The organism is Pseudomonas brassicacearum subsp. neoaurantiaca, assembly GCF_013608025.1.
Classification (GTDB): Bacteria; Pseudomonadota; Gammaproteobacteria; order Pseudomonadales; family Pseudomonadaceae; genus Aquipseudomonas.
In genome coordinates this window covers 208-56,740 of record NZ_VDLV01000031.1, presented here as the reverse complement: position 1 = coordinate 56,740, position 56,533 = coordinate 208, and the positions used below count along the sequence as shown (strand labels likewise).

Below are 56,533 nucleotides of genomic sequence, written 5' to 3'. Positions count from 1 at the left end.
TCAGTCATGGAAAACTCTCAATTACAAAGCAGTCGCAAAAAGAAAAAGGCTTGCCGCGGCAAGCCTTTGAAGAGGGGCATCAAGCGTTCTGGCGATGGATCTTTTCCAGTTTCTTCTTGATCCGGTCACGCTTGAGATTAGACAGGTAATCAACGAACAACTTGCCGTTGAGGTGGTCGCATTCGTGCTGGATGCACACCGCCAGCAGGCCTTCGGCGATCAGTTCGTAAGGCTGGCCGTCGCGGTCCAGGGCCTTGATCTTGACCTTCTGCGGGCGGTCGACGTTTTCGTAGAAGCCCGGCACCGACAGGCAGCCTTCCTGATACTGGTCCATCTCGTCGGTCAGGGTTTCGAACTCGGGGTTGATGAACACCCGCGGCTCGCTGCGGTCTTCGGAGAGGTCCATGACGACGATACGCTTGTGCACGTTGACCTGGGTCGCGGCGAGGCCGATGCCGGGCGCCTCATACATTGTTTCAAACATGTCATCGACCAACTGACGCACTTCGTCGTCCACTACGGCCACCGGTTTGGCGATAGTGCGCAGGCGCGGGTCCGGAAATTCGAGAATGTTCAAAATGGCCATAAGCTTGATAAATGCACGTGTGAAGTAAAGTCGGGTGGCTCGCCTGGCGTGTCTTGGGATGCAGGCTACCGTTGTAAAACGTTGCTCTTTTGCAGAACAGCTCCGCAAGGTAGCGAGCCACGGGGGCTCTGGCGTTTCACGCGAACGCACATAATAAAGGGATTCACCGCATGAGGAAATCACTACTCGCCCTGCTGCTCCTGGCCTCGGCCGGTATCGCGCACGGGCAAGTGCAACTTCGGGAAGGTTTTCCACAGCAATACACCGTGGTCCAGGGGGACACGCTGTGGGACATTTCCGGCAAATACCTGCGCGAGCCGTGGAAATGGCCCGAACTCTGGCAGGCCAACCCGCAAGTGGAAAACCCGAACCTGATCTACCCCGGCGACACCCTGTCACTGGTCTACGTCAACGGCCAGCCACGTCTGACCCTTGATCGCGGCGCCTCCCGCGGCACCATCAAGCTGTCGCCGCGCATTCGCAGTTCACCCGTGGCCGATGCCATTCCGAGCATTCCGCTGCAAGCCATCAACAGCTTCCTGCTGAGCAACCGCATCGTCGACACGGCGGAAGATTTCAACAAGGCGCCCTATATCGTGGCTGGCGACGCCGAGCGCGTGCTCAGCGGCACCGGTGATCGGATTTTCGCCCGTGGCACCTTCGATGCGAGCCAGTCGGCGTACGGCATCTTCCGCCAGGGCAAGGTCTACACCGATCCGCAGACCAAGGAGTTCCTCGGTATCAACGCCGATGACATCGGCAGCGGTGAAGTCATCGCCACCGAAGGCGACGTCACCACCCTGGCCCTGCAACGCACCACGCAAGAGGTGCGCCTCGGCGATCGTCTGTTCAGCGGCGAGGAACGCTCGATCAATTCGACCTTCATGCCCAGCGCGCCAAAGTCGGACATCCAGGGGCTGATCCTCGATGTTCCCCGAGGCGTGACGCAGATCGGCGCGTTGGACGTGGTCACCCTGAACAAGGGGCGGCGCGACGGGCTGGTGGAGGGCAACGTCCTCGCCGTGATGAAGACCGGGGAAACGGTGCGCGACCGGATCACTGGCGCACCGGTAAAGATCCCGGATGAACGCGCCGGCCTGCTGATGGTGTTCCGCACCTACGACAAACTCAGTTATGGCTTGGTGCTGTACGCCTCGCGCTCGCTCGCGGTGCTCGACAAGGTGCGCAATCCATAACGGGTCTCACAAGTTACCAACAGAGTTATCCACAGCTTGTTCCCGTTTGAACGGGGCTTATGACGATCAAGGATTGATCACATGCCATTGCCTGAATCTGCTTCGGTTCCGCCCGCGGAACTGGAGGCCCGTCTGCGCTTGCATCGCTTGCCAGACGTGGGACCTAAACGTTTCATGACCCTGATGGAGGCCTTTGGCTCGGCCTCCAAAGCCATCAGCGCGCCGGCCAGCGCATGGCGAGCGCTGGGATTGCCGGCCACGTGCGCCGAGGCCCGACGCGCCCCGGAAGTACGCGACGGCGCCGCCCACGCATTGGCCTGGCTAGACGGCCCGGCCCAGCATTTATTGATGTGGGACCAGCCTGAGTACCCTGCTTTGCTGGCACAGATCAGCGATCCACCGCCGCTGCTGTTTGTCGCTGGCGACCCTTCGATCCTGGAAAAACCGCAGTTGGCCATGGTCGGCAGTCGTCGGGCATCGCGTCCCGGAATGGACACGGCGGCGGCGTTTTCCCGAAGCCTGGCCGGCGCCGGTTTTGTCATCACCAGCGGCCTGGCCTTGGGCATCGATGCGGCCGCTCACCAAGCCGCGCTGGATGTCGGCGGGCTAACCGTCGGCGTGCTGGGAACGGGCCTGGAAAATTTTTATCCACAGCGCAATCGCCGGTTGGCAGAGGCGATGATTGCCCAGGGCAGCGCGGTGGTCTCGGAGTTTCCGCTGGACGCCGCGCCCCACGCCAGCAACTTTCCGCGTCGCAACCGAATCATCAGCGGCTTGTCCCTCGGCGTGCTGGTGGTCGAGGCCAGTGTCGCCAGTGGTTCGCTGATCACGGCGCGGCTGGCGGCGGAACAGGGCCGCGAGGTGTACGCCATTCCAGGGTCTATCCATCATCCCGGCGCCCGGGGTTGCCATCAGTTGATCCGCGACGGCGCGGCACTGGTGGAAACGGTCGAGCATATCCTCGAAGCGTTGCGCGGTTGGCAGCGATTGCCCCTCGCCTCGGAGCCTGTGCCGGTGACGCATCCGTTGTTGCGCCTGCTCCATGCCGCGCCGCAGACCAGTGAAGCGTTGGCCGATGCCAGCGGCTGGAGCTTGTCCAAGGTCCTGGCGGCACTGACCGATCTGGAAATGGACGGACGGGCCATCTGCGAGCATGGACGCTGGTTTGCTCGCTAGGTTTTACGGGGAAGATCGGTAAACTGCGCACAGCCTTATTGCGTTGCGGAGAATCTTTTCATGGTCAACAGTTGGCGTGTGCAACAAGCCGCGCGAGAAATTCGCGCCGGGGCGGTCATTGCCTACCCAACCGAAGCGGTCTGGGGCCTGGGTTGCGACCCGTGGAACGAAGAAGCGGTGGAGCGTCTGCTGGCGATCAAGTCCCGGCTGCCCGACAAGGGGCTGATCCTGGTGGCTGACAACATCCGCCAGTTCGACTTTCTGTTCGAGGACTTCCCCGAAAGCTGGATGGACCGCATGGCCAGCACCTGGCCAGGGCCCAACACCTGGCTGGTGCCGCACCAGGACCTGTTGCCGGAATGGATCACCGGCGTGCACGACACCGTCGCGCTGCGGGTCAGCGATCACCCGATCGTGCGCGATTTATGCTCGTTGGTCGGACCGCTGGTCTCCACCTCGGCCAACCCCCAAGGCCGGCCGGCGGCGCGCACGCGGATCCGCGTCGAGCAGTACTTCCGCGGGCAGATCGACCTGGTGCTGGGCGGCAACCTGGGCGGGCGCAGGAACCCGAGCGTGATCCGTGATCTGGCGACCGGCAAGGTCGTCCGGCCGGACTGAACCCGAACACACATTCTGCATCTTGTATAAAACCCCTGTGGGAGCGAGCTTGCTCGCGATGGCGTCAGGTCAGCCAGCATCAATGTTGACTGGCACACCGCTATCGCGAGCAAGCTCGCTCCCACAAGGTTTTGTGATGCCCACAGATATTTATTAACACCACAGAGCAACTGTGGGAGCGAGCTTGCTCGCGATGGCGTCAGGTCAGCCAGCATCAATGTTGACTGATACCCCGCTTTCGCGAGCAGGCTCGCTCCCACAGGGTTCTATGTTCACGCAGTATTTATGAACACCACAGAGCATTTGTGGGAGCGAGCTTGCTCGCGATGGCGTCAGGTCAGCCAACATCAATGTTGACTGGCACACCGCTATCGCGAGCAAGCTCGCTCCCACAAGGTTTGGGTTGCCCACAATATTTATGAACACCACAGAGCAACTGTGGGAGCGAGCTTGCTCGCGATGGTGTCAGGTCAGCCAGCATCGATGTTGACTGATACCCCGCTTTCGCGAGCAGGCTCGCTCCCACATTGGTTTTGCGAATGCCCTTAGTTCAACTTAAGGCAACAGAACCGTCGATCCCGTCGTCCGCCGCGCCGACAACTCGGTATGGGCCTTGGCCGCCTCCGCCAGTGGATAACGCTGGTTGATGTCCACCGTGAGCTTGCCGCTGGCGATCATCCCGAACAGCTCATCCGCCATGCGCTGCAGGTTTTCGGCATTGTTGGCGTAGGTCGCCAGGGTCGGGCGGGTGACGTACAGCGAGCCCTTGGCCGAGAGAATCCCCAGGTTCACGCCATCCACCGCGCCGGAGGCGTTGCCGAAGCTCACCACCAGGCCACGGGGCGCCGTGCAGTCCAGGGACGTCAACCAGGTGTCCTTGCCAACGCCGTCATACACCACCGGGACTTTTTTGCCGCCGGTCAATTCCAGCACACGCTGTACGACGTTTTCCTTGCTGTAGTCGATCACTTCCCAGGCGCCGTGGGATTTGGCGATGGCGGCTTTTTCCGCCGAGCTGACGGTGCCGATCAGCTTCACGCCCAGGGCCTTGGCCCATTGGCACGCCAGGGAACCGACACCACCGGCGGCGGCGTGGAACAGGATGGTTTCGCCGCCCTTGAGCTCATAGGTCTGGCGCAGCAGGTATTGCACGGTCAGGCCCTTGAGCATCACGCCGGCGGCCTGTTCGAAACTGATGGCTTCAGGCAGGTGAACCAGATTGGCTTCGGGCAATACGTGCACATCGCTGTAGGCCCCCAGCGGACCACTGCCATAAGCCACGCGATCACCGACCTTGAAGCGCGTGACGTCCGAACCGACAGCCTCGACCACGCCCGCGCCTTCGGCACCGAGCCCCGACGGCAGGGCCGGTGGCGGATAAAGCCCGCTGCGGTAATAGGTGTCGATGAAGTTCAGGCCGATCGCCTTGTTGCTGACGCGGACCTGTTGCGGACCGGGCTCGGCTGGTTGGTATTCCACGTACTCGAGTACTTCGGGTCCGCCGTGGGCGCTGAACTGGATGCGTTTGGCCATCTTCACTTTCTCCTTATCGTGGGACTTTTACCAAGCCTGCTATCGGACTCCTAAGCTTGATCTTCGTCAACTGTGGTGTCGGCAGATGCGGTGTTATCCTGTGCGCCCATTTTGCCGGCGGCCTGTGTACGCCGCGCAGCGTAGCCCTGATCAAGGTGATGTCATGACTACTCGCACCGAGGCCGTGAAAGCCTATCTGCTCGACCTGCAAGACCGCATCTGCGCGGCCCTCGAAACCGAGGACGGCGGCACTCGCTTCGTCGAGGACGCGTGGACCCGGCCCGCCGGCGGTGGCGGTCGCACGCGAGTGATTGAAAACGGTACGGTGATCGAAAAAGGCGGCGTCAACTTTTCCCACGTCTTTGGCAGCGGTCTTCCACCTTCGGCCAGCGCCCATCGGCCAGAATTGGCCGGACGCGGTTTCGAGGCCTTGGGCGTCTCGCTGGTGATTCACCCGCACAATCCTCACGTGCCGACGTCCCACGCCAACGTGCGCTTTTTCATCGCTGAAAAAGAAGGCGAAGAGCCGGTCTGGTGGTTTGGCGGCGGCTTCGACCTGACCCCTTATTACGGCGTGGAAGAGGATTGTGTGCATTGGCACCGCATCGCCCAGCAAGCCTGCGAGCCTTTCGGTCCGGATGTCTATTCGCGCTACAAGGCCTGGTGCGACAGCTACTTCCACATCAAGCACCGCAACGAGCCTCGGGGCATCGGCGGCCTGTTCTTCGATGACCTGAACGAGTGGGACTTCGACACCAGCTTCGCCTTCATGCGCGCTATCGGCGATGCCTACATCGATGCCTACCTGCCTATCGTGCAACGTCGCAAGAACGATGCGTTCACGCCCAAGCAACGGGAATTCCAGGAGTTCCGCCGTGGCCGCTACGTGGAATTCAACCTGGTCTATGACCGTGGCACGCTGTTCGGCCTGCAATCGGGCGGGCGTACCGAATCGATCCTGATGTCTTTGCCGCCACAGGTCCGCTGGAGCTATGACTGGAAAGCCGAGCCGGGCAGCGATGAAGCGCGGTTGACCGACTACTTCCTGCAGGATCGCGATTGGCTGGCAACGGCCTGAACGGGGAAACATCCAATGGACCGCTACGTTGTAATGGGTAACCCGATCGGCCACAGCAAATCGCCGCTGATCCATCGCCTGTTTGCCGAGCAGACCGGCCAGGCGCTGGACTACAGCACGCTGCTGGCTCCCTTGGAGGATTTCGCCGGCTGCGCGCGGGAATTTTTCCGCGAAGGCCGTGGGGCAAACGTCACCGTGCCGTTCAAGGAAGACGCTTTCCGCTTGGCTGACCAACTGACCGAGCGGGCGCAGCGCGCCGGCGCGGTGAACACCTTGAGCAAGCTGGCCGATGGCCGTTTGTTGGGTGATAACACAGACGGCGCCGGGCTAGTGCGGGACCTGACCGTCAACGCCGGTTTCAGCCTCAAGGGCAAGCGAATCCTCTTGCTGGGCGCCGGCGGTGCGGTGCGCGGTGCCTTGGAACCGCTGCTGGCCGAAGCACCGGCTTCGGTGATCATCGCCAATCGAACGGTGGAAAAAGCCGAATTGCTCGCGGAGCTGTTCGCCGACCTGGGCCCGGTCTCGGCCAGTGGTTTCGATTGGTTGAAAGAGCCGGTGGACCTGATCATCAACGCCACGTCCGCCAGCCTGTCGGGCGATGTGCCGCCGATTGCCGCAAGCCTGATCGAGCCGGGCAAGACCTTTTGCTACGACATGATGTACAGCAAGGAGCCGACTTCGTTCTGCCGTTGGGCCCGCGAACACGGCGCGGCGGTGGCGATGGATGGCTTGGGCATGCTGGCCGAGCAGGCGGGCGAAGCGTTCTACCTGTGGCGCGGCGTTCGCCCGGACACCGCGCCGGTGCTGGCCGAGTTGCGTCGCCAGCTCGCGCTCTAGGCTTCAGGCTGTTGTGGCGAGGGGATTTATCCCCGCTGGACTGCGAAGCAGTCCCCAAAAAGAGGGGCCGCTTCGCGCCCCAGCGGGGATAAATCCCCTCGCCACAGGTGTTCGACGCCACAGATCTATCAGCCTTAAGCTTTTTGCCGCTCCTTCAATCCTCGAAATGAATCGGGCACGCCTGCGCGCCCTCCAACTTCAACAACTCCTCCACCACCTGCGGCCTTGCCCCACGCAAGGTCAGGCTACGCCCCTGGCTGCGCAACCGCCGGGCTTCCTGGTGAAGCATTTCCACGCCGGAATAGTCGATGAAGTTGATCTGCTGGGCATCGATCACCACCCGTTGCGCCTGCAGACGCTGCAGACGCACCTGCAAATAATGACTGGCACCGAAAAAGATCGAGCCTCCCACCCTCAGCACATCCGCCTCGCCTTCGCGGCTATGGTGCACGCGCGGCTGTGAGGTGCGCTTGAGATAAAAAAACAGCGAAGCGAGGACGCCGGCATAGATGGCGGTTTGCAGTTCCAGCAGCAGCGTGGCCAGGCAGGTCAGGCCCATGACCAGGAACTCGGAGCGACTCACCCGGTGTAACGCTCGGATGCCCCGATGGTCCACCAGGCCCCAGGCAATCAGCAGGATACTGCCGGCCATGGCAGGAATCGGAATGTGTGCGATGAGCTTCGCGCCGGCCACCGCAAACAACGCCACCCACAGCGCCGAGAACACCCCGGCCAGCGGCGAGCAGGCGCCAGCCTCATAGCTGAGGCCGGAACGGGTGAAGGAACCGGCTGACAACGACCCGGCGAAAAATCCTCCAACGATATTCGAAAGGCCCTGCGCCCTAACTTCCTGATTCGCATCGAGCAATTGCCCCGAGCGGACCGACAGCGAGCGGGCGATGGACAGGCTGGTCACCAACCCGAGCATGCCCACCGCAACGGCGCCGGGCAGCAGACGCAGGATCAGCTCCAGATCCAGTGGCAACGGAGTGAACGGCGGCAAGCGCCCGGTAAAGGCGCTGACCAACGCCACATGCCCGAACATCGTCGGCCAGGCCCAGACCACCAGGCTGCTGATGACCAACGTTATCAACAGGCTCGGCCAGCGCGGCAGCAAGCGTTTCAGCACAATGCCCAGGGCCAGGGTGCCCAGTCCCAACATTAGCGAAGGTTTATCCACAGCCCCGATGTGGCTGAACAACATGAGCAGGCTCTTCAACGCCGTGGCTTCGTTCGGCAGGTCCAGGCCCAGCAGGTTCGGCAATTGCCCCAGGGCAATGACCACCGCCGCGCCCAAGGTGAAACCCAGTACCACCGAATGCGAGACAAAATTGACCAGCGCCCCGAACCGCAGCAACCCGAGCAGCCATTGGAAAATGCCCGCCAAGACCGTCAGCAACAGGATCAGCGTGATGTAGTCCTGGGACGCAGGCACCGCCAAGGGACTGACCGTGGCGTATAGGACGATGGAGATCGCCGCCGTAGGACCGCAGATCAAATGCCACGACGAACCCCACAGGCACGCGATCAGCACCGGCACGATCGCCGCGTACAGCCCGTACTCGGGCGGCAATCCGGCAATCAGGGCGTAGGCAATGGACTGTGGCAGCGCCAGGATCGCGCCGCTGAGGCCGACAACCAGGTCGCGACCGACACTGACGCGCGTCTGCCGGGGCAGCCAGCTCAAGAAGGGAAAGAGTGAATGGCGCGTGGGGATTGCCATGGGGCCTCAAGGGATGGGGTTTGGCGCAAGAGTATCAGGTGAGCCAACGTGGCGAGGGAGCTTGCTCCCGCTGGGTTGCGAAGCGGCCCCAAAACCTGAAGGCGCAGTATCAGCTGGATCTGCATGATTGGTTTTGGGAGAGCTGCGCTCTCCAGCGGGAGCAAGCTCCCTCGCCACAAGAGCTTTATAGCTTGGCTTTGACTGCCGCCAGCGCATCCTTGCCATCCGCCGTCTTCACGCCGTCCAGCCATTTATCCAGCACCGCCGGGTTGGCCTTGATCCAGGCCTTGGCCGCTTCGGCGTTGCTGACTTTCTTGTTCACCACCTCAGCCATGATGCTGTTTTCCATTTCCTGGGTGAAACTCAGGTTGGTCAGCAGCTTGCCAACGTTCGGGCAGGCCTGTGCGTAACCTTTGCGCGTCAGGGTGTACACGCTGCCGGTGTCGCCGAAATATTTCTCGCCGCCCTTGAGGTAATGCATCTTCAGCTGCACGTTCATCGGGTGCGGGGTCCAGCCGAGGAAGGTCACGAACTTCTGTTTTTTCACGGCGCGGGAGACTTCCGCCAACATCGCCTGCTCGCTCGATTCCACCAGTTTCCAGTCACCCATGCCGAAATCGTTGGTCTTGATGATTTCCTTCAGGGAAAGGTTGGCCGGGGCGCCGGAGCCGATGCCGTAGATCTTTTTATCGAACTTGTCGGCGAATTTGTTCAGGTCGGCAAAGTTATGCACACCCGCATCCCAAACATAATCCGGAACCGCCAGGGTGAATTCAGTGCCATCAAGGTTCTTGGCCAGTTGCGTGACGTCGCCGTTGGCCACGAATTTGTCGTAGAAGCCCTGCTGCGCCGGCATCCAGTTACCCAAAAAAACATCGACCTGGCCGTCCTTCAGGCCGCCAAAGGTGATCGGTACGGCAAGGGTATCGACCTTGGGCTTGTAACCCATGCCTTCCAGCAGGAAACCGGTGATGGCGTTGGTTGCGGCGATGTCGCTCCAGCCCGGGTCAGCCATCTTGACCGTATCGCAGCTTTGCTCGGCCCACGCCGAAACACTGCTCAACGCCAACAGCCCGGCGGCCAGTACTGTGGATAACTTTTGCATGTGCTTCCCCTTACGTTATTGGTTTATTGGCAGGGTTGTGGATAACGGGCCTTGCGCTCCAGATCGTCCAGGTCGATGTGGTTGCGCATGTACTGCTGGCTGGCGTCTACGAACGGCTGGTGGTCCCAGCTCTTGAGTTTGCCCAGGGTCAGCGCTTGGGCAACGAAACGGCGACGGCGCTGGCTGGCGAGCACCTGTTGATAAATGGTTGGAATGTCCCATTTCGCCCGCGCTTCGGCGAGGAAGTCGGACAAGAGCGCCTGGTGCTCTGGCGATTGGCTGAGATCCTCCTGCTCCTTGGGATCGTTGCGTACATCGAACAGCAGGCATGGATCATCCTCGCTGTAGATGAATTTCCACGGGCCGCGACGAATCATCATCAACGGACTGATCGTGCCTTCGGCCATGTATTCGCCGAAGACCTCGTCATGCCCGCCCTGCCCTTGCAAATGCGGCACCAGCGAGCGGCCATCCAGCGGCAAACCTGGCTCAAGCGTACCGCCGGCCAATTCCACCAGGGTTGGCAGCAAGTCGGCGGTGGACACCGCCGCGCCAACACGGGCGCTGGCGAACTGCCCCGGAGCGCTGATCAGCAACGGTACGCGGGCGGCCATTTCGAACCAGTGCATTTTGTACCAGAGGCCCTTTTCGCCGAGCATGTCTCCGTGATCGCCGGAGAAGACGATGATGGTGTCATCGATCAATCCGGTATCTTCAAGGGTCTGCAGCAGCTTGCCGACGTTGCTGTCGATGTAGCTGCACGCCCCGAAGTACGCGCGGCGGGCGTCGCGAATCTTATCCACAGGCAGCGGCTTGTCCCAGAGATCATAGACTTTGAGCAGGCGTTGGGAATGTGGATCAAGCTCGGACTGCGCCGGGGTCGCAGGCAAAGGGATGTCGTTGTCGTCGTACAAATCCCAGAACGCCTTGGGAATCGTGTACGGATCGTGTGGGTGAGTCATCGACACCGTCAGGCAAAACGGCTGGTCGCCGTCCTCGCGGATGTGGTCGAACAGATATTGCTGGGCCTTGAAGACCACCTCTTCATCGAAGTCCAACTGGTTGGTGCGCACGCACGGTCCGGCCTGCAACACTGACGACATGTTGTGATACCAGCTCGGCCGTACATCCGGCTCGTCCCAATTCACGGCCCAGCCGTAGTCAGCGGGGTAAATGTCACTGGTCAGGCGTTCTTCGTAGCCGTGCAACTGGTCCGGCCCGCAGAAATGCATCTTGCCGGACAACGCCGTGCGATAACCGAGGCGACGCAGGTAGTGGGCGTAGGTTGGAACGTCCGCAGGGAAATCCGCCGCGTTGTCGTAGGCGCCGATCTTGCTCGGCAACTGCCCGCTCACCAGCGTAAAGCGCGACGGAGCGCAGAGCGGGCTGTTGCAATAGGCAGCGTCGAACACCACGCCTTGGTCGGCCAGGCGTGACAGGTTTGGCAGCTTGATCGGCGACGGACCGTAGATCGGCAACATTGGCGCGGCCATTTGATCGGCCATGATGAAAAGAATGTTCTTGCGCTTCATGTATTCGCGGCATTCCATAGTGGGCAGTTATGCGATAGTGCTGCGATTGAGCATGTCGCCCGTGCCTTTTGGGGTAAAGCCCATGCAAGACAATGACTAGGATAAGCACAGCTTATGTATGACGCCTTGGGTGACCTGTCGCTGGACTTGTTCCGCGCCTTCGAATCAGCGGCTCGCCAGCAGAGCTTTACTGCGGCCGCGATTGAGTTGGGCACTACGCAACCGGCCATCAGCCAGCAGATCAAACGGTTGGAGGAACAACTGGGCACGCGGTTGTTCGATCGCATCTATCGCGGCATCGAATTGACCGAGGCCGGCGCCATCCTTTTCGAGCAAGTTCAGGCCGGTTTGCAGAGCATCGATGCAGGACTTACCGCAATCACCGCTCAGCATCAGCATGAGGTGCTGCAAGTCGCGACGGATTTCGCGTTCGCCGCCTATTGGCTGATGCCGCGACTGCATCGGTTCCACGCGGCCAATCCGCAGGTGGATGTGAGCCTGGTGACCAGCGAACGCAACCACAACATGCTTCGTACCGATATCGACGTTGCGGTGTTGTTTGGCGACGGTCGCTTCAAGCAAGGCGAAAGTCATTGGCTTTTCAGCGAAGAAGTTTTTCCGGTGTGCAGCCCGCTGCTGCTCAAGGAACGCCCCCTGCCCTTGCCGGCCCAGGCCTTGTCGGAATTCCCGCTGCTGCATTTGCGTGGCGGCAACAGCAGCGCCTGGTTCGACTGGAGTGGGGTTTTCCGAGAGCTGGGCATCACCTCGCCACCGGCGCCTGGGCAGCTGCGGTTCGACAACTACACCCTGCTCATCCAGGCCGCGATCGGCGGCCAAGGCGTCGCCATCGGTTGGCGGCACCTTGTGGATAACTTATTGGCGCAGGGGTTGTTGTGCCGTCCGATCGCCGAAACGGTGCTGTCGCGGCTGGGGTATTACGTGGTCTTGCCCCAGCGAAAACGTCGTGGGGTGTTGATCAAATTGTTCGTGGATTGGTTGATGGAGGAACAGGCCAACAGTGCTGAGTCGCTGACTGGATTGCCGCTGCCTTCGATTGCTGTTTGAAAGATCGTCCGAACGCGGCCCGAGCCTTCGGCAGCTCCTACACGGCGGGCACGAAATTCACGTGCTGGCCCACATGCAGGTTCAAGCGCAGTTCATCGGCGATACCGACGGCAACGCGACTCAAGCGCTCCAACGATTCGGCCATGCCCGGCTCAAGGCTGGTGCTGACGTGGCTGAAATGCTCGATACTCAGCCCCTGCACCGCATAGGGCGCATTGACGAGGGTCCATTGCAAGGCGCTGTTCTTCAGGGCATCGAGAATTTCTTCGGCGGCGTGGCGCTGCAGGTCGTCTTCCGACGCGTCTTCCTCCAATACCGAGAAATTTCCCACCAGGAATAAACGCGGAATGTTGACTGCCTGCATGCCAGCAATCAGCGCATCCACTGCCAAGACCTGTTCCACGGGGCCGGGGATAAGCGTGCGCTCCACCTGTTCGCTGCTCATCGGCAACCCCGGTGCATTCAACAGGCACACCACGGCGCTTGCTCCCGCGACGCTCTGCTTGACGCGTTCGGGGTCGAATAGATCGCCGGTCTTGGCTCGCAAGCCCGGACGCGGCGCCAGCGCCGTAAGATCATCCAGGATGGCGATGATTTCATGCTGGCGGCGCAGCAATTCAGCCATCAACGCACTGCCGAGGCTGCTCATGGCACCATAGAGCACCACTTTGATGACCGGGGTTTCGGCGTTTTTCATGGCTGGCTTTCCTTTTTTCCCGCGTGTAAAGCCTCTGACACACGGTAAACCGAGAGGGTTCGGCTGCTCTTGCAAGGAGTGACAAATGCAACGGATCAAGGGCTATCACGCCCACGTCTATTTCGACGCCCATACACTCGACCAGGCGCGGACCTTGTGTGAGGAAGCAGCGCAACTGTTCCCGCTGGAAATGGGGCGGGTGCACCAACGACCGGTCGGCCCCCACCCGGACTGGAGTTGCCAACTGGCGTTCGATCCTCAGTACATCGGCGTGGTCCTGCCGTGGCTGGCCCTGAACCGTAAGGGACTGGTGATTTTTCTGCATCCCAACACCGGGGATGACCTGGCGGACCACACCGACCATGCGATCTGGATGGGCGCGGTGCGGCCGTTGAAACTTTCAGCATTGAAGTGAAACGCTGATTGCTTTTGTGGCGAGGGAGCTTGCTCCCGCTCGGTCGCGCAGCGTCCGCAAAATCCTGGGGCCGCTGCGCATCCCAGCGGGAGCAAGCTCCCTCGCCACAAAAGCACAGCAGCACAGGCTCGCTTGGCCAATCATCAGCCAGTGCGGCAGCGAAAGCCTGCTGAAAGCTTGCGCGATTAGGATCGCCTCACCTACCGGCAACAGACCGGTGGCCAACAACGAGGCTTCGAACGCTCGTGAGGCCTTTTTAACAACAACAATGGTGATCCTGATGTCCGCTGCTACCTGTCCCGCTGCACCCACTCCATCCGTCCGTCCCGTGCCTTGCATCCTGCGCTGACCTGTCCAGTTCGCATTTCATAGCCGCGCCACGCCTGGAGTATTTCCCATGCTGACTTTCCTTGGCTTCGCCATGGTCATCACGTTCATGTTCCTGATCATGACCAAGCGCCTGTCCGCGCTGATCGCCCTGATCATCATCCCGATCCTGTTTGCCCTGTTCGGTGGTTTTGCGCCGAAGATCGGCCCGATGATGCTCGAAGGCATCACCAAGCTCGCCCCGACCGGGGTGATGCTGATGTTTGCCATTCTCTATTTCGCCCTGATGATCGACTCCGGCCTGTTCGACCCGGCCGTGCGCAAGATCCTCAAGCTGGTCAAGGGCGACCCGTTGAAAGTTTCGGTCGGTACCGCCGTCCTGGCGCTCGTCGTTTCCCTTGATGGTGACGGCGCGACCACTTATATGATCTGCGTGGCCGCCATGCTGCCGCTCTACAGCCGCATCGGCATGAGCCCGCGGATCATGGCTGGCCTGATCATCCTCGCCGGCGGCGTGATGAACATGACCCCATGGGGCGGCCCGACGGCCCGCGCGGCCAGTGCGCTGCACGTGGACCCGTCCGACATCTTCGTGCCGATGATTCCGGCGATGCTGGCTGGCGTGGTGGCGATCCTGGTGATTGCCTATATGTACGGCAAGCGCGAGCGTGCCCGCCTGGGTGAGCTGCACTTGGCGAGCGATGAAATCGATCACAGCGAAATCAGCGTTTCCCAATTCCCGGACGCTCGCCGTCCGAAGCTGATCTGGTTCAACGGCGCGCTGACCCTGGCCCTGATGTGCACCCTGATCGCCGGCCTGTTGCCGCTGCCGGTGCTGTTCATGGTGGCGTTCAGTATCGCGATGATCGTCAACTACCCGTGCCTGCAACAGCAGAAAGACCGCGTCGCCGCCCACGCTGGCAGCGTCCTGGCGGTGGTCGGGCTGATTTTCGCAGCGGGGATCTTCACTGGCATCCTGTCCGGCACCGGCATGGTCGATGCCATGTCCAAAAGCCTGTTGGCGGTCATCCCGGACTTCCTCGGTCCTTACCTGGCGGTCATCACCGCGCTGGTGAGCATGCCGTTCACATTCTTCATGTCGAACGATGCATTTTATTACGGGGTGTTACCGGTTTTGGCCGAAGCGGCCAGCCACTACGGCATCACTGCGGTCGAAATGGCCCGTGCTTCGATCGTCGGCCAGCCCGTCCACCTGCTGAGCCCGCTGGTTCCGTCGACTTATCTGCTGGTGGCCCTGGCCGGGATCGAGTTCGGCGATCACCAGCGCTTCACCTTGAAGTGGGCAGTGCTGGTTTGCCTGTGCATAATGTTCGCCGCCTTGCTGATGGGGATTTTTCCGCTGTTCAGCACTCTATAAAAGCAATGCCCGCTGCGTCGCCCCTCTCGGGTAACCGGAGGCGCGGCGCGGCCTAACACTCGCTCAAAGGAACTCACATGGAATGGCTGACCAACCCGGAAATCTGGGTTGCCTTCTTTACCCTGACCGCCCTGGAAATCGTCCTGGGCATCGATAACATCATCATGATTTCGATCCTGGTCAGCCGCATGCCCAAGCACATGCAAGCGCGCACCCGGATCTTCGGCCTGGCCCTGGCCATGGTCACGCGGATCCTGCTGCTGCTGTCCATCACTTGGGTCATGCGCCTGACCGCCGATTTGTTCGAAGTGTTCGGCCAGGGCATCTCCGGTCGCGACCTGATCCTGTTCTTCGGTGGCCTGTTCCTGCTGTGGAAAAGCTCCCAGGAGATGTACCACGCGCTGGAAGGCGAAGACGAAAGCGACGACGGGCCTTCGGGCAAGGGCGGCAATTTCCTCTACACCATCATCCAGATCGCGATCATCGACATCGTGTTCTCCCTGGACTCGGTCATCACCGCCGTCGGCATGGTCTCCCATGTACCGGTCATGGTCGCGGCGATCATCGTCGCTGTGCTGGTGATGATGCTGGCCTCGGGCACGATCAGCGAATTCATCGACAAGCATCCGTCGCTGAAGATGCTGGCGCTGTCGTTCCTGCTGGTGGTCGGTACCGTACTGATCGCCGAGTCGTTCGACGTGCACGTGCCAAAAGGCTACGTCTACTTCGCCATGGCGTTCTCGCTGGCGGTGGAAGCGATCAACATCAAGATGCGCACCGCCATTGCGCGCAAGCGCAAGCAGCAGGATCCGGTGAAACTGCGCAAGGATGTTCCGGGTCAGTAAAGGTGTAGGGCAATGAACGAAGGGGCTCTTGGGAGCCCCTTTTTCATGCCTGCATAAAAGTCGTCGAATGCAAACCTGTGGGAGCGAGCTTGCTCGCGAAAGCGGTCTGCCTGAACCGGTGATGTTGGAGTTGATGCCGCCTTCGCGAGCAGGCTCGCTCCCACAGGGGTTTGAGGTGTTTTCGAGGAATTTATTTTTATGACAGTTTTGTTTCAAACGCTTCTTTAGCTGTGCAATGCTGGCGTCCGAACCGTTCGGCAACTACAGCTTAAGTACAAGAAGTAAAACGATGTGGCACCGTCAATTTGTCCCTTTGGGACGCTAACAGGGGGCTCCTCATGCTGACCCTGCTGAATCTACTCTCCGCCGTGGCCTTGCTGATCTGGGGCACGCATATCGTCCGTACCGGCATCTTGCGGGTCTACGGCTCGAACCTGCGCCATGTCATTGGCCAGAACATGTCCCGCCGCTGGCTGGCGTTTATCGCGGGCATCATGGTGACCGCCATGGTCCAGAGCAGCAACGCCACGGCCATGCTGGTCACCTCCTTCGTCGGCCAGGGCCTGATGGCACTGACCCCCGCGCTGGCGACCATGCTGGGCGCCGATGTCGGCACCGCATTGATGGCACGGGTGCTCACCCTCGATCTGTCGTGGTTGTCGCCGCTGCTGATTTTTCTCGGGGTGATTTTCTTCCTGTCGCGCAAACAGACCCGCGTCGGGCAAATGGGCCGGGTCGGTATCGGCCTGGGCCTGATCATCCTGGCCTTGCAGTTGATCGTCGAAGCCGCTGCGCCCATCACCCAGGCCCAAGGGGTGAAGGTGATCTTCGCCTCGCTGACCGGCGATGTCCTGCTCGATGCGTTGGTCGGTGCGTTGTTCGCGATGATCTCCTATTCCAGCCTGGCGGCAGTGTTGCTGACTGCGACACTGGCTGGCGCCGCGGTGATCAGTTTGCCGGTGGCCATCGGCCTGGTGATCGGCGCCAACATCGGCAGCGGCGTGCTGGCGTTTCTCAGCACCAGCATGCAGAACGCCGCCGGCCGCCAGGTGGCGCTGGGCAGCCTGTTGTACAAGCTGATCGGCCTGTTGCTGATCATTCCGGTGCTCGATCCGCTGGTGAGCTGGTTGGACAGCCTGGATTTCAGCCCCCAGGAAACCGTGATTGGTTTCCACTTGCTCTACAACACCGTGCGTTGCCTGGTGCTGTTGCCCAGCGTCGGGCCGATGGCCAGGCTTTGTGCCTGGTTGCTGCCGGAACGCCCGGAAACCAATGGCAAGGCCACGTCCCGACACCTGGACCCCACCGCCCTCGCTACCCCGAGCCTGGCACTGGCGAACGCCGCCCGGGAAACCTTGCGCATCGGCGACCTGATCGAAAACATGCTCGAAGCCATGCTCGGCGTGCTGCGGGGCGAGCAAACGGCAATCACCCAGCAGGTGCGCAGCATGAGCGACGACGTCGAAGCGCTGTGCAGTTCGATCAAGCTCTACATGGCGCAAATGCCCCGGGAAGACCTCAGCGAGCAGGACAGCCGTCGCTGGGCGGAAATCATCGAGCTCGCCATCAACCTGAAGCTGGCCAGTGACCTGATCGAACGGATGTTGCGCAAGGTCCAGCAGCAAAAAACCTCACAACGCCGTTCGTTTTCCGAGGTGGGCCTGGAGGAATTGGCGGGGCTGCACAGCCACCTGATCGCCAACCTGCGGCTGGGGTTGTCGGTTTTTCTCAGCGCCGACCGGGAAAGCGCTCGCCAACTGCTGCGTGAGAAACGGCGTTTTCGGGCCCAGGAACGGCGGATGGCCCATGCCCACGTCAGCCGCCTGCACCGCAAGGTCGTGCAAAGCCTGGAGACCAGCTCCCTGCACCTGGAACTGATCGCCGACATGCGGCGCCTGAACTCGCTGTTCTGCGGCAGCGCCTACGTGGTGCTGGAAACGTCCGAAATTGGCGCACTGGCCGCCGATGAAATTTCCGATATTACCCATTCGCCGTGAACGACTGGCGTCCTGGCCAGTCATTAAAAGGGGTCCGGGGCGCAAGCCAATCGCGAGCCAGGCAACTCCCGCGGTCATGAACGCAGCGTACATTCGATGTGGGAGCGAGCCTGCTGGCGATGAAGGCTAGCCCGGCACCATGGATCTTCATTCAGCCGCCAGGAAGCCCGCTATGCGTTGTCTGTTGCTCGCCTTGCTTTTGTTCGGTTCCTTGCCCGCGTTCGCCGTGGATCGATTCCAGGTTGAAGGCTACACGTTGCCCAACGGCATGCAGCTCATACTCAAGCCCGGCACGGAACGCGGGCATGTGGCGATTCGGCTGGTGGTGGGCGTTGGCCTCGATGATTTCAACTGCGCCGACAAAGAGCTGCCGCACCTGCTCGAACATCTGCTGTTCAGTGGCGTCGACGATACGGGTGAAGGTGGCCTGGAAGAACGCATGCAGGCCCTGGGCGGCGAGTGGAATGCCTTTACCAGCAACGCCGATACCACGTTTGTCATCGAGGCGCCGGCGAGCAACCAACGCAAGGTCCTGGACTTGCTGCTGGCGTTGCTGACCCGTACCCGCATCGATGAAAAGGCCCTGGCCGCGGCCAAACGGGTGGTTGAACGCGAGGACGGCGGGCACTACACCCATCTGCAACGCTGGCTGGACCATCAAGACCTGGGCCACAAGGCCAGCAATCAACTGGCGGTGGAGCTGGGCTTGCGTTGCGAGGAACGGGCCGAGGTCGAACATCTGTCCCTCGCCCGACTCGAGCAGGTGCGCAAGGCCTGGTACGCGCCGAACAATATGACTTTGATCGTGGTTGGCGACCTCGATCGATTGCTGCCGGCGTATCTGGATCGCACCTTCGGCGAGCTTGAGCCGGTCGAGCCCAGTGTCCACGAACCGCTGCCCCAGATCCGCTACAGCGCGGTCACCAAGCGCAACCTCATCCAAGGCCTGGTCGGCAATGGCGCCAAGCTCCACTGGCTGTTCCCGGAACCGGTGCTGGAAGAGCAACACGACGAGACCTTCGACCTGCTCAAGGAATATCTGGATTGGGCGCTCTATCGCCAATTGCGCTTGGCCGACGGCCTGTCCTATGGGCCTTGGACGGAGCGGGAAGTGCTGGGCGGCGTCGGTTTCATGAGCCTGAACGCCGACCTGGCCCGCGAGGACCTGCCGCTAGCCGAACAGTCGTTGGAACAGCTGCGCAGCACGTTACTCAAGGACGGCCTGAATCCCGAGAGTTTCGTGCGGATAAAACGCGCCGCCATTGCCCACCAGTCCTGGGCCGTCCAAGGCAACAGCGCCCTGGCGGATTACTACTGGAGCGCCCTCGGCGACTACGAAGACGGCCGCTTCGCCAATCCCGCCGCGCGCCTGCAGGACGTCAGCCTGGAACAAGCCAACCGGGCCCTGCGCGAACTGCTCAAGGACCCGGGATATTTGCGCATCGAGAAACCGTTGCTCAGTGATGACCAGCTTGTCTGGGGGCTGGGTGGGTTGGTCGCGTTGTTGCTGGTGTTGCTGGGCTGGCTGGTGCGCCGCAGGACGCGACCGACGACCGATTGAGCCGCGCTGTGGGACGAGCCTGCCGACGATGACTCCAGCCCATGACAACGCGATCCCGTGGCGAGGGAGCTTGCTCCCGCTCGGCTGCGCAGCAGCCGCAACCGGGCGATGCGGTCTATCTGAAGAAAGGCTGGGGCCCGCTTCGCAGGCCAGCGGGAGCAAGCTCCCTCGCCAAGTAAGATAATCACCGGACGCGTCGCGATCCTCGCCATGTCAGCGCCCTGGCGATACTCTGTCAGGGATATTTCCTACGACTTACTGTGAAACCGCCGAATGCCGAACCTGACTCATTTAATCCAGCGCATCCTAGAGCTGATGAAGCGCTATCCAGGGGTCATCGCGCTCGGCGGTTTTGTTTCCGGGGTCGGCAGCTTCATGCTGGTGGACCGTCAGCAGAGCCTGGCGACCTGGATCACCATCATCATGTTGGTGAGCTGGCTCTGGCTGATGCTGGAAAACACCCTGACGCGGCTGTTCACCAAAATTTTCAAACGGGAAATACCCCAGCCGCTGTTGCGCTACGCCACGCAAATGATTCACCAGGAAAGCCTGTTTTTCGTCCTGCCGTTTTTCTTCATCACCACTACTTGGAACAGCAGCCAGCTGGTCTTTACCGGCCTGCTGACGATCGCGGCACTGATTTCGATCATTGACCCGCTGTATTACAAATGGCTGGCCCCCCGGCGCTGGGCGTTCCTGGCGTTGCACACGCTGACGCTGTTCGCCGCGCTGCTCACCGCGCTGCCGGTAATTGTCCACCTGACCACCGACCAGAGCTTCAAACTGGCGCTGGGCATCGCCATGCTGTTGTCGTTCCCGAGCCTGGCCTCGATCTTTCCGATTCGTACCGTGCGCAACGCGTTGGCGATTCTGTGCATTACCTTGGGAATTGGCGCCGCCGGCTGGGTGCTGCGCTCCTGGGTACCACCCGCGACGCTATGGATGACCGAAGTGGCGATCAGCACCCAAGTGGAAGATCGCACACCGGGCGCCAGCCTCAAGCAAGTCAGCGCGGCGCAGATTCGCAGCAATGGCCTGTATGCCTACACCGCCATCAATGCCCCGCGAGGGCTCGACGAGCGCATTTACCACGTCTGGCAATTCAACGGCAAAGAAGTGGACCGCATCGCCTTGGACATCCATGGCGGGCGCAAGGAAGGCTATCGGGCCTGGACTCATAAGCAGAATTTCCCAGACAACCCGACAGGCAAATGGCAGGTGCGAGTGCTGACGGAGAATGGCCAGATGATCGGCGTGCTGCGTTTCGAGGTGACCGACTGAAGGTCCTCCGGACCTTATCGCGAGCAAGCTCGCTCCCACAGGGGATCTGCGGCGTTCATGGCCTCGGGGGAAGACACTTGACCTGTGGGAGCCGAGCTTGCTCGCGATGACGGCGGCACATCCAACAGATGTGTCAACCGATCATCGTTATCGTGAGCAACTCACTCCGCCGGTCAGCCGAAGAACCAGTAGCAAACCCCGATAGCCGCCACCACGCCGGCCAATTCAGCCAGCAGCGCGCAACCCACCGCATGGCGCGCGCGCTGGATCCCTACGGCACCGAAATAGACCGCCAGCACGTAGAAGGTGGTTTCGGTGCTGCCCTGGATGGTCGCCGCCACCAGGGACGGAAAGCTGTCCACCCCGGAAGTCTTCATGGTTTCGATCAGCATCGCCCGGGCGGCACTGCCGGAGAACGGCTTGACCATGGCCGTCGGCAGCGCGTCGACAAAACGCGTGTCCAGGCCCGCCCATTGCACCAGGTGACGGATGCCGTCCAGGCCGAAATCCAGCGCGCCCGAAGCCCGCAAAACACCGACGGCGCAAAGCATCGCCACCAGGTAGGGCAACAGGCTCTTGGCGACGTCGAAGCCCTCCTTCGCGCCTTCGACGAACGTTTCGTACACCTTCACCTTGCGCAGCGCGCCCACCACCAGGAACAGGACGATCAAGCCGAACAGCGTCAGGTTGCCCAAGATCGACGACAGCCCCGCCAGCGCAGTGGCCGAGAGCGTCGCCAACAGCGCCATGAAGCCGCCCAGCGCCAGCGCACCCGGAATCAGATAGGCCAGCACCACCGGATCCCACAGGCGCAGACGCTGCATGAACGCCACGGACAGCAGCCCCATCAGGGTCGAGGCGCTGGTGGCGAGCAGGATCGGCAGGAACACCAGAGTCGGGTCCGGCGCGCCTTGCTGGGCGCGGTACATGAAGATAGTGACGGGCAGCAGGGTCAACGACGACGCGTTCAGTACCAGGAACAGGATTTGCGCGTTGCTGGCGATGGTCGGGCTGGGATTGAGATCTTGCAGGGCGCGCATGGCCTTGAGGCCAATGGGCGTGGCGGCGTTGTCCAGCCCCAGACCGTTGGCAGCGAAATTGAGGGTAATCAAGCCGATCGCCGGGTGGCCGGCGGGCACTTCCGGCATCAAGCGCAGGAACAGCGGGCCAAGGGCCTTGGCCAGCCAGTCGACGATGCCGGCTTTTTCAGCGATGCGCAGGAATCCCAGCCACAGCGTCAAGGTACCGAACAGCAAGACCATGACTTCGACCGACAGCTTGGCCATGGCAAAGATGCTTTCCACCATGGCGGCGAAGATTCCGGCGTTGCCGCCGATCAGCCACTGCGCCAGCGCCGACACGGCTGCCACGATAAAGAAGCCAAGCCACAGGCCATTGAGCATCGGTTAAATCCCCCGGAAGATGCGGCGCATGATAGCGGGGCTGGCAGAAACGACAAACCCCGGATTTCTCCGGGGTTTGATTGGCACTGCACAGATGATCAATGAAACCCGTGGGAGCGAGCTTGCTCGCGATGGCGGTGTGTCAGCCAATAACAAGGGTGACGGATCTGACGCAATCGCGAGCAAGCTCGCTCCCACAATGATCAGGGGCTGTTCAGGCACCTTGATGCTGGCCCAAACGCCCTTCACTGATCAACGGCTAGAAGTTTCCCCAGCCGGCAGCGGCTCCTTGCTGCGCCAGTGCGGCAGGGAGTTCCAGTAGCGCTGGCCCTTGGCATCGTCGTACATGCCTTCCCAGCGGGAAATGACCAGCACGGCCAGGGCGTTGCCGATCACGTTCAGCGCTGTACGGGCCATGTCCATGATGCGGTCGACACCGGCAATGAACGCCAGGCCTTCCAGCGGAATGCCAACGCTGCCCAACGTGGCCAGCAGCACCACGAACGATACGCCCGGCACGCCAGCAATACCCTTGGAGGTCACCATCAAGGTCAATACCAGCATCAATTGCTGACCGATGGACAAGTCGATGCCGTACAGCTGGGCGATGAAAATCGCCGCGATGCTTTGGTACAGGGTCGAACCGTCGAGGTTGAACGAATAACCGGTGGGCACCACGAAGCTGCAAATGGCTTTCGGCGCACCGTACGCCTCCATCTTCTCGATCACCCGTGGCAACACGGTTTCGGAACTGGCGGTGGAGTAGGCCAGCACCAGCTCATCCTTGAAGATGCGCATCAACTTGATCACCGAGAAACCGAACAGGCGAGCGATCAGGCCCAGCACCACGAAGGCGAAGAAGGCGATGGCGACATAAACCAGGATGACCAGTTTCGCCAGCGGCAGCAGGGAAGCGAAACCGAAGTTGGCGACGGTCACTGCGATCAGGGCAAACACACCGATTGGCGCGTAGCTCATGATCATGTGAGTGACCTTGAACATGCTTTCCGAGACGCCCTGGAACATCTTCACCAGCGGGTCGCGCAGGTCCGATTGCAGGCTGGACAAGCCGAGGCCGAACAGCACGGAGAAGAAGATGATCGGCAGCATCTCGCCGCGAGCGACGGCGGCGAAGATGTTCGATGGGATCAGGTTGAGGATCGTCTGCACGAACGCATGCTCATGCTGGACCTCGGCGGCCGTGGCCTGGTACTTGGAAATATCCACTGTACCTAGGGTGCTCATGTCGATGCCGCTGCCCGGCTGGAAGAAGTTCGCCAACAGCAGGCCCACGACAATGGCGATGGTCGTGACGATTTCAAAGTAAATGATGGTCTTGAAACCGATGCGCCCAAGTTTCTTGGCGTCCCCGACCCCGGCAATGCCGACGATCAGCGAAGAGATCACGATAGGGATCACGATCATCTTGATCAGACGGATAAAGATATCGCCTGCCGGTTGCAGCACGTTGCTGATCCACCAGGCCTTCTCGGCACTGAAGTGGTTGAGCAGCGCACCGATTGCAATCCCGAGCACCAGACCGATGAGGATCTGCCAGGCGAGGCTTAGTTTTGCCTTCTTCATATCATTACCCTTACTTCAGTTGGACTCGGGCAGCAGCGTCAACGGATGGCCAAATGGCGATGCGAAGTCGTGCTGCTGCCCCCGTATAACGTCACCCGAGCGCCCACGACGGCTCACTGGCAGGCGAAAAAAGGCGCAACTATTGCCACGCGAGGGGGGATCGTCTAATGCCGTAACCGCCTACCCCATGCCGAATCGGCATGAGATTTCCCAAGTGAAACGTGCGTCCCAATCGGTTCGAAAGCGCCACTTCAGCAGGCATAAACGCCGTCAGCCGGCCATTTCAGCGTAGCCGGGCGTTGCATTGATTGCTGGGGCATCGATGAAAGGATCGGGCGTTGGGGTCCACTCGGGAGGGAAAATGGCGGGCGCATTCTCCGATATACGGTCGGCGTTGGGACAGTGACATTCGTCCAACAGGACAATATGCCGCAGCGTCTGGCGGGTTCTGCCGAAAAAAACTACCGGCCGCTCTAGCGCGAGCGTCAGCCGCTTAAAGCTCTCCGCAAGTTCGCCAAGCCATCAAGACTTTGCGAACTTGCGTCGCAGCTTTTTCCTGACCCGGCCCTTTCGCAGGCACCCCTTGTGCCCGTAGGTCACTCCGACCCTTTCTGGTCAGAGCGTCCCAGCCCCCTGGTCATGCTTCGGCCCTCCTCGGGCCTCGCAGAGGGAAAAGCAGGGCTGCCTTTCCCGTTCTCAAGTCTCAGTACCAATTCGGATCTTTTTTCAGCTGTTCCATTAACAGTTCTTGCATACCTTCGTCGGGATCACCGAGGAAGCGATAGTCCGCATGACGGGTTGGCGACTTGTCTGCCGGCAGCCCTGCGGGCACTTCGACCAACAAGGCATAGGCCTCGTCTTTGTCGAAACTGAAAGCCACGAACAGGCGTTTGCTCCTGCAAGTTGCCTGGATTTCGCACAGTGGTCCTACCAGATATTTGTCGCCATCCTCTTCGACGGCATTCATCTGTTCGGCATCGCCCGTCAGGTTCATCACCCATTCCGGCAGACGCTCTTCCTTTTTGACCACTTGCTGCCAGGTCTGGCGGTACTGCGGGTCAGCCTGAAGCAGTTGATTGGCCCGCATCTGGCCGTCATTGGCAGCCAATGCCATGGCACTGCCGCCCAACAGCAGGGCGGCGGCCAGTCCTTTTAATGACGCGTTCATTGTCAGCCTCGGCCGCGACGACCAAAGAAGAACGAAGCGATGAACATCACCAGGAACACGACAAAGAGAATCTTGGCGATGCCCGTGGCGGTGCCTGCGATACCACCGAAGCCCAGTACCGCGGCGATGATGGCAATGATCAGGAAGGTAATTGCCCAGCTCAACATGATGATTCTCCTTACGCTTTTCTACTTAGTTGGGGTGTAGCGATGATGGTTCCAGCACGACGGACGACCGGTCCATCGGGTTTAGAACACCCAGCGCTCCTCACGAGGCATGTCGGAAAGAGGCTGCGTTTGGTCGACCTCCATGATTCGCATCGAGGCGGACGCCTCCGCGACACTGCCGGCCGCGCTGAAATGCGTTTGGGGAGCTCGTTGAATCGATACCAGTGGCGCTTCCGGCTGTTGGCTTTCATGCCACAACATCAGTTGCTGGCCCGCCATCAGCGTGATCAGCAGTGCGACGACAGCCCACAGCCCTTGTTGGATGGACAGGGCGGTGATGCGAAATTGGGCGGCACGTTGACGATTCATCCTGGAATTCCTCCCCACCCTTGCGGTGATCTGGTTGAGGCGCTTTAACGCCGTGTTGATCTGGATATTGCAGTCCGCATGCCAGAACCATAACCAGTTAAAAAGTCTTTAAAATCAATAAGTTATTCAGTCTGCAAAAAGCGTCCGGGGCGCATCCTGCACGATGGCCCCGAGCGGAGTCGTGCGTTATGCACGAATCGCAGAAAGCGAAGCGCTAGATTCTTTTTTTGAATTGAAGGTGGGAAACGGATGTCGGAAAGAGCGAACCGAACCGAAGGCTGCGGGAAGGGAGGAAAAGAAGATGAAAATCAGCCTTTTAGACGCCAAAGGTCCACAGAAGCCTGTTCGGTGAGTAATATTCGACCAGAATGGACCATGCAACTTGCCCGATTTTTCTGACACTAATCATCATCATTCATTAAGGAGCGTAGGAAAAATGGAATCCGCCACTGAGCATCAAGGCCGCATTCTGCTGGTGGACGACGAGTCCGCCATCCTGCGTACCTTCCGTTATTGCCTTGAAGACGAAGGCTATTCCGTTGCCACCGCCAACAGCGCCGCCCAGGCCGAAGCCCTGTTGCAACGCCAGGTGTTCGACCTGTGTTTTCTCGACCTGCGACTGGGCGAGGACAATGGTCTCGATGTACTGGCGCAAATGCGGATCCAGGCACCGTGGATGCGGGTCGTCATCGTCACGGCCCATTCCGCCGTGGACACGGCTGTCGATGCGATCCAGGCCGGGGCCGCCGATTACCTGGTCAAGCCTTGCAGCCCGGATCAACTGCGCCTGGCGACGGCCAAGCAATTGGAGGTACGTCAGTTATCCGCCAGGCTCGAGGCGTTGGAAGGGGAGATACGCAAGCCAAAGGACGGCCTCGACTCCCACAGCCCGGCCATGAAAGTCGTGCTTGAAACCGCCCGCCAGGTCGCCAGCACCGATGCCAACATTCTTATCCTTGGCGAATCCGGCACCGGTAAGGGTGAGCTGGCGCGAGCCATCCATGGCTGGAGCAAGCGGGCGAAGAAATCCTGCGTCACCATCAATTGCCCGTCGCTGACTACCGAGCTGATGGAAAGCGAGTTGTTCGGCCACAGCCGCGGTGCGTTTACCGGGGCCAGCGAGAGCACATTGGGGCGGGTTAACCAGGCCGATGGCGGTACGTTGTTTCTTGACGAAATCGGCGATTTTCCCCTCGCATTACAACCAAAGTTGCTTCGTTTCATTCAAGACAAAGAGTATGAAAGGGTCGGCGACCCGGTTACCCGACGTGCTGACGTACGGATTCTCGCCGCCACCAATCTCAACCTTGAAGACATGGTGCGCGATGGACGTTTTCGTGAAGACCTGCTGTATCGCCTGAACGTCATTACCCTGCACTTGCCGCCATTGCGCGAGCGCGCCGAGGACATCCTGACCCTCGCTGATCGCTTCCTGGCGCGCTTCGTCAAGGAATACGCCCGCCCAGCGCGGGGCTTCAGCGATGAAGCGCGGGAGGCTCTGCTGGGTTATCGCTGGCCGGGCAACATTCGCGAACTGCGCAACGTGGTCGAGCGGGCCAGCATCATTTGCCCGCAGGAAAAAGTCGAAATCAGCCATCTGGGCATGGCCGAGCAACCGGTCAACAATGCCCCGCGAATCGGCGCCGCGCTGAGCCTCGACGAACTGGAAAAGGCTCACATCGGCGCGGTGTTGGCCACCGCCGATACCCTCGACCAAGCGGCAAAGACCCTGGGCATCGACGCGTCCACGCTGTACCGCAAACGCAAGCAATACAACCTGTGAGCGCCACCTTATGAAACTGGCGATGAAGCTGCGCACACGGCTGTTCCTGAGTATTTCGGCACTGATCACCGTGGCGCTGCTGGGGCTAGTGCTGGGCCTCGTCAGCGTCATGCAGATGGCCAATACCCAGGAAAAGTCCGTGCGCGACAACTTTATCCTGCTCGACCTGGGCCTCAAGTTGCGCCAGACGCTGGGCGATCAATTGATGATCATGCTCGACGAGAAGCCTGATCTGGCGGCACTGGAAGAATCCAAACGGCAATATTTCGAATTGTTGGATGAAGGCATTGCCCATGAGCGGGAACTGGACGATTCAGCCGCCCGCTTCAGCCACGCCAAAGCCGATTACATCAGTTTTATCCAGGCTTTCGACGCGTCTCGCCAACAACCGACGCCACTGGCCAACATTCAGGACCTCACCGAAAAATTCAACGTGCTGCGCGGCGGCTTGATCGATGGCTATCGACACGCCCTCAATAAAATCAGCGATACACAGGACCGCGCCCGCGAACGGGCTCTTCTGATTGCCAGCTTGCTGGGCCTGGTGGGCCTGGCGGTATTGATCATCGGGTTCGTGACCGCCCACGGCATCGCCAGGCGTTTCGGCACGCCGATCGAGGCCTTGGCGGCTGCGGCAGACGATATAGGCCAAGGCAACTTCGAGGTGACCCTGCCCATTTCCTCGGCGGCGGAACTGAACCTGCTGACGCGTCGTTTCGGCATCATGGCCCAAGCGCTGCGCGAACATCAGGCCACCAATGTCGATGAACTGCTCGCCGGCCAGCAACGCCTGCAAGCGGTGCTCGACAGCATCGACGACGGCTTGCTGATGATCGACCGCCAGGGCCGGCTGGAGCACCTCAACCCGGTGGCCCAACGGCAACTGGGCTGGGACCAGGAACGCCTGGGCCAAGGATTGGGCGAGGCGCTTGGGCGTATCGAACTGGATGACGAGCTGCAAGTGGTGCTGCGCGGGGGCTCGCAAGAACGCGCGCCAGATGACCTGAGCATCGAGGTGGACGGCGAATCCCGCGTGCTGACTTACAGCCTGACGCCGGTCATCCATACCCAGGGGCAGATTCTCGGGGCAGTGATGGTATTGCACGACGTCACCGAACAGCGCGCCTTCGAGCGGGTACGCAGTGAGTTCGTATTGCGGGCATCCCATGAACTGCGCACACCGGTGACAGGCATGCATATGGCGTTCGGGCTGCTGCAAGAACGGGTGCGTTTCCCTGAGGATTCCCGCGAGGCGGATCTGCTCAATACGGTCAATGAAGAAATGCAGCGCCTGATGCAGCTCATCAATGACCTGCTCAACTTTTCCCGCTATCAGAACGGCTTGCAGAAACTCACCCTGGCGCCTTGCTCCATCGAGGACATGCTGGACGCGGCCCGCCTGCGGTTTGCCGAGCAGGCCGAAGCGAAGGGTATCGAGCTGCTGGTGGAGATCCAGGGACCGTTGCCGCGCCTGCATGCCGACGCCGCGCAGTTGGACCGGGTCCTGGATAACTTGATCGACAATGCGATGCGCCATACCAACGATGACGGCCAGATCCGTCTACAAGCCCGACGCCACGGCGAACGAGTGATTATCAGCGTTGAAGACAATGGCGAGGGTATCGCTTACGGCCAGCAGGGCCGGATCTTCGAACCTTTCGTTCAGGTCGGACGCAAAAAGGGCGGCGCAGGGCTCGGCCTGGCGTTGTGCAAGGAGATCGTCCAGCTCCACGGTGGACGCATGGGCGTGTATTCCAGGCCAGGGCAGGGCACCCAGTTTTATATGGCCCTGACGGTCTGAAACCGCCTCACGCTTCGTCATCCAGGCGTCGTCCGAGCAAGCGCCGTCCGCGGGTGATCAATTCGATGAGCTGCACCGCACTGAGCGCATGGGCGAACAGCCAACCCTGACCGAACTTCACGCCCTCGCTGCTCAGGTATGACGCCTGGGCCTCATGTTCGATGCCTTCGGCAATCACCTTGAGTTGTAACGCATGGGCCATGCGGATGATGTGCGGCGCCACCCCACTGCTGGCGGCATCATGGCCCAAGGCGTCGATGAAGGCTTTGTCGATCTTCAGGCAATCCACCGGCAGCGTTTGCAGATACGCCAGGCTGCAATACCCGGTACCAAAATCGTCGATCAAGACCTGATGCCCCAGGTCACGCAGCGATTGCAGGTTGTCCCGGGCCACCAGCACATCAACCAACCCACGCTCGGTGACTTCGAACGCAATCTGGTGCGCCGACACACGGTGCCGCGCCAGCAGGCGGGCAATCACTTCCCCGATGCGCGGGACCATCACATCGCAGGCCGCGAGGTTCACCGAGATGTACAGGTGTGGGTTGGCGCGCAACAACTGGCCCAACTGGTCGAACAGCCGCTGCAGGACGAAGTCGGTGATCTGGCGAATCTGCCCGGTGGTCTCCGCCATGGGAATGAACAGGTCCGGGCTGGTCAGCGTACCGTCTGGCCGTCGCCAGCGCAGCAGCGCTTCGGCGCCGACGCAGTTGCGGCTGCGCAGATCGAAAATCGGCTGATAAAGCACCTGGAGCTCGCCGCGCCGGATGGCCCCGTGCAGCTCGGCATCCATGGATTGGCGCTGACGCGCCAGCAAAAAGACCTGGAAGCCGATGCCAAGGCCCAGCAGCAAGCTGATCGGCAGCATCCACCAGGCGTTGGCGGGAATGCGAAGGCCGTTGCGCGGCGCAATCAGCACCAGTTGATATTCCGGGTTATCAGTCGGCATCCGATAGATCAGCCGGGTCTGGGTCACTTGCAAGGCGTCCCGGCTTTTCGGCGGCCACGGTTCGGTCGGCGGCCAGTGCTGCTCGGTGCCGAGAACCGGAATGGCCCGCTCGCCCTCATCCAGGACCACCAGCAGGCTGCTGCCCGGAGGCAGGTCGACGACATCGGTCAGGTGGCCGCGAGACGTAGCAACCCGGAAATTGCCGCGCCCCAACATCAGGGCGGCACGATTTTCGTCGGGTTCCGTGGTGGTGTTGAGCCAGTAACTATAGGCCGGCCCTAGCAGGTCTGGCGGGCGGGCCAATGACAAGCCGCTCTGGCGCGGTCGATTGGAGCACACGCCGTGGCTATCGATATAAGCGGCTTCATAGACAAAGCGATAATTGAAACTCACCTGCTGCAACGTCGCGATCATGTCGTCGTCACAGCCTCGCAAAGGTTGGGCCTGAAGGTCATCGAGACTTTCGCGCAGTTGACCGAAAAGCTGTTCCAGGCGCTGCAGAAAACGCTCGCCCTGGGCATTCATCTGGTCGCTTTCGCGCTGCTGGATCTGTTGCATCACCACGAAGAGGCTTCCCGCCAGCAACAGCACGGTACTCAGGGCAGCCGCGACCATCGCCAGGAAAATAGGGCGATGGAGCCAGCTTTGCAGGGTTTCTCGGGCAGCCGTCATCGTTGGTAATCCGAAAGTTACCAATGAGTTATAGCTTCTGTTTTGGAATCGGCCCGCGCAGTCGGACGGGCGTCATTATTTTGTCTGGTTGAGGACCGTCAGGATCGCCGCACTTTGGGCGTCAGGCTCACCATCGAACCGGGCCGGTCGATAGCGCATCTGGAACGCGGCCAGGACTTGATGAGTGGTCACGTCCCATTCACCTGTGCGTGGCGTGGGGTAGCCAAGGCGCGCCAATTCCGCCTGGAACCAACTGGCGCTGGGAAGCTGATCCACGTAGGCGGCCTGCTGGCGAGCGACTGCCCGCTCGTCTGGCCATACGCCCAAGCCGGCCTCGGCCAGGCGTTTCCAGGGAAACAACGGCCCGGGGTCCAGTTTGCGCATAGGCGCGATGTCGCTGTGACCAATGATGTTCACCGGGTTTATCGCGTTACGCCGGGTGATGTCCTTGAGCAGGACGATCAGGGACTGGACTTGAGCTTCGCTGTAGGGATACCAGAGACGTCCGGTGGGCGTATCGATGTAGCCCGGGTTGACGATTTCGATGCCGATGGAGCTGGAGTTGAGCCAGGTCCGGCCTTGCCATTCGCTTTCCCCGGCATGCCAGGCACGTCGGCTTTCGTCCACCAGCTTGTAGATGGTTGCGTTCTTGTCGTCGCCGATCAGGTAGTGGGCACTGACTTCGCCATGGGTCAGCAGGGAAAGGGAGCGTTCAAGGGACGCCGAGGTGTAATGCACCACGACGAACTGGATTCGACTGTCGTGGTTGACCGAAGGATGGCTGGTGTCGAGTTGGGGACCGCTCGCGCAACCGGCCAGGAGAAGCAACGAAACAAGAAGCGGGGCAAATTTCATGGCGTTGGTGTGCATGCAGAAAAATAATGCAACAGTGTAACGTATCGCTCGAGAATGATCCGATTGGGCCGTGACATTTATAATTTGGAACAATTGAATCCTCAGCCCAGTTCCACGCGGTTACGCCCTGCATTCTTGGCCCTATATAACGCCTGATCGGCTCTTTTAAGCACCAAATCACTATGCTCCCCGGGCTTGAACGCAGTCATGCCCATGGATACCGTGACCGTGACCGGTTCGCCTTTAAAGTGAAATGGACAGGCTTCGATGGCCGCGCGCAACGCCTCGGCCAGTTTTGCACCGGCGGCGAGGGGCGTGTCGGGCACCAGCAGGACGAATTCTTCGCCGCCGAAGCGGGCGATGAAATCACTGCCGCGTATACGCTTGCGCAGCACCGAGGCGATGAGCTTCAGCACGCGGTCGCCGGCCAGGTGGCCATAGTTGTCGTTGATCCGCTTGAAATGGTCCAGATCGAGCATGGCAATCAGCAAGCTGTTGCCATGCCGCTGCCATTGCTCGACTTCTTGTTCGAGACGTTCGCTCCAAGCGGCGCGGTTGGGCAAACCGGTCAGCGGATCGACCAACGCTTTTTGCCGCTGCTCTTCCAGGTTTTCCCGAACGATCAGGGCGTCTTGCTCCATCAACGCAACACGCTCGGCCAGGCTTTTCAGGCGAGCCGAAACTTCCTGCTCGCGCAAATCCCGTTGTTTCTGGTGCTGATCCATCGTGCCGAGCAAACCTTCAAGATGGTTCTCCAGCACGTGCTTGAGGCTCTCCAGGTCATCGGCCTGTTGCACACTGTTTTGCAAGCCATCGACCTGCTCGCGGATCTGGGTGTCCATTTCCTTGGAGGCCGACGATTGATCGGCATGGTCTTCAGTGGCCGCCCGCAGGGTGTTTTGAAACGACTCCAGCCGATCGTTCAGCCGCTGCAGGTAAGCTTCGAATTCGTGCTGGCCGCTGTCGGTGATCGCCAGCATGAGCACAGCCAGGTCGTCGAGAACCGGCAGGAGCTCGTACCAGTTCAAGCCGTTTTCCAGCCGTTCCCGCATGGACTCGGCTTGAGGACGATGACGCTCGGGCAGCGTCAGGTCGCCCAGCAGCCCCAGCAATGTGTCTTCGATGTGGCGAGCGACCGAACTGTAGGACGGCTCCGGGGAGTCGGGCAGGGCGTAGGGAGAGTCATTCGGATCGACCGCTGCGGGAAGCTCGGCCGGTATTTCCGGAACGGCTGTAGCTTCGAGGATGGGCTGGGTCGGTTGTTCTGGCGTCAGCTCATCGGGATTCTGGGCAGCAGGGGCCGGCTCGGAGGGTTCATCAACTGTCGGTGCCGACTCGATGCTCGGCTGGGCAGGCGACGCGATTGGTGGCGCTGATGCTGGTGCTGGTGCTGGTGCTGGTGCTGGATCAGGCTCGCCTGCTGTTTCAATGGACACCACCGGCTCGGGCGTTAGGTCCGGTGCGGGGAATTGTTCCGCTGTGGATACCGGCGCCGGCGCGACGGCTGCCGTATCCGTTGCCTGGGGTGGGGAGGGCAGCGGGGCCGCTTCGGCTTCAGCCGCAGACGCGGGTGCCGCTTCCGAGTGATCGTGGCCGCCAAACAGTCGCTGAAGCAGGCCGGGACGGCTCGGTTCTTCCGGCGTCTCCAACGCCCTGATCGCCTGGCCCTGCAATTGACTCAGTTCACTGAGCAACAGCGGGATTTCCCGAGCCTGGTCGGCCCGGGCCTCCAGTTGCTTGGAGAACTTCTTCAGGGGCCGACTGACTTCCTTCGGCAACGGCAGGCTCTGCAACTGGGCGACCAGGGCAGTCAGCGCCGCGCTCACTTGTTCAGCGCGGGTCTCACGACGCTGTTCGGAATCAAGTACGGCTTTCTCCAGGCGCGGAAGCAAGGCGGCGAGTGCGGCGTCCATGTTGTCGGTACGCACCACTTCGCGCATTTCTTTCATGCACTGGTCCACGGCCCGATCAGTACCCTCGGCGGCCAGGGTGCTGCGCACCAGGCCACGACGCAACAAGTCGAGCCGAGCGTCCCAGCGGCGCTCGAGCTTTTCCTGTTGTTCGATGCTCTTGAGGTATTTTTCTCTCCAGCGTTCGGCGTCGTCGCTCATTCATCGGATCCGCGAGGGGCAGGACTCAGCGCGGGGAATGCATCAGCCGTGAGCGAACCGGGCAAACGTATTTCGACCGCGACGGGCAGGTGATCGGAAATGGGCTGGGCCAGCACCTCGACCCGTTCGAGGGTCAAGGTCGGGCTCAGCAGGATATGGTCCAGGCAGCGTTGAGGACGCCAGCTGGGGAATGTCGCTTCAAGTTGCGGAGCAAGCAGACCAAGGTCGCGCAGGGGGGAGGTCTGCAACAGGTCGGTGGCGTGGGTGTTCATGTCGCCCATCAGCACCTGATGCTTATAGCCGCCAATCAGCTCGCGAATGTACGCCAGTTGCATCGTGCGGGTACGCGCCCCCAGTGCCAGGTGCATCATGACCACGATCAGCGCCTCCGGACCTTCGCCGAAACGCGCGAGGATCGCGCCACGCCCTTTGGGGCCCGGCAGCGGATGGTCTTCGATCGCCCACGGCCGCAAGCGGCTCAACACACCATTGCTGTGCTGGCCGAGACGACCGAGGTTGCGATTGAGTTGCTGGTACCAGTAGGGAAAGGCGCCCAGTTGGGCAAGATGCTCGACCTGGTTGACGTAGCCGGACCTCAGGCTTCCCCCGTCGGCTTCCTGCAAGGCCACCAGATCGAAATCCTTCAACAGGTCGCCGATCTTCTGCAAATTGCCAGCGCGTCCCGTATGGGGCAGCAAATGTTGCCACCCCCGGGTCAGGTAATGCCGGTAACGTTCGGTGCTGATACCGACCTGGATATTAAAACTGAGCAGTCGCAGACGACTGTCGGCAGGCAGGCCCGTGGACGCGACATGATGCTCGTTGACCCGGGCTTCATGCAGGCCAACGACGCGTTCGGTGCTCCAGCGAGCCATGACAGGCGCTGCGCTTAGTTGGCAGCGGCCTTGGTCGCCGCCCGCTCTTTGGCGATCAGCTTGTCGGCCAGTTGCAGCGCTTCGTTCGCGCCGCCAGCGGAGCCGATGTCAAAGCGGTATTTGCCGTTGACGATCATGGTCGGTACGCCAGTGATTTCGTATTTCTTCGCCAGCTCACGGGCCTTCTTGATTTGCCCCTGGATAGCAAAGGAGTCAAACGTGGCCAGGAACTTGTCCTTGTCGACTCCCTGGGTCGCGAGGAACTCGGCCATGTCTTCTTTTTTGGTCAGCTTCTTGCCTTCTTTCTGGATCGCGTTGAACACCGCTGCGTGCACCTGATGCTCGACGCCCATGGCTTCGAGGGTCAGGAACATCTGGCCGTGGGCGTCCCATGGGCCGCCGAACATGGCGGGAATGCGCACGAAATTCACGTCCGGAGGCAGTTTTTCAACCCATGGGTTGATGACCGGCTCGAACGCATAGCAATGCGGGCAACCGTACCAGAACAGTTCCACCACTTCGATCTTGCCAGGCACAGCCACCGGAACGGGGTTGGTCAACTCGACGTAAGGGGCCTTCGATTCCTCGGCGTTGGCTTGGGCAGCCATGCCGAACAGGCTGGCGGCGACGAGCGCGGCGCTGATGATCAGATTACGCATGCTTTACTCCTGGACAATGAGGTGGCCTCGCGAGACCTGTTTCTAAGACAGATCGTGGCGGGTTCAAGTTCGCTAGTGTAACGGCAGCGGCCACAAAAAAGGGCGGCCAAAGCCACCCTTTTGATGCTTGCATCGACAGATTAATCGAGGGTTAACGTTGCGGGAAATACAAACCTCGCAACGCCCGGTCAAAGGTCTTAATGCAGGCCTTGGATATAACTCGACACAGCGGCGATGTCTTCGTCGCTCAGCTTGCGAGCGATGGTGCGCATGGTCATCGCGTCGCCGTCGTTGGCACGACCACCTTCTTCCTTGCGGAAATCGGTCAGTTGCTTGGTGACGTACTGCGCGTGCTGGCCACCCAGGTGCGGGAAGCCTGCGGCGGCGTTGCCGCTGCCATTCGGCGAGTGGCAGCCGGTGCAGGCAGGCAGGCCCTTGTCCAGGTTGCCGCCGCGGAACAGTGCTTCACCGCGGGCCACGAGTTTTGGATCAGCAGCGCCGACGCTGCCCTTCTGGCTGGCGAAATAAGCGGCAATATCCGACAGGTCCTGATCGCTCAGGTTGGTCAGCAGGCCGGTCATTTCCAGGACGACACGCTTGCCGTCCTTGATGTCATGCAATTGTTTGGTCAGATAACGCTCGCCCTGGCCCGCCAGTTTCGGAAAGTTGGGCGCCATGCTGTTGCCATCCGGGCCGTGGCAGGCCCCGCATACGGCCGCTTTCGCCTGGCCGGCGGCGGCAGCGCCTGCGGCGTGGGCTACGCCGGACATCCCCAAGGTCAACAGCAGACTCACGATCAGTTTGTTCATCAGCTAATCCAACTACGGCTAAGGGTTAAAGAGTTATGGACCGGGTTTACTCGCTCATCCACTGGATGATGGCTTGGTAATCCTCGGCACTGCAGTCCATGCACAAACCACGCGGCGGCATCGCCTTGAAACCCTGGGTCACGTGTTGCACCAGCGTCCCCATACCTTTCGCCAACCTTGGCGTCCAAGCTTCCCGGTCACCCTTGCGGGGTGCCGTGGGCAGTTGGCCGGAATGACAAGCACCACAAACACGGTTGTACACAGCTTCCGGATCCTGTGTAGCCTGAGCGCTGTAAAGCGGCATCAAGACACCGGCAGCTAGCAGCCATTTCGTCATAAAACGACCTTTTCAGGGTTGAGAGCGAGCTGCGTTCTAGTGCGCAATTTCGGTCGGTCGCTCCCGTGAGCCTCATCCTACGCTGGGACAAAGCGCACACAAAATCTGCGGCATTATATACTGGCGTCACTGAAACGGAAACGACACAGCTTGCCGCGTCCATTCCCGACGCCGCCCACATCGGAAATCCCATGCAACTGAAGAACCCTATCCTCGGCCTGTGCCAACAGTCCACCTTCATGCTCAGCGCTGCCAAAGTCGATCAATGCCCTGACGATGAAGGCTTCGAAGTGGCTTTTGCCGGGCGGTCCAACGCCGGTAAATCCAGCGCGCTGAACACCCTGACCCACGCAAGCCTGGCCCGTACTTCGAAAACCCCGGGTCGCACACAGCTCTTGAACTTCTTCAAGCTAGACGATGAACGCCGTTTGGTCGACCTGCCCGGCTACGGCTACGCCAAGGTCCCCATCCCACTCAAGCAACACTGGCAACGCCACCTGGAAGCCTACTTGGGCAGCCGCGAGAGCTTGAAGGGTTTGATTCTGATGATGGATATCCGCCATCCGATGACCGACTTTGACTTGCTGATGCTTGATTGGGCAGTCGCCAGCGGCATGCCGATGCACATCCTGCTGACCAAAGCCGACAAACTCACTTATGGCGCCGCGAAGAACACGCTGCTCAAGGTGCAGTCGGAGATTCGCAAGGGGTGGGGTGACACGATCACTATCCAGTTGTTCTCGGCCCCCAAGCGCATGGGGTTGGAGGAAGCCTACACGGTGCTGGCCGACTGGATGGAGCTGGCGGACAAGGGCAGCGACGCGGCTGAATAAGCCAAATCGCAGGCAAAAAAAACCCCGGACTTCGTATGGGGAGGGGGAAGTTCGGGGTCCAAGTTCCGGACCGCTAGGGCGGGGTCCAGATATCTGCCAACACTTAACACAACATAGGAGCATTGAAGGGCTTCACCAGCCATTCAAAGACTCTGAGTAGGATTTCACGGGTTTAGTTCAGATTTTTTTGGAAATAACTGTAGGAACTTTCCGAACTAACGAAGCCGCCGCTGGCGTTGCGGTGACTCCCTGTGGCGAGGGAGCTTGCTCCCGCTGGCCTGCGCAGCAGGCCCTTGCACTCATTCAGGGAGACCGCATCGCCCGGCTTTGCGACTGCTGCGCAGCCGAGCGGGAGCAAGCTCCCTCGCCACGAAAGCCCAGGATCTCGGGGGTTTGGGATCAGTGCGCCTCATCCCAGTTATTGCCCACACCCACTTCCACCAACAGCGGCACGTCCAGCGCGGCGGCGGCGCTCATGTGCTGGCGGATTTCCCCGCTCACCTGGTCGACCAGGTCTTCGCGCACTTCAAGGACCAGTTCGTCGTGAACTTGCAGGATCACCTTCGCATCCAGCCCTGAAGTCGCCAGCCAGCGATCCACGGCCACCATGGCTTTCTTGATGATGTCTGCAGCGGTGCCTTGCATCGGCGCGTTGATGGCGGTGCGCTCGGCGCCTTTGCGCAGGGCCGGATTTTTCGCGTTGATGTCCGGCAGGTACAACCGGCGACCGAAGATGGTTTCGACGAAACCTTGCTCGGCCGCCTGGGCGCGGGTGCGCTCCATGTACTCCAACACACCCGGGTAGCGGGCGAAGTAGCGATCGATGTAAGCCTGGGACTGCTTGCGATCGACGCCAATCTGCTTGGCCAGGCCGAACGCGCTCATGCCATAGATCAAACCGAAGTTGATCGCCTTGGCGCTGCGGCGCTGGTCATGGGTGACTGCTTCCAGTTCGACGCCGAATACTTCGGCGGCGGTGGCACGGTGCACATCCAAGTCGTTGCGGAACGCATGGAGCAGACCTTCATCCTTGGCCAGGTGCGCCATGATCCGTAGCTCGATCTGCGAATAGTCCGCCGCCAGCAGCTTGTAGCCTTTCGGCGCGACGAATGCCTGGCGGATGCGCCGACCTTCGGCCGTGCGAATCGGAATGTTCTGCAGGTTAGGGTCGATGGACGACAGCCGTCCGGTCGCAGCGACGGCTTGTTGGTAATTGGTATGGACGCGCCCGGTGCGGCTGTTGATCTGTTCCGGCAGGCGATCGGTGTAGGTGCTCTTGAGCTTGCTCAACGAGCGGTACTGCATCAGCACCTTGGGCAGCGGGTAATCTTGCTCCGCCAGCTCGGCGAGCACTGCTTCGGCGGTGGACGCCTGGCCCTTGGCGGTTTTGCTGAGCACCGGCAAGCCAAGCTTTTCGTACAGGATCACACCCAATTGCTTCGGCGAGCCGAGGTTGAACTCCTCACCGGCGATGGCAAAAGCCTCACGCTCCAGGGCCACCAGTTTTTCACCCAACTCGACACTCTGGGCGCCCAGCAGATTGGCATCGACCAGCGCCCCTTGGCGCTCGATCCGCGCCAGGACTGGCATCAATGGCATTTCGATTTCAGTAAGCACCTTGCCCAGGCTCGGCGTGGCGGCCAGTTTTTCCTGCAAGGCCTGGTGCAGGCGGAAGGTTACGTCGGCGTCTTCGGCGGCATAAGGCCCCGCCAGTTCCAAGGAGATCTGGTCGAAGGTCAGTTGCTTGACACCTTTGCCCGCAATGTCCTGGAAGTCGGTCTTGCTTTGGCCCAGGTACTTGAGCGCCAGGCTGTCCATGTCGTGGCGAGTCGCGGTGGAATCCAGCACGTAGGATTCAAGCATGGTGTCGAAGGCAATGCCTTGGACGAGGATGCCGTTGTCTTGGTCGCCATCGATGGCGCAGTTGGCCAGGATGTTGGTTTCGAACTTCGCGTGTTGGCCGACCTTGAGCTTGTTCGGGTCTTCCAGCAGAGGCTTGAGCGCCTTGAGTACCGTGTCGCGGTCCAACTGCTCGGGCACGCCCATGTAGGAATGCGTCAGCGGGATATAGGCCGCCTCGAAAGGTGCCACGGCGAATGACAGACCAACGAGTTGTGAATGCTGGGCATCGCCACCGTTGGTTTCGGTGACGAAGGCAAACAACGGCGCCTTGTCGAGTTTCGCCAGCCATGCGTCGAAGCGCGCCTGATCGAGGATGACCTCATACTTGGCCTCGGCAGCGCCGGGCTGTTCTTCGGTAACTTCGACGATCTCCTGGCCGGCACGCTTGGCGTCCCGCTGGTTTTCTTCGAACCAGCTCTTGAACTCCAGCAAGGTGTAAAGCTCGGCGAGTTTCTCGTGATCCGGCGCGCCCATTTGCAGGTCGTCGAGGCCCACATCCAACGGTACGTCGGTCTTGATGGTCGCCAGCTCGTAGGAGAGGAAGGCCATTTCCTTGTGCTCTTCGAGCTTGGCGGCCAAGGTCTTGGCACCGCGAATCGGCAGCGTAGCGACGGTGTCCAGCTGTGCATACAGCTCGGTCAGGCCGCCATTGACGCCCACCAGCAAGCCGGATGCGGTCTTCGGCCCGATGCCCGGAACGCCCGGGATGTTGTCGGACGAATCGCCCATCAGCGCCAGATAATCGATGATCTGCTCCGGAGCGACACCAAACTTCTCCTTCACGCCAGCCACATCCAGTGAACTACCGGTCATGGTGTTGACCAAGGTAATGTGCCCGTCGACCAACTGCGCCATGTCCTTGTCGCCGGTGGAGATCACCACCGGACGGTCGGCCGCCGCGCTGCTGCGGGCCAGGGTGCCGATCACGTCATCAGCCTCGACGTTGTCCACGCACAGCAACGGGAAGCCCAGGGCCTTGACGCTGGCGTGCAGCGGTTCGATCTGCACGCGCATGTCGTCGGGCATGCTCGGGCGGTTGGCCTTGTATTCGGCGTACAGCGCATCGCGAAACGTCCCACCCTTGGCATCGAACACCACGGCGAACGGACTGTCCGGGTACTGCTTGCGCAGGCTCTTGAGCATGTTCAACACGCCCTTGACCGCACCGGTCGGCAGGCCTTTGGACGTGGTCAGCGGTGGCAGCGCGTGAAAGGCGCGGTACAGATAAGAAGAACCGTCCACCAGGACGAGGGGGGCTTGGCTCATGAGCAGGATCAACCTTTTCGGCGGGTCCAGGGCTAGAATAGCGGGACCGTTGACGACAAAGGGACAAGGTTATCATGCGTACACTAAATCGCCTGTTACTCGCTGGCTTGTTTGCATTCACCCCGATAGCCGTCATGGCGGCGGACGACGCACCCTCGGCGGACCCGGATGTCACCATCCGCACCGAAGGAGATAAAACCATCCAGGAATATCGGCAGAACGGCTTTTTGTACGCGATCAAGGTCACGCCCAAGAACGGCAAGCCTTATTTCCTGGTACGCGCCGACGGCACTGATGCAAACTTCATCCGCTCGGACCAGCCGGATATGCTGATCCCTTCGTGGAAAATCTTTGAGTGGTGATGCCGCTCCCGACTTCAACCGGCGCCCGCTGAAGGGCGCCCGTACTGGCAGTTTTAACCATGTCTGTGTTCACGCCCCTGGCTCGGCCCGAGCTGGAAACTTTTCTCGCCCCTTATGGGCTTGGCCGTCTACTTGATTTCCAGGGGATTGCTGCCGGCAGCGAAAACACCAATTTTTTCATCAGCCTGGAGCAGGGCGAATTCGTCCTGACCCTGGTCGAACGCGGCCCGGTGCAAGAAATGCCGTTCTTCATCGAGCTGCTGGACGTGCTGCACGACGCCGATCTGCCGGTGCCTTACGCCTTGCGTACGACAGACGGCGTTGCGCTTCGGGAATTGGCGGGCAAGCCGGCGCTGTTGCAACCGCGCCTGGCCGGCAAGCACATCAAGCAGGCCAACGCCCAGCACTGCGCCCAGGTCGGTGAATTGCTCGCGCATCTGCATTTGGCGACCAAGGACAACATGATCAAGCGCAAGACTGATCGCGGCCTGGACTGGATGCAGGAGGAGGGCGGCAACCTGCTTTCGCACCTCAATGCCGAAGCCCGTCAGCTGCTGCAAGCTGCGCTGGACGAAATCGCGCAGCAGAAAGTCGGCATCCTGGCGCTGCCCCGCGCCAATATCCATGCAGACCTGTTCCGCGACAATGCGATGTTCGAGGGCACGCACCTGACCGGGCTGATCGACTTCTACAACGCCTGCTCCGGGCCGATGCTGTACGACGTCGCCATCGCGTTGAATGACTGGTGTTCGAATGACGACGGTGTGCTCGATGGCCCACGGGCGAGGGCATTGCTGGGCGCCTATGCGGCGCTACGGCCGTTCACCGCCGCCGAGGCGCAATTGTGGCCGACCATGCTGCGTGTGGCATGCGTGCGGTTCTGGCTGTCGCGGTTGATCGCCGCCGAGTCGTTCGCGGGGCAAGATGTGTTGATCCACGATCCGATGGAGTTCCAACAGCGGTTGGCGCAGCGGCAGACGGTTCATACGGTGTTGCCGTTCGCCCTCTGACCGGCGGGAATCTGAATGCCTTTGTGGCGAGGGCGCTTGCTCCCGCTCGGTTGCGCAGCGACCGCTGGATTTTTAGGGCCGCTTCGCAGCCCAGCGGGAGCAAGCTCCCTCGCCACAGGTTCTGCGTCACCAGGCTATAGCGACTCCAAACACCCCGCCAAATCATTGCCCAACTTTTCCAACAACTGCTCATACCCCTGCGCCGTCGCCGGGGTGTAGCCACCCAGCGCGTCCAGCTCAGCCAGCTTGACCGGCAACCCGGCCACCAGGGTTTCGGCCAGGCGCGGGCGCAGCGGTGGTTCGCTGAAGACGCAGGTCTTGCCCACCGCCTGCAAGCGCGTGCGCATGGCCGCCACATGCTGGGCGCCGGGCTGGACTTCGGCGGCCACGGCGAACACCCCGGCGTGCTTGAGGCCGTAGTTGTCTTCGAAATAATCGAACGCCTCGTGGAAGACAAAATACGGCTTGCCCGCGATCCCGGTCAGGCGCGTCTTGAGGCGCACGTCCAAGGCATCGAGGCGCTGGTTGAAACCCTTGAGGTTGCTTTGATAACGGGCAGCGTTCGCCGGATCCGCTGCCCCCAGGTCAGCCGCCATCCTGGCGGCGATCACTCGCGCGTTGTGCGGCGACAGCCAGAGGTGGGCGTCCACGGTCCCGGGGCGATGATCGTGATCGTGCTCATCGCCGTCATCGTCATGGTCCTCGTGGGACGCGCTGTCCTCGGCAAAATGACGCAACTTGAGGCCCGGCAGATCCTGCACCGCAACCGATGGCAACGTACGACCGTTCAACACACGCGGTAGGAAACCTTCCATGTCGGGCCCAATCCAGTACAGCAGGTCCACCGACTGCACCTTGCGTACATCAGAGGGCCGCAACGCGTAATGATGGGGCGAAGCGCCTGGCGGCAGCAGCACTTCCGGAACGGCTACGCCGTCCTGCACTGCAGCGGCAATCAATTGCAACGGCTTGATGCTGGTAAGCACCTTGACGTCGGCCTGGGCCGAGCCCATCAGCAGCAAACTTGCGACAAAAGCGACAAAGAGCGAAAAAAATCGGGACACGATGACCACTCGAAGAGGCGAGAACGGGTAACATAATAACGTCTCTCACTGAACTCGTCGCTGCCCATGCCTATCACCCCCCTCGCCAGCCGTCCCCACGATCACTCCCACTGCGTGCACAGCGCGCTGTCCGAGGCCGACGCCATTTGCGCGCGCCAAGGGTTGCGCCTGACCGCCCTGCGTCGGCGCGTGTTGGAATTGGTCTGGCAAAGCCACAAGCCATTGGGCGCCTACGACATCCTCGCCGTGCTCAGCGAGCAGGACGGCCGTCGTGCCGCGCCGCCAACCGTCTATCGCGCGCTGGATTTCCTGCTGGAGAACGGCCTGGTGCATCGCATTTCGTCGCTGAACGCCTTCGTCGGCTGCAACCATCCGGAACACGCCCACCAAGGCCAGTTCCTGATTTGCCGCGAATGCCACGCCGCCATCGAGCTGGAACAGAAATCCATCAGCGATGCCATCATCGCCAGCGCCAAGGACGTCGGCTTCGTGGTCGACACCCAGACCGTCGAAGTGGTCGGCTTGTGCTCCGGCTGCCAGGGGGCCTGATGAGCAATGCGCTGATCCGCCTCGAACAGGTGGCCGTGACGTTCGCCGGGCAGAACGTGCTGGATGACATCCATTTAAGCGTCGAACCGGGGCAGATCGTGACGTTGATCGGCCCCAACGGTGCCGGCAAGACCACCCTGGTGCGCGCCGTGCTGGGGCTGCTCAAGCCGGACAGCGGTAGCGTCTGGCGCAAGCCTCGGTTGCGCGTCGGTTACATGCCGCAAAAACTCCATGTCGATCCAACCTTGCCGCTGTCGGTGCTGCGATTCCTGCGTTTGGTGCCGGGCGTGGATCGTGAACGCGCCTTGGCAGCGCTGAAAGAAGTCGGTGCCGAGCAGGTGATCGACAGCCCGGTCCAGAGTGTTTCCGGCGGTGAGATGCAGCGGGTATTGCTGGCCCGCGCCCTGTTGCGCGAGCCAGAACTGCTGGTGCTCGACGAGCCGGTACAAGGGGTCGACGTGGCCGGCCAGGCCGAGCTGTACAGCTTGATTACCCGTTTGCGCGACCGACATGGCTGCGGCGTGTTGATGGTGTCCCACGACCTTCATCTCGTCATGAGCACCACCGACCAGGTGGTCTGCCTGAACCGTCACGTCTGCTGTTCCGGGCACCCCGAGCAGGTCAGCGGCGATCCGGCCTTCGTCGAGTTGTTCGGAAAAAACGCACAAAGCCTGGCGATTTATCACCACCATCATGACCATGCCCATGACCTGCACGGTTCGGTGGTCAACGCCCCTTCTGCTTCAAAACATGTTCATGGAGACGGCTGCAAGCATGGCTGATTTTCTGTTGTACGCCCTGCTCGCAGGCTTGGCACTCGCGCTGGTGGCCGGCCCCTTGGGCTCGTTCGTGGTCTGGCGGCGCATGGCCTATTTCGGCGACACCTTGTCCCACGCAGCGCTGCTTGGCGTGGCCATGGGCTTTCTGCTGGACGTCAGCCCGGCCATTGCGGTGACGGTCGGTTGCCTGTTGCTGGCGGTGGTGCTGGTCACCCTGCAACAGCGCCAACCGCTGGCGTCCGACACACTGCTGGGTATCCTGGCGCCGAGCACCTTGTCCCTCGGGCTGGTAGTGCTGAGCTTCATGCGGGACGTGCGGATCGACCTGATGGCCTATCTGTTCGGCGACCTGCTGGCGATCAGCCCGACGGATCTTGCCTGGATCCTCGGCGGCAGCGCGGCGGTGCTGCTGTTGCTGGTGGCGCTGTGGCGCCCGTTGCTGGCGGTCACCGTCCATGAAGAGCTGGCGCGAGTCGAGGGTTTGCCCGTGGTGGGCCTGCGCTTGGCGCTGATGCTGTTGATCGCTGTGGTAATCGCCGTGGCGATGAAAATCGTCGGCGTGTTGCTGATTACTTCATTGCTGATCATTCCGGCGGCTGCGGCACAGCGTCACGCCCGCTCCCCCGAGCAGATGGCCTTGGGTGCGAGCCTGCTGGGCATGCTCGCGGTGTGTGGCGGGCTGGCGCTGTCCTGGTTCAAGGACACCCCGGCCGGCCCATCGATCGTGGTCAGCGCCGCTGCGTTGTTTCTGCTGAGTTTTGTCCTGCCCCGTCGAGGGGTGTAGACTTGCTCGCTTTTTGCGCAAATAGAGAGTCGCAGGAATGAAGCCGTTCGCCTCCCGTTATCTGCTCCTTGTCGCGTTTTCCGTGCTGCTGGGCGCCTGCCAGAGCGCGCCGCCAGTCATCGAGCCCCCTGATACAAGGGCTCCGGCCATCGCCCAGCTCGAACAGAGCCTGGCCGGCAATGAGCTGGCCACCGCTGAAGATCAGTTGGCCGCTTTGCAAAGCCAGGCGCCCGAAGATCGTTCGCTGGAGCCCTACCAACGGCAACTGGCCGAGGCGTACCTGCGCCGCAGCCAGATCGATCTGCAAAAAGGCGATGTAAACGCCGCCGCCACTGCCCTGAGCCGTGCCCGGGCCTTGATGCCAAAGGCTCCAGCGCTGACCGGCGAAGTCAACAGTGCCATTGCCGAGGCCCGCAAGGCCGAGCTGGATAAAGCCGAAGCCGACCTCAAGGCTGCCGAAGCCAAACCCGTCGCCAAGGTGATCGACCCGAGCGCACCGAGCACCACCGTTGCGCTTAACCTCGCCGATATTCAACAAATGCGTCGTCAGTTGGACGCCATCGCCGCCGATGTAGTGAATTATCAGTGCGACGTCAGCATCCAGGCGCCACGCACCGATGATTATCCTTGGCTGGCAACCTTGCTGAGCAAGCGGGTCAGGAAGCTTGATCCGGAGTTTGATCTGAAACTGCAGAAGCAGATTTTGCGCAGTGTGCCGGCGCAGGTTGTGCTGACTCCGCGCAAGCCTTAAAAAGCTTCGCGAGCAAGCTCGCTCCCACAGGGGGTTTTGTAATCGACACAAAACCACTGTAGGAGCGAGCTTGCTCGCGATAGCGCCCTACCAGACAACAACTCTCTTTAGGCCGGAACCGCCTTCGCCTTGGGCTCCCGCGCCCAAACCCGATGCTGGGCAATCGCATCGAAGAACGCCTGGAACTTGCTGGCATCCACATCCGGGATCAATCCCGCATCCGCCTCCAGCTTCAACAACACCAATAACTGCCGCGCTTCGCCATGAAGCGCAATCGCCTTCAGGTGCTTGTACGCTTCCAGCAGGTAATGCAACGCCACGCCATCGCCGCTCAGAGCCTTGATGGACTCCACCCCGCCCGGCACGAATACCGCGTCAAAAGCAATCGACGGCAGGCCTTCCATGGATGCATCCACCGCTAGCGTTTGCCCATCGGCCGTGGTGACCGGCGCCGAGGTCGGCCCCAGCAATTTGGCGTGGGCGCCTTCGGCCTCCAGGGCTTGCTTGAATGCATCGATGATTGCGCCATCGACACCGTTGGCCACCAACACCGCCACTTTGCGCGTCTTGATGTCGCCGGACAGCAGGTTTGCCTGGCTCAAGGCGGGGGATTGCTCTAGCGATGGCGTTGGTACATCAACGGTACCGGCGGTAGGTTCCGGCAACCCCAGGTTCTTCGCGACCCGTCTGGCCAGCTCCAAGTCGATGTTGGCCAGGATTTCATTGACCTGCCGCGCCCGGATGAACTCCCGTTCCACCTTGCCCAGCTCGAAGCTGTAGGCGGCGATGATGTGCTCCTGCTCATGAGGGCTCATGCTCTTGTAGAACAGCCGTGCCTGGGAGAAATGGTCGCCAAACGAATCGCTGCGCTGGCGGATCTTGTGGGCGTCGATACGCTCCGGATAGCTTTCGAAACCGCCATCCTGAGGACCCGGCGGAGTCTCTTTCGGCCAACCGCCATCAATGGAGTTCGGCTCGTAGGACGCGCGTCCCTTGTCGATGGTAGTGCGGTGCATGGCATCGCGCTGGCCGTTGTGTACCGGCGTGATCGCCCGGTTGATCGGCAACTCATGAAAATTCGGCCCACCGAGTCGGCTGATCTGCGTATCGGTGTAGGAAAACAGCCGACCTTGCAGCAGCGGGTCGTTGGAGAAGTCGATACCCGGCACGATATGCCCGGGGCAGAACGCAACCTGCTCGACTTCGGCGAAGAAGTTATCCGGGTTGCGGTTCAGCACCATTTTGCCCAACGGGGTGATGGGCACGAGTTCTTCGGGAATGATCTTGGTCGGATCGAGCAGGTCGAAGTCGAACTTGTGCTCGTCTTCCTCGGCAACGATCTGCACGCCGAACTCCCATTCCGGGTAATCGCCCATCTCGATCGACTCCCAAAGATCGCGACGGTGGTAATCGGTATCCTTGCCGGCCAGTTTCTGGGCTTCGTCCCACACCAACGAACAGGTCCCGGCCTTGGGTCTCCAGTGGAATTTGACGAAGCTGCTTTTGCCTTCGGCGTTGATCATACGGAAGGTGTGCACGCCAAAACCCTGCATGGTGCGTAGGCTTTTTGGAATGGCCCGGTCAGACATCGCCCAGATCACCATGTGAGCCGACTCCGGCACCAGCGAGACAAAATCCCAGAACGTGTCGTGGGCCGAGCCGCCTGTAGGAATTTCGTTATGGGGCTCGGGTTTTACCGCGTGGACAAAGTCTGGAAACTTCACCGCGTCCTGGATGAAAAACACCGGCATGTTATTACCCACCAGGTCGAAGTTGCCTTCGTCGGTAAAAAATTTCACCGCAAATCCGCGCACGTCCCGCACGGTGTCGCCGGAACCGCGTGGACCTTGCACGGTGGAAAAGCGCACGAAAACTGGCGTCTTTTTACTCGGGTCTTGTAGGAATCCGGCTTTGGTCAGGGCCACATGTGATTCATAGGCCTGGAAGTATCCATGGGCACCGGTGCCGCGGGCGTGGACGATGCGCTCCGGGATACGTTCGTGGTCAAAGTGCGTGATTTTTTCACGCATGATGAAATCTTCGAGCAGCGAGGGTCCGCGGGGGCCTGCGCGCAGGGTGTTCTGGTTGTCGGCAATCTTCACGCCCTGGTTGGTGCGCAGCGCCTGCTCCGTGGCATCGGAGCGAAACTGCTCCAGGCTTTCGAGCTTGGCGTTGGTATTACTGCGATCCAGGGTATCGGTCCCGGCCAGTTGGCTGGGGGCGGCAGGTTTGTTGGTGCTCATCAGGCATGACTCCTCGTTGCGATCCCCGCCTTGGCCAGGACCCTTGAGTTCGATGCGCCAGGCACGGTACCTGGGCATGTTTTGAGTTGCTTAATGAGTGACCGATGCCGTTTCGCTGTGTTCCTTTTATCTGTCCTTTGATCGCCTTATTGCCAAATCGCTGGTTCATTCTCAAATAAATGCTAAGAACCTCTATACGGACAGGCTAAAATGCGCGCCCGGCTAACCGCTGATCCTTTTTCAACGCGCCCCACAAGGTTCGCTACGTGATCGAGTTTCAAGACGTCCATAAAACCTACCGAGTCGCCGGTAGGGATATCCCCGCCCTGCATCCGACCAGTCTGACGATTGAGAACGGTCAGGTCTTCGGCCTGATTGGCCATTCCGGTGCAGGAAAAAGTACCCTGCTGCGCCTGATCAATCGCCTGGAAGATTCCACGGGCGGCAAGATCATCGTCGACGGTGAAGAAGTCACCGCCCTGGACGCCAGCGGCCTGCGCCGTTTCCGTCAACAGGTCGGGATGATTTTCCAGCACTTCAACCTGCTCGCGTCCAAGACCGTGGCCGACAACGTGGCGCTGCCGCTGACGCTGGCTGGCGAATTGTCTCGCAGCGACATCGACCAGCGCGTCGCTGAATTGCTGGCGCGGGTAGGGCTGTCCGACCACGCCCGCAAATACCCGGCGCAATTGTCCGGCGGCCAGAAGCAGCGCGTCGGCATTGCCCGCGCCCTGGCGACCAAGCCCAAAATCCTGCTGTGCGACGAGGCCACCAGCGCCCTCGACCCGCAGACCACCGCTTCGGTCCTGCAACTACTGGCAGAGATCAACCGCGAGCTGAAGCTGACCATTGTGCTGATCACCCATGAAATGGACGTGATCCGCCGCGTTTGTGACCAAGTGGCCGTCATGGACGCTGGCGTGATCGTCGAGCAAGGCCCGGTGGCCGAGGTGTTCCTGCATCCGAAGCACTCGACTACCAAGCGTTTCGTCCAGGAAGACGAGCAGATCGACGAAAGCGAGCAGCGCGACGATTTCGCTCACGTGCCGGGGCGTATCGTGCGCCTGACGTTCCAGGGCGAAGCGACCTACGCGCCGCTGCTCGGCACCGTCGCTCGCGAAACCGGTGTGGACTACAGCATCCTGGCCGGTCGCATCGACCGCATCAAAGACACCCCCTACGGGCAACTGACCCTCGCCATCACCGGCGGTGACATGGAAGCGGCATTCGCCCGCTTCACCGCGGCCGATGTCCACATGGAGGTGCTGCGCTGATGGAATTTTTTGCAAACATCGACTGGCTGGAAATCTGGCTGGCCACCGGCGACACCTTCCTGATGCTGTTCGGTTCGCTGCTGTTCACCGTCCTGCTCGGCTTGCCCCTGGGGGTTTTGCTGTTCCTGTGCAGCCCGCGCCAACTGCTCGAAGCCCGCGGCGTTTATGCGCTGCTGTCGCTGGTCGTCAACATCCTGCGTTCACTGCCATTCATCATCCTGTTGATCGTGATGATTCCGTTCACGGTATTGATCACCGGCACCTCCCTGGGCGTGGCCGGCGCGATCCCACCGCTGGTAGTCGGCGCGACACCGTTCTTCGCTCGCCTGGTGGAAACCGCCCTGCGCGAAGTCGACCGCGGCATCATCGAAGCCACCCAAGCCATGGGCGCGACCACCCGGCAAATTATCGTCAACGCCTTGCTGCCGGAAGCCCGCCCGGGCATTTTTGCAGCGATTACAGTGACAGCGATTACGCTGGTGTCCTACACGGCCATGGCCGGTGTGGTCGGCGCCGGTGGTCTGGGCGACCTGGCGATCCGCTTCGGCTACCAGCGTTTCCAGACCGACGTGATGGTCGTTACCGTGGTGTTGCTGCTGGTGTTGGTGCAGGTCCTGCAGACCGTGGGCGACAAACTGGTTGTGCATTTTTCTAGAAAATAAGGCCTCGTGCCAATAAACATGAGCCGGCCATTCGCTGGCAGGCGCCGAGAGCAGGCGCCTCAAAAGGAGTTAGCTGAATGAAAAAACTACTGGTCGCCTTCGCTGCCGCCGCAGCGTTCTCCGCCCACGCCGACACCCTGACCGTCGCGGCCACGCCCGTCCCCCACGCGGAAATCCTCGAATTCGTCAAACCGGCGCTGGCGAAGGAAGGCGTGGATTTGAAGGTCAAAGTGTTCACCGACTACATCCAGCCAAACGTTCAGGTCGCGGAAAAGCGCCTGGACGCCAACTTCTTCCAGCACCAGCCGTACCTGGATGAGTTCAACAAGGCCAAGGGCACGCATCTGGTGAGCGTGGCCGGCGTGCACCTGGAACCCCTGGGTGCTTACTCCAGCAAGTACAAGGCACTGACCGAATTGCCTGGAGGCGCCAACGTGGTGATCCCGAACGATGCCACCAATGGCGGCCGTGCGCTGTTGCTGCTGGCTAAGGCTGGGGTGATCAAGCTCAAGGATTCGAACAACATCCTTTCGACCATAAAGGACATCACCGAGAACTCGAAGGATCTGAAATTCCGTGAATTGGAAGCGGCAACTATCCCGCGCGTGCTGACTCAAGTGGATCTGGCGCTGATCAATACCAACTATGCGTTGGAGGCCAAGCTTGATCCTTCCAAGGATGCGTTGGTGATCGAAGGTAACGACTCGCCGTATGTGAACATCCTGGTGGCTCGTGAGGATGACAAGGATAGTGAGGCGATGAAGAAGCTGGTTGCGGCTTTGCATACGCCGGAAGTGAAGGCTTTTATTCTTGAGAAGTACAAAGGCGCGGTTTTGCCGGCGTTTTGAGCTGATCGGGCGGTGATAAAAACGGGGCTGCGTGGGAATGCAGGCCCGTTTTTTTATGCTCGGAAATCGCGAGAGGCTTTTCTTACGTTCATGGGAAAAAAGGGCGAATAGGCCATGTAGTTAGGCTTTGCGTCCTATATGCAACCAAGGGCGGACTAGAAGAGCGGATTTCTGCCCATAGGCAGAAAACGGCAAGAAGCAGCCGGTCGACAAACTAGTGGCAAAAAGGTGCTGTCCTGCTACCTTTTTACCTAATCGGGCTTGCTGTCACCCTGTCGCATCCCCTCCGACCGAGCTCGCTTACGGCGACGAAAAACGCGACATGGCATGTCTACCCAATGAGGCTGTCAGGATAATGCCATGAAAAATCGATGCCCTCGCTGCGGTTATATCGCAGACGATTTACCGCCAAGCCTTAGATGCCCTGACTGCGATAACTTTTCCCACGATTGGCTGATTTATGACTGGGAAAGCTTTTCTTCAGTGAAGCGACGACACAGCAAATATAATCTATCCATTATCGGCATAACTCTAGCCAACTTATTCGTGACAATAACTCTAAAATCACAGATGCCATTTCAATGGTTATTCAGCTTGCTATTTATTCCAGCCATTATAAATTTTCTTTATTGTCGCAAGCAGCTTGAAAATAAATCAGGCTATGAGGGGCATAAAGGCAAATCTTTATTTTTTTGGTTTTTCGGTTTCGGGGGCAGCTGAACGCTACTGACAGGCGAGAATATGGCGGTTTGATAAGGCGGCGGTAAGCAGCGGGCGCGTTTTGCTCTTGTGCGCTCGACCGCCGTTTCTTCAGGGGACGTCATTTTCATTTCTACTTTGAGCGAAAGTAGCTGATAACAAAGCTTAATTTTTTAATGACGTAAAAAATCAACACAAATAAAATCAATACAGATATCACAACTCCAGCGATATTTATGGCTGCTACGACCTGCGCATAGATCGACAAAAAAACCAAAAGAAAGGTATAACTTGTGATGTGCTTATCTCTGACGACTAATAATAGCGGGATTGCGGCTACGATGGATGCATGAATAAGAACAACAAACAGTATCTCTGCGCTTAGCTGATAGGGAATGCTTCCAGATCTTGCTTGCTCAATTATTATCATGGCTTCATACAGGAGAAACTGTATGGCTCCAATGACAGTAAAGCTGATTACCATAAGTGTTAAGGCGTGAATTTTTTTTGTGTTCATCGTGCTTTCCAAGATACGGATGCTGGAAAGGATATCGTCTGGTACTGGATAAAGGGAGCGCTTGCAGCCCTCAATGACTGCCTCAACGAACGTTAGTAGAACGGGGTGATCAGCATTGCCGGCGCGCCGAAGCGCCCCCTGCGCAAGTCTAACTACCCCGGGATACCGTGGCGAGGGAGCTTGCTCCTGCTTGGCTGAGCAGCCATCACAACCGATTTGTGCGGTTTGTCTGTAGGAATGTGTCGGTCTTTTTGGGGCTGCTGCGCAGCCCAGCGGGAGCAAGCTCCCTCGCCACGGTGACCGGATCGGGAATGCCCCTCGCTCGATACGTGGTGGCTACTTTGTCTTTCAGCCCGATGGGGGGGCGGGGGCGTTGCAGTTCTGCTTCATTGTTCTACAACCCTCATGATAAATTCCCGCCGCGACCTCTAATCAATAGAGGGCATTCAGGGAGAGAAGTTAAGTGATCAAGTCTTTGTTGGTTGGGGCATTGCTGGCAATGGCATCCGCATCGGCATCTGCGATGAGTTGCGATAACCCTAGAAACGCCTATGACAGAACCTATTGTGCGTCGCTGAAAATGGTTCAGTCGGATCAGGACATCAATGATCAATATAAAAAGACCATGAGTGCGCTGAACCCCGAGCAAAAGAAAAAGGTGAAAGCCGCTCAGATCCAGTGGATCAAGATTCGCGACAACGCCTGTTCCAACGATGGCCTGCTCTACCTGGACTGCGCCAACGAGAAGACTGAAGCGCGTATCGTCATACTCAAGGCTGTGGAGCGCGAGTGCCGTGCTGCCGGTTGCGACGATGCCAAGCTGTCGCAAGTCGAGTAATCCGTAAACAACTTGCCCTCGCTGAGAAACCCGACGTAACGCGTCGGGTTTCTCTTTTGGCGGGTTCGATGATCTGATTTTGAGCTACCGGGAGGCAGGATTGATTCCGGCCTGATCCTGTAAAGAAGATGATGCAGTTTGCCTGTAGGAATGGTTGGGGCTGCTTCGCAGCCCAGCGGGAGCAAGCTCCCTCGCCACGGGGTTCGGTTCAATCGGGGCCTTGGGTGTAATTCAGTTGTTTGCATTGGTGGCAGGGTGCCACAATCGCCGTTTTCGTTGCGTCACGATCAGGTGGATCAAATGGATGGCCCAAGATCTCGGAACGGCCAGGATTGCTTCATAGCCGAGCAAGTGCGAACTGACCGACTGCAGCAACTGTTTCGCCAATCCGTTTCTGCGGTTTTCGGCAGTTACCTGGCTGCCATCATGCTGAGCTGGCTGTGTTGGGACCGGTTTGAGCACAGCGTTGTTTTTTGGTGGCTGATCATCCTGACCGCATCGACGCTGTTGCGCATCGCAATGTTCGTTGCCTATTTCCGCAGCGCCGAAAGTGAGCGCACGCCTCAACGCTGGGAGCGCAGATACTGGGTCACACTGGTGTTATCCGCCAGCATCTGGGGCGGTGGGGCGTTTATGCTCATGCCGGCGGACGATCTGTTGTCCCAGGCGTTGGTCATGCTCTTTACCGTCGGCATGTCCGTCAGCGCGGTGTCTTGCTATTCGGCCTATCGGAATATGACGCTGGTCTCCATTGGCGTGGTGCTGTTTCCGTGCACCGCCTGGCTGTTGTTTCAACCGTCCTCGATTCAAGTCGGCATGGCCCTTTCGATCCTGGTGTTTGCGGCCTTCGCGGCCCGCGCCACGCACAAAATGTCCCAGGCACTGGAGATTGCCTTTCGACTCACCCGTGAGATGGAACAGGCGAACAGCATTTCGACCCGTGCCGCGCAAACCGATGAACTGACCGGACTGAAGAGTCGACGGGCTTTTTTCGAGCACGCCCAGCAGCTCTACGATGAATGTAAGAGCAACCGGTTGGGATTGTGCGCAGTCATGTTGGACATGGATCACTTCAAGCACATCAACGACACCTATGGCCATCAGGTAGGGGATCAGGTTCTACGCGAGATGGGGGTGGTGATCAGTTCGTCGTTTCGAGCGACGGACATTCACGGCCGGCTCGGTGGGGAAGAGTTCGCCATTTTGCTTCCGGATACTTCAATCGAAGTCGCTACCCAGATTGCTGAACAGCTCATCGATGCGATTGCGGGTTTGATGATCGAGCCTGTCCAAGTCATATCAGCCAGCCTCGGTGTCGCATCGACGGGAGCCTGTAGCAAGGATCTCCACAGCTTGATGAACGATGCGGATAAAGCCCTGTATCGGGCGAAGGCGTTGGGCCGCAACCGAGTGGCTGTGGCTTAGCCGGGGTAGCTTTGCCTTTTTAGTCGGGTATTGATCGTTCCCACGCTCCTTGGGAACGATCCGAGAAGCCCACCATTCTGCTTTGACGCTCTCTCTGAAGGTCAGCAATAACGCTGAACCTGCCTGATCTTCCCAAAACCTCCTTCCTCTTGGCTTATCTGTCGGCCCACATGAGCTGGCGACATTGCTTCGCCTAAAAATAAATCTCTTAAAAATCAGATGGTTAAATCATAACCGATAAATTTCTTAAAATTTATCTTGCGCGCTAATTATTCATTCGTTAACTTTATCGCAACTGGTTAGCGCACAAGCATTTAGCGCAAATCAAAACAACCCTTAATCAGACCAATCAGCAAAAGAGGAAACACCATGAACGTTCTCTACACCGCAGTCGCAACCTCCACCGGTGGCCGTGATGGCCGTGCTGTTTCCAGCGACAATATCCTTGATGTGAAACTGGCCACTCCAAAAGCCCTGGGCGGCGCCGGTGGTGAAGCCACCAACCCTGAGCAGTTGTTCGCAGCCGGCTACTCGGCTTGCTTCATCGGCGCGTTGAAGTTTGTCGCCAGCCAGAGCAAACGCAGCATTCCGGCTGACGCCTCGATCACGGCCCACGTCGGCATCGGCCAGATCCCTGGTGGTTTCGGCCTGGATATCGACCTGCACATAAACCTGCCAGGCCTGGATCAAGCCGATGCTCAAGCGCTGGTCGATGCAGCTCACCAGGTTTGCCCGTACTCCAACGCGACACGCGGCAACGTCGACGTCCGTTTGCACGTCACCGTCTAACTCACTTCATCCATAAACAAAAAGGATCTGGACATGAACACTCTCGGCAAAACACTCATTGGCTCGCTTCTGGCTCTGTCGCTCGGCAATGCGTTCGCGACTTCTTTTGTCCAACCTACGTTCGCTGAGGGTGGTTCGGATCGACTGATCGAAAGCCGCGTAGCTGAAGGCGGCTCCGATCGACTGATCGAGAGCCGTGTCGCCGAAGGCGGCTCGGATCGACTGATCGAAAACCGCGTGGCCGAAGGCGGCTCGGATCGATTGATGGAAAACAGAGTGGGCTGAACAATCCCTTCATCGCTTCGAAAAACGGTCTAATCCACCATGCTGCTTCCAGACAAAACGCCGCTTATCTCTCACGAGAAAGCGGCGTTTTTTTGCAACGTATTCCAGGATCCTAAACGATGCTATCCACCACACCGCCATCCACACGCAGTGCCGCCCCGGTGGTGGCCGAGGCCTGTTCCGAGCTGGCGTAGATGATCATGTTGGCGACTTCCTCGACGCGCGCCGCGCGCTGGATGATCGAGGTGCTGCGGTGCTCGTTGACGAAATCTGCCGCGACTTTTTCCAGGCTTTCCCCACTGCGCTCGACGTCAGCCTGGAGCATCTGGGCAACGCCCTCGGAAAGGGTCGGCCCGGGCAGCACCGAGTTCACCGTCACACCCGTGCCGGCAAGGCGCTTGGCCAGGCCGCGAGCGATGGAAAGTTGGGCGGTCTTGGTGAAGCCGTAATGGATCATGTCGGCGGGAATGTTCACCCCCGATTCCGACGAGATAAACACTATCCGCCCCCAACCGCGCTCGACCATGCCCTGAGCGTAGGCCCTGGCAACCCGCACGCCCGACATCACGTTGGTTTCAAAGAAACGCTGCCATTCGCTGTCCGGCGTTTCGAAGAAGTCTTCCTGTTTGAAAATGCCCAGATTGTTGATGACGATATCGAAGCTGGGGTGCTTGGCGATGAGTGCCTCGCAGCCAGGCACGTGACTGAGATCACCGACAAAGCCAGTCGCCCTTGAAGCAAGGGCGCCCAAGCGCTGCAGCGCGTCCTCCACGCTGCTTTCGCTGCGACCGTTGATGACCACGTGGGCGCCAGCTTCAAGGAAGCCTTTGGCAGTCGCGAAACCGATACCGCTGGTGGACCCGGTGACCAGGACGTGACGTCCGGTGAAGTCGATATTCATGAGGGAACTCCTTGATTAATGAACCAGAGGAAGTGCGATATTTCTGGCTGGACGGTGATCCGACGGATTTAGAAGGGCTTTGCCGTCCAACGTCGCCGATATCGCAGGCCCTTAATCATGGACACGATTGAGGCTTTGCGCCTCTTTGTAACGGTCTTTTCCGCGAATGCCCACTGATACTTCCTTGGCAGGTTGGGAACAAGCAAGGTTAGGGCATCAACCGATATTCAATGTGAATGTGCGGCCCTCTTCGCGAGCGG

Annotated in this window: 53 protein-coding genes (1 of these 53 cut by a window edge); 29 read left to right on the top strand and 24 right to left on the bottom strand. The window is 60.1% G+C overall.

Annotated features, from left to right (window positions below; genetic code table 11):
• Positions 1-8, bottom strand: the 5' end (the start) of a protein-coding gene (fmt, locus tag FHK92_RS16935) for a methionyl-tRNA formyltransferase (RefSeq protein WP_181289064.1). 952 nt of this gene lie to the left of the window's left edge; 8 of the gene's 960 nt are visible here — the first part of the coding sequence; its start codon is at positions 6-8; its stop codon lies beyond the left edge, outside the window.
• Positions 9-79: 71 nt separating this feature from the next.
• Complete coding sequence (gene def / locus FHK92_RS16930; RefSeq protein WP_030138961.1) at positions 80-586, bottom strand: peptide deformylase; 507 nt, start codon at positions 584-586, stop codon at positions 80-82.
• Positions 587-756: 170 nt separating this feature from the next.
• Here def and FHK92_RS16925 point away from each other — a divergent pair, with 170 nt between their 5' ends.
• The 3 genes from FHK92_RS16925 to FHK92_RS16915 all read left to right on the top strand — a co-directional run bounded on the left by FHK92_RS16925 (position 757) and on the right by FHK92_RS16915 (position 3,576).
• Positions 757-1,782 (top strand): LysM peptidoglycan-binding domain-containing protein, encoded by a 1,026-nt coding sequence (locus FHK92_RS16925; protein WP_181289063.1) that lies wholly within the window; start codon positions 757-759, stop codon positions 1,780-1,782.
• An 81-nt stretch (positions 1,783-1,863) separates the two neighbouring features.
• Entirely contained in the window at positions 1,864-2,958 is a 1,095-nt protein-coding gene (dprA, locus tag FHK92_RS16920) for a DNA-processing protein DprA (RefSeq protein ID WP_181289062.1), read from the top strand.
• Positions 2,959-3,018: 60 nt separating this feature from the next.
• Positions 3,019-3,576: an L-threonylcarbamoyladenylate synthase gene (locus FHK92_RS16915; protein ID WP_181289061.1), complete on the top strand. Its 558-nt coding sequence runs from the start codon at positions 3,019-3,021 to the stop codon at positions 3,574-3,576.
• A gap of 555 nt (positions 3,577-4,131) precedes the next feature.
• Here the strand turns inward: FHK92_RS16915 and FHK92_RS16910 are convergent.
• On the bottom strand, positions 4,132-5,109 hold the full coding sequence (locus tag FHK92_RS16910) for an NADPH:quinone reductase (protein WP_181289060.1): 978 nt from the start codon (positions 5,107-5,109) through the stop codon (positions 4,132-4,134).
• Positions 5,110-5,272: 163 nt separating this feature from the next.
• Here FHK92_RS16910 and hemF point away from each other — a divergent pair, with 163 nt between their 5' ends.
• Both hemF and aroE read left to right on the top strand, forming a co-directional pair.
• A complete protein-coding gene (gene hemF / locus FHK92_RS16905) occupies positions 5,273-6,187 on the top strand; it encodes an oxygen-dependent coproporphyrinogen oxidase (RefSeq protein ID WP_181289059.1) in 915 nt (304 codons plus the stop codon).
• Between the two features lie 15 nt (positions 6,188-6,202).
• Entirely contained in the window at positions 6,203-7,024 is an 822-nt protein-coding gene (aroE, locus tag FHK92_RS16900) for a shikimate dehydrogenase (protein WP_181289058.1), read from the top strand.
• Positions 7,025-7,178: 154 nt separating this feature from the next.
• On the opposite strand, the gene FHK92_RS16895 is transcribed toward aroE, so the two are convergent.
• The 3 genes from FHK92_RS16895 to betC form a co-directional block, all read right to left on the bottom strand.
• Entirely contained in the window at positions 7,179-8,747 is a 1,569-nt protein-coding gene (locus FHK92_RS16895) for a SulP family inorganic anion transporter (protein WP_181289057.1), read from the bottom strand.
• A gap of 184 nt (positions 8,748-8,931) precedes the next feature.
• The gene (choX, locus tag FHK92_RS16890) at positions 8,932-9,852 is read right to left on the bottom strand and encodes a choline ABC transporter substrate-binding protein (protein WP_181289056.1); all 921 of its coding nucleotides are present in this window, start codon (positions 9,850-9,852) and stop codon (positions 8,932-8,934) included.
• Positions 9,853-9,875: 23 nt separating this feature from the next.
• Positions 9,876-11,384 carry a choline-sulfatase gene (betC, locus tag FHK92_RS16885; RefSeq protein ID WP_181289055.1) on the bottom strand — a complete coding sequence of 503 codons (1,509 nt, stop codon included), beginning with the start codon at positions 11,382-11,384 and terminating at the stop codon, positions 9,876-9,878.
• A 114-nt stretch (positions 11,385-11,498) separates the two neighbouring features.
• Between betC and FHK92_RS16880 the strand changes: the two genes are divergently transcribed.
• On the top strand, positions 11,499-12,449 hold the full coding sequence (locus FHK92_RS16880; protein WP_030138970.1) for a choline sulfate utilization transcriptional regulator: 951 nt from the start codon (positions 11,499-11,501) through the stop codon (positions 12,447-12,449).
• 37 nt (positions 12,450-12,486) lie between these two features.
• Here FHK92_RS16880 and FHK92_RS16875 read toward each other — a convergent pair whose 3' ends face one another.
• Positions 12,487-13,146 carry an NAD(P)-dependent oxidoreductase gene (locus FHK92_RS16875; protein WP_181289054.1) on the bottom strand — a complete coding sequence of 220 codons (660 nt, stop codon included), beginning with the start codon at positions 13,144-13,146 and terminating at the stop codon, positions 12,487-12,489.
• An 85-nt stretch (positions 13,147-13,231) separates the two neighbouring features.
• On the opposite strand from FHK92_RS16875, the gene FHK92_RS16870 reads away from it, so the two are divergent.
• The 6 genes from FHK92_RS16870 to FHK92_RS16845 all read left to right on the top strand — a co-directional run bounded on the left by FHK92_RS16870 (position 13,232) and on the right by FHK92_RS16845 (position 20,950).
• A complete protein-coding gene (locus FHK92_RS16870; RefSeq protein WP_181289053.1) occupies positions 13,232-13,561 on the top strand; it encodes a DOPA 4,5-dioxygenase family protein in 330 nt (109 codons plus the stop codon).
• A 397-nt stretch (positions 13,562-13,958) separates the two neighbouring features.
• Positions 13,959-15,266, top strand: a complete 1,308-nt coding sequence (locus FHK92_RS16865) for a CitMHS family transporter (protein ID WP_181289052.1) — start codon at positions 13,959-13,961, stop codon at positions 15,264-15,266.
• A 77-nt stretch (positions 15,267-15,343) separates the two neighbouring features.
• Complete coding sequence (locus tag FHK92_RS16860) at positions 15,344-16,111, top strand: TerC family protein (protein WP_181289051.1); 768 nt, start codon at positions 15,344-15,346, stop codon at positions 16,109-16,111.
• A gap of 338 nt (positions 16,112-16,449) precedes the next feature.
• Positions 16,450-18,108, top strand: a complete 1,659-nt coding sequence (locus tag FHK92_RS16855) for a Na/Pi cotransporter family protein (RefSeq protein WP_181289050.1) — start codon at positions 16,450-16,452, stop codon at positions 18,106-18,108.
• A 172-nt stretch (positions 18,109-18,280) separates the two neighbouring features.
• Positions 18,281-19,669, top strand: a complete 1,389-nt coding sequence (locus FHK92_RS16850) for a M16 family metallopeptidase (RefSeq protein ID WP_181289049.1) — start codon at positions 18,281-18,283, stop codon at positions 19,667-19,669.
• Positions 19,670-19,942: 273 nt separating this feature from the next.
• Positions 19,943-20,950 carry a DUF5924 family protein gene (locus FHK92_RS16845; RefSeq protein WP_181289048.1) on the top strand — a complete coding sequence of 336 codons (1,008 nt, stop codon included), beginning with the start codon at positions 19,943-19,945 and terminating at the stop codon, positions 20,948-20,950.
• A gap of 173 nt (positions 20,951-21,123) precedes the next feature.
• Here the strand turns inward: FHK92_RS16845 and FHK92_RS16840 are convergent, their stop codons facing one another.
• The 5 genes from FHK92_RS16840 to FHK92_RS16820 form a co-directional block, all read right to left on the bottom strand.
• The gene (locus tag FHK92_RS16840) at positions 21,124-22,353 is read right to left on the bottom strand and encodes a nucleoside recognition domain-containing protein (RefSeq protein WP_181289047.1); all 1,230 of its coding nucleotides are present in this window, start codon (positions 22,351-22,353) and stop codon (positions 21,124-21,126) included.
• A gap of 252 nt (positions 22,354-22,605) precedes the next feature.
• Entirely contained in the window at positions 22,606-23,937 is a 1,332-nt protein-coding gene (gene gltP / locus FHK92_RS16835; protein ID WP_181289046.1) for a glutamate/aspartate:proton symporter GltP, read from the bottom strand.
• Positions 23,938-24,640: 703 nt separating this feature from the next.
• Positions 24,641-25,105, bottom strand: a complete 465-nt coding sequence (locus tag FHK92_RS16830; RefSeq protein WP_181289045.1) for an inhibitor of vertebrate lysozyme family protein — start codon at positions 25,103-25,105, stop codon at positions 24,641-24,643.
• 2 nt (positions 25,106-25,107) lie between these two features.
• Positions 25,108-25,272 (bottom strand): DUF1328 domain-containing protein, encoded by a 165-nt coding sequence (locus tag FHK92_RS16825; protein ID WP_003177151.1) that lies wholly within the window; start codon positions 25,270-25,272, stop codon positions 25,108-25,110.
• An 81-nt stretch (positions 25,273-25,353) separates the two neighbouring features.
• Positions 25,354-25,641, bottom strand: coding sequence for a hypothetical protein (locus FHK92_RS16820; RefSeq protein ID WP_181289044.1), 288 nt, complete (start codon positions 25,639-25,641; stop codon positions 25,354-25,356).
• A 436-nt stretch (positions 25,642-26,077) separates the two neighbouring features.
• On the opposite strand from FHK92_RS16820, the gene algB reads away from it, so the two are divergent.
• Together algB and FHK92_RS16810 are read left to right on the top strand one after the other, a co-directional pair.
• Complete coding sequence (algB, locus tag FHK92_RS16815) at positions 26,078-27,424, top strand: sigma-54-dependent response regulator transcription factor AlgB (protein ID WP_030138983.1); 1,347 nt, start codon at positions 26,078-26,080, stop codon at positions 27,422-27,424.
• Between the two features lie 10 nt (positions 27,425-27,434).
• Entirely contained in the window at positions 27,435-29,225 is a 1,791-nt protein-coding gene (locus tag FHK92_RS16810) for a KinB sensor domain-containing domain (protein WP_181289043.1), read from the top strand.
• Between the two features lie 7 nt (positions 29,226-29,232).
• Here the strand turns inward: FHK92_RS16810 and FHK92_RS16805 are convergent, their stop codons facing one another.
• From FHK92_RS16805 to FHK92_RS16775, 7 genes are all read right to left on the bottom strand, one after another.
• On the bottom strand, positions 29,233-30,846 hold the full coding sequence (locus FHK92_RS16805; RefSeq protein WP_181289042.1) for an EAL domain-containing protein: 1,614 nt from the start codon (positions 30,844-30,846) through the stop codon (positions 29,233-29,235).
• Between the two features lie 75 nt (positions 30,847-30,921).
• Positions 30,922-31,701: an N-acetylmuramoyl-L-alanine amidase gene (locus FHK92_RS16800; protein WP_181289041.1), complete on the bottom strand. Its 780-nt coding sequence runs from the start codon at positions 31,699-31,701 to the stop codon at positions 30,922-30,924.
• Positions 31,702-31,802: 101 nt separating this feature from the next.
• Positions 31,803-33,812, bottom strand: coding sequence for a GGDEF domain-containing protein (locus FHK92_RS16795; protein ID WP_181289040.1), 2,010 nt, complete (start codon positions 33,810-33,812; stop codon positions 31,803-31,805).
• Positions 33,809-34,687 carry an endonuclease/exonuclease/phosphatase family protein gene (locus tag FHK92_RS16790; RefSeq protein ID WP_181289039.1) on the bottom strand — a complete coding sequence of 293 codons (879 nt, stop codon included), beginning with the start codon at positions 34,685-34,687 and terminating at the stop codon, positions 33,809-33,811. The genes FHK92_RS16795 and FHK92_RS16790 overlap by 4 nt, the downstream gene beginning before the upstream one ends.
• A 14-nt stretch (positions 34,688-34,701) precedes the next feature.
• Positions 34,702-35,346: a thiol:disulfide interchange protein DsbA/DsbL gene (locus FHK92_RS16785; RefSeq protein WP_181289038.1), complete on the bottom strand. Its 645-nt coding sequence runs from the start codon at positions 35,344-35,346 to the stop codon at positions 34,702-34,704.
• A gap of 197 nt (positions 35,347-35,543) precedes the next feature.
• Complete coding sequence (locus FHK92_RS16780) at positions 35,544-36,155, bottom strand: c-type cytochrome (RefSeq protein ID WP_181289037.1); 612 nt, start codon at positions 36,153-36,155, stop codon at positions 35,544-35,546.
• A gap of 46 nt (positions 36,156-36,201) precedes the next feature.
• On the bottom strand, positions 36,202-36,492 hold the full coding sequence (locus FHK92_RS16775; RefSeq protein WP_030138991.1) for a c-type cytochrome: 291 nt from the start codon (positions 36,490-36,492) through the stop codon (positions 36,202-36,204).
• A gap of 191 nt (positions 36,493-36,683) precedes the next feature.
• Between FHK92_RS16775 and yihA the strand changes: the two genes are divergently transcribed.
• Positions 36,684-37,325, top strand: a complete 642-nt coding sequence (gene yihA, locus FHK92_RS16770) for a ribosome biogenesis GTP-binding protein YihA/YsxC (protein ID WP_030138992.1) — start codon at positions 36,684-36,686, stop codon at positions 37,323-37,325.
• Positions 37,326-37,724: 399 nt separating this feature from the next.
• On the opposite strand, the gene polA is transcribed toward yihA, so the two are convergent.
• Entirely contained in the window at positions 37,725-40,493 is a 2,769-nt protein-coding gene (polA, locus tag FHK92_RS16765) for a DNA polymerase I (RefSeq protein WP_181289036.1), read from the bottom strand.
• Between the two features lie 74 nt (positions 40,494-40,567).
• Between polA and FHK92_RS16760 the strand changes: the two genes are divergently transcribed.
• Together FHK92_RS16760 and FHK92_RS16755 are read left to right on the top strand one after the other, a co-directional pair.
• Positions 40,568-40,855 (top strand): DUF2782 domain-containing protein, encoded by a 288-nt coding sequence (locus FHK92_RS16760; protein ID WP_030138994.1) that lies wholly within the window; start codon positions 40,568-40,570, stop codon positions 40,853-40,855.
• 59 nt (positions 40,856-40,914) lie between these two features.
• Positions 40,915-41,865, top strand: a complete 951-nt coding sequence (locus FHK92_RS16755) for a homoserine kinase (RefSeq protein WP_181289035.1) — start codon at positions 40,915-40,917, stop codon at positions 41,863-41,865.
• A gap of 134 nt (positions 41,866-41,999) precedes the next feature.
• Here the strand turns inward: FHK92_RS16755 and znuA are convergent, their stop codons facing one another.
• Positions 42,000-42,929, bottom strand: a complete 930-nt coding sequence (znuA, locus tag FHK92_RS16750; RefSeq protein ID WP_181289034.1) for a zinc ABC transporter substrate-binding protein ZnuA — start codon at positions 42,927-42,929, stop codon at positions 42,000-42,002.
• Positions 42,930-42,995: 66 nt separating this feature from the next.
• Between znuA and zur the strand changes: the two genes are divergently transcribed.
• Genes zur through FHK92_RS16730 form a run of 4 tightly spaced genes read left to right on the top strand, consistent with a single transcriptional unit; the run spans position 42,996 to position 45,792 of the window.
• Positions 42,996-43,478, top strand: coding sequence for a zinc uptake transcriptional repressor Zur (zur, locus tag FHK92_RS16745; protein ID WP_018602776.1), 483 nt, complete (start codon positions 42,996-42,998; stop codon positions 43,476-43,478).
• A complete protein-coding gene (gene znuC / locus FHK92_RS16740; RefSeq protein ID WP_181289033.1) occupies positions 43,478-44,260 on the top strand; it encodes a zinc ABC transporter ATP-binding protein ZnuC in 783 nt (260 codons plus the stop codon). The genes zur and znuC overlap by 1 nt, the downstream gene beginning before the upstream one ends.
• A complete protein-coding gene (gene znuB, locus FHK92_RS16735; RefSeq protein WP_030138998.1) occupies positions 44,253-45,041 on the top strand; it encodes a zinc ABC transporter permease subunit ZnuB in 789 nt (262 codons plus the stop codon). The genes znuC and znuB overlap by 8 nt, the downstream gene beginning before the upstream one ends.
• A gap of 37 nt (positions 45,042-45,078) precedes the next feature.
• Positions 45,079-45,792, top strand: coding sequence for a PA5502 family lipoprotein (locus tag FHK92_RS16730; protein WP_181289032.1), 714 nt, complete (start codon positions 45,079-45,081; stop codon positions 45,790-45,792).
• A 107-nt stretch (positions 45,793-45,899) separates the two neighbouring features.
• Here FHK92_RS16730 and katE read toward each other — a convergent pair whose 3' ends face one another.
• Positions 45,900-48,035, bottom strand: a complete 2,136-nt coding sequence (gene katE, locus FHK92_RS16725) for a catalase HPII (protein ID WP_181289031.1) — start codon at positions 48,033-48,035, stop codon at positions 45,900-45,902.
• Between the two features lie 266 nt (positions 48,036-48,301).
• On the opposite strand from katE, the gene FHK92_RS16720 reads away from it, so the two are divergent.
• The 4 genes from FHK92_RS16720 (at position 48,302) to FHK92_RS16705 (ending at position 51,539) form a co-directional block, all read left to right on the top strand.
• The gene (locus FHK92_RS16720; RefSeq protein WP_181289030.1) at positions 48,302-49,309 is read left to right on the top strand and encodes a methionine ABC transporter ATP-binding protein; all 1,008 of its coding nucleotides are present in this window, start codon (positions 48,302-48,304) and stop codon (positions 49,307-49,309) included.
• The gene (locus FHK92_RS16715) at positions 49,309-49,971 is read left to right on the top strand and encodes a methionine ABC transporter permease (RefSeq protein WP_003177129.1); all 663 of its coding nucleotides are present in this window, start codon (positions 49,309-49,311) and stop codon (positions 49,969-49,971) included. The genes FHK92_RS16720 and FHK92_RS16715 overlap by 1 nt, the downstream gene beginning before the upstream one ends.
• Before the next feature lie 77 nt (positions 49,972-50,048).
• Entirely contained in the window at positions 50,049-50,819 is a 771-nt protein-coding gene (locus FHK92_RS16710) for a MetQ/NlpA family ABC transporter substrate-binding protein (RefSeq protein ID WP_181289029.1), read from the top strand.
• Positions 50,820-51,179: 360 nt separating this feature from the next.
• Complete coding sequence (locus FHK92_RS16705; protein WP_181289028.1) at positions 51,180-51,539, top strand: hypothetical protein; 360 nt, start codon at positions 51,180-51,182, stop codon at positions 51,537-51,539.
• A 112-nt stretch (positions 51,540-51,651) separates the two neighbouring features.
• Here FHK92_RS16705 and FHK92_RS16700 read toward each other — a convergent pair whose 3' ends face one another.
• The gene (locus tag FHK92_RS16700) at positions 51,652-52,317 is read right to left on the bottom strand and encodes a hypothetical protein (protein WP_181289027.1); all 666 of its coding nucleotides are present in this window, start codon (positions 52,315-52,317) and stop codon (positions 51,652-51,654) included.
• 181 nt (positions 52,318-52,498) lie between these two features.
• Here FHK92_RS16700 and FHK92_RS16695 point away from each other — a divergent pair, with 181 nt between their 5' ends.
• The 4 genes from FHK92_RS16695 (at position 52,499) to FHK92_RS16680 (ending at position 55,372) form a co-directional block, all read left to right on the top strand.
• On the top strand, positions 52,499-52,873 hold the full coding sequence (locus FHK92_RS16695; protein ID WP_181289026.1) for a lysozyme inhibitor LprI family protein: 375 nt from the start codon (positions 52,499-52,501) through the stop codon (positions 52,871-52,873).
• Positions 52,874-53,173: 300 nt separating this feature from the next.
• Complete coding sequence (locus tag FHK92_RS16690; protein WP_181289098.1) at positions 53,174-54,298, top strand: GGDEF domain-containing protein; 1,125 nt, start codon at positions 53,174-53,176, stop codon at positions 54,296-54,298.
• A gap of 369 nt (positions 54,299-54,667) precedes the next feature.
• Positions 54,668-55,087, top strand: coding sequence for an organic hydroperoxide resistance protein (locus FHK92_RS16685; RefSeq protein ID WP_181289025.1), 420 nt, complete (start codon positions 54,668-54,670; stop codon positions 55,085-55,087).
• 33 nt (positions 55,088-55,120) lie between these two features.
• Positions 55,121-55,372 (top strand): hypothetical protein, encoded by a 252-nt coding sequence (locus FHK92_RS16680; protein WP_181289024.1) that lies wholly within the window; start codon positions 55,121-55,123, stop codon positions 55,370-55,372.
• Positions 55,373-55,484: 112 nt separating this feature from the next.
• Here the strand turns inward: FHK92_RS16680 and FHK92_RS16675 are convergent, their stop codons facing one another.
• Entirely contained in the window at positions 55,485-56,273 is a 789-nt protein-coding gene (locus FHK92_RS16675; RefSeq protein ID WP_181289023.1) for an SDR family NAD(P)-dependent oxidoreductase, read from the bottom strand.
• Positions 56,274-56,533: the final 260 nt, after the last annotated feature.

What these genes read in the sequence shown, in the direction of transcription:
- FHK92_RS16705 (WP_181289028.1), top strand. Translation starts at nt 51,180, where the DNA reads ATGAAAAATCGATGCCCTCGCTGCGGTTATATCGCAGACGATTTACCG.
- znuB (WP_030138998.1), top strand. Translation starts at nt 44,253, where the DNA reads ATGGCTGATTTTCTGTTGTACGCCCTGCTCGCAGGCTTGGCACTCGCG.
- def (WP_030138961.1), bottom strand. Translation starts at nt 586, where the DNA reads ATGGCCATTTTGAACATTCTCGAATTTCCGGACCCGCGCCTGCGCACT.
- FHK92_RS16775 (WP_030138991.1), bottom strand. Translation starts at nt 36,492, where the DNA reads ATGACGAAATGGCTGCTAGCTGCCGGTGTCTTGATGCCGCTTTACAGC.
- FHK92_RS16685 (WP_181289025.1), top strand. Translation starts at nt 54,668, where the DNA reads ATGAACGTTCTCTACACCGCAGTCGCAACCTCCACCGGTGGCCGTGAT.
- FHK92_RS16690 (WP_181289098.1), top strand. Translation starts at nt 53,174, where the DNA reads ATGGATGGCCCAAGATCTCGGAACGGCCAGGATTGCTTCATAGCCGAG.
- FHK92_RS16800 (WP_181289041.1), bottom strand. Translation starts at nt 31,701, where the DNA reads ATGAAATTTGCCCCGCTTCTTGTTTCGTTGCTTCTCCTGGCCGGTTGC.
- betC (WP_181289055.1), bottom strand. Translation starts at nt 11,384, where the DNA reads ATGAAGCGCAAGAACATTCTTTTCATCATGGCCGATCAAATGGCCGCG.
- FHK92_RS16820 (WP_181289044.1), bottom strand. Translation starts at nt 25,641, where the DNA reads ATGAATCGTCAACGTGCCGCCCAATTTCGCATCACCGCCCTGTCCATC.
- gltP (WP_181289046.1), bottom strand. Translation starts at nt 23,937, where the DNA reads ATGAAGAAGGCAAAACTAAGCCTCGCCTGGCAGATCCTCATCGGTCTG.
- katE (WP_181289031.1), bottom strand. Translation starts at nt 48,035, where the DNA reads ATGAGCACCAACAAACCTGCCGCCCCCAGCCAACTGGCCGGGACCGAT.
- FHK92_RS16810 (WP_181289043.1), top strand. Translation starts at nt 27,435, where the DNA reads ATGAAACTGGCGATGAAGCTGCGCACACGGCTGTTCCTGAGTATTTCG.
- FHK92_RS16675 (WP_181289023.1), bottom strand. Translation starts at nt 56,273, where the DNA reads ATGAATATCGACTTCACCGGACGTCACGTCCTGGTCACCGGGTCCACC.
- FHK92_RS16715 (WP_003177129.1), top strand. Translation starts at nt 49,309, where the DNA reads ATGGAATTTTTTGCAAACATCGACTGGCTGGAAATCTGGCTGGCCACC.
- zur (WP_018602776.1), top strand. Translation starts at nt 42,996, where the DNA reads ATGCCTATCACCCCCCTCGCCAGCCGTCCCCACGATCACTCCCACTGC.
- FHK92_RS16860 (WP_181289051.1), top strand. Translation starts at nt 15,344, where the DNA reads ATGGAATGGCTGACCAACCCGGAAATCTGGGTTGCCTTCTTTACCCTG.
- FHK92_RS16895 (WP_181289057.1), bottom strand. Translation starts at nt 8,747, where the DNA reads ATGGCAATCCCCACGCGCCATTCACTCTTTCCCTTCTTGAGCTGGCTG.
- hemF (WP_181289059.1), top strand. Translation starts at nt 5,273, where the DNA reads ATGACTACTCGCACCGAGGCCGTGAAAGCCTATCTGCTCGACCTGCAA.
- yihA (WP_030138992.1), top strand. Translation starts at nt 36,684, where the DNA reads ATGCAACTGAAGAACCCTATCCTCGGCCTGTGCCAACAGTCCACCTTC.
- FHK92_RS16840 (WP_181289047.1), bottom strand. Translation starts at nt 22,353, where the DNA reads ATGCTCAATGGCCTGTGGCTTGGCTTCTTTATCGTGGCAGCCGTGTCG.
- FHK92_RS16710 (WP_181289029.1), top strand. Translation starts at nt 50,049, where the DNA reads ATGAAAAAACTACTGGTCGCCTTCGCTGCCGCCGCAGCGTTCTCCGCC.
- FHK92_RS16825 (WP_003177151.1), bottom strand. Translation starts at nt 25,272, where the DNA reads ATGTTGAGCTGGGCAATTACCTTCCTGATCATTGCCATCATCGCCGCG.
- FHK92_RS16830 (WP_181289045.1), bottom strand. Translation starts at nt 25,105, where the DNA reads ATGAACGCGTCATTAAAAGGACTGGCCGCCGCCCTGCTGTTGGGCGGC.
- znuC (WP_181289033.1), top strand. Translation starts at nt 43,478, where the DNA reads ATGAGCAATGCGCTGATCCGCCTCGAACAGGTGGCCGTGACGTTCGCC.
- FHK92_RS16850 (WP_181289049.1), top strand. Translation starts at nt 18,281, where the DNA reads ATGCGTTGTCTGTTGCTCGCCTTGCTTTTGTTCGGTTCCTTGCCCGCG.
- polA (WP_181289036.1), bottom strand. Translation starts at nt 40,493, where the DNA reads ATGAGCCAAGCCCCCCTCGTCCTGGTGGACGGTTCTTCTTATCTGTAC.
- algB (WP_030138983.1), top strand. Translation starts at nt 26,078, where the DNA reads ATGGAATCCGCCACTGAGCATCAAGGCCGCATTCTGCTGGTGGACGAC.
- FHK92_RS16910 (WP_181289060.1), bottom strand. Translation starts at nt 5,109, where the DNA reads ATGGCCAAACGCATCCAGTTCAGCGCCCACGGCGGACCCGAAGTACTC.
- FHK92_RS16795 (WP_181289040.1), bottom strand. Translation starts at nt 33,812, where the DNA reads ATGAGCGACGACGCCGAACGCTGGAGAGAAAAATACCTCAAGAGCATC.
- FHK92_RS16855 (WP_181289050.1), top strand. Translation starts at nt 16,450, where the DNA reads ATGCTGACCCTGCTGAATCTACTCTCCGCCGTGGCCTTGCTGATCTGG.
- FHK92_RS16880 (WP_030138970.1), top strand. Translation starts at nt 11,499, where the DNA reads ATGTATGACGCCTTGGGTGACCTGTCGCTGGACTTGTTCCGCGCCTTC.
- FHK92_RS16865 (WP_181289052.1), top strand. Translation starts at nt 13,959, where the DNA reads ATGCTGACTTTCCTTGGCTTCGCCATGGTCATCACGTTCATGTTCCTG.
- FHK92_RS16780 (WP_181289037.1), bottom strand. Translation starts at nt 36,155, where the DNA reads ATGAACAAACTGATCGTGAGTCTGCTGTTGACCTTGGGGATGTCCGGC.
- FHK92_RS16845 (WP_181289048.1), top strand. Translation starts at nt 19,943, where the DNA reads ATGCCGAACCTGACTCATTTAATCCAGCGCATCCTAGAGCTGATGAAG.
- FHK92_RS16875 (WP_181289054.1), bottom strand. Translation starts at nt 13,146, where the DNA reads ATGAAAAACGCCGAAACCCCGGTCATCAAAGTGGTGCTCTATGGTGCC.
- choX (WP_181289056.1), bottom strand. Translation starts at nt 9,852, where the DNA reads ATGCAAAAGTTATCCACAGTACTGGCCGCCGGGCTGTTGGCGTTGAGC.
- aroE (WP_181289058.1), top strand. Translation starts at nt 6,203, where the DNA reads ATGGACCGCTACGTTGTAATGGGTAACCCGATCGGCCACAGCAAATCG.
- FHK92_RS16680 (WP_181289024.1), top strand. Translation starts at nt 55,121, where the DNA reads ATGAACACTCTCGGCAAAACACTCATTGGCTCGCTTCTGGCTCTGTCG.
- FHK92_RS16790 (WP_181289039.1), bottom strand. Translation starts at nt 34,687, where the DNA reads ATGGCTCGCTGGAGCACCGAACGCGTCGTTGGCCTGCATGAAGCCCGG.
- FHK92_RS16755 (WP_181289035.1), top strand. Translation starts at nt 40,915, where the DNA reads ATGTCTGTGTTCACGCCCCTGGCTCGGCCCGAGCTGGAAACTTTTCTC.
- FHK92_RS16785 (WP_181289038.1), bottom strand. Translation starts at nt 35,346, where the DNA reads ATGCGTAATCTGATCATCAGCGCCGCGCTCGTCGCCGCCAGCCTGTTC.
- FHK92_RS16805 (WP_181289042.1), bottom strand. Translation starts at nt 30,846, where the DNA reads ATGACGGCTGCCCGAGAAACCCTGCAAAGCTGGCTCCATCGCCCTATT.
- FHK92_RS16925 (WP_181289063.1), top strand. Translation starts at nt 757, where the DNA reads ATGAGGAAATCACTACTCGCCCTGCTGCTCCTGGCCTCGGCCGGTATC.
- dprA (WP_181289062.1), top strand. Translation starts at nt 1,864, where the DNA reads ATGCCATTGCCTGAATCTGCTTCGGTTCCGCCCGCGGAACTGGAGGCC.
- FHK92_RS16870 (WP_181289053.1), top strand. Translation starts at nt 13,232, where the DNA reads ATGCAACGGATCAAGGGCTATCACGCCCACGTCTATTTCGACGCCCAT.
- FHK92_RS16760 (WP_030138994.1), top strand. Translation starts at nt 40,568, where the DNA reads ATGCGTACACTAAATCGCCTGTTACTCGCTGGCTTGTTTGCATTCACC.
- FHK92_RS16915 (WP_181289061.1), top strand. Translation starts at nt 3,019, where the DNA reads ATGGTCAACAGTTGGCGTGTGCAACAAGCCGCGCGAGAAATTCGCGCC.
- FHK92_RS16730 (WP_181289032.1), top strand. Translation starts at nt 45,079, where the DNA reads ATGAAGCCGTTCGCCTCCCGTTATCTGCTCCTTGTCGCGTTTTCCGTG.